At 71.5% G+C, this 55,000-nt stretch carries 56 protein-coding genes, 1 tRNA gene and 1 pseudogene (1 of these 58 cut by a window edge); 31 read left to right on the top strand and 27 right to left on the bottom strand.

Features of this window, described 5'->3' with window-relative positions:
* Both TR46_RS27440 and TR46_RS27435 read left to right on the top strand, forming a co-directional pair.
* Positions 1-753, top strand: the 3' portion of a protein-coding gene (locus TR46_RS27440) for a hypothetical protein (RefSeq protein ID WP_052433136.1). Its footprint begins 279 nt before the window's first position; only the last 753 of its 1,032 coding nucleotides appear in the window; the start codon falls outside the window, past its left edge; the stop codon is at positions 751-753.
* A 216-nt stretch (positions 754-969) separates the two neighbouring features.
* Positions 970-2,940: a potassium transporter Kup gene (locus tag TR46_RS27435; RefSeq protein WP_042406132.1), complete on the top strand. Its 1,971-nt coding sequence runs from the start codon at positions 970-972 to the stop codon at positions 2,938-2,940.
* Between the two features lie 53 nt (positions 2,941-2,993).
* Here TR46_RS27435 and TR46_RS27430 read toward each other — a convergent pair whose 3' ends face one another.
* Positions 2,994-3,452, bottom strand: coding sequence for a class A beta-lactamase (locus TR46_RS27430; protein WP_052433135.1), 459 nt, complete (start codon positions 3,450-3,452; stop codon positions 2,994-2,996).
* A gap of 420 nt (positions 3,453-3,872) precedes the next feature.
* Between TR46_RS27430 and TR46_RS27425 the strand changes: the two genes are divergently transcribed.
* Positions 3,873-4,499 (top strand): DUF1707 SHOCT-like domain-containing protein, encoded by a 627-nt coding sequence (locus TR46_RS27425; RefSeq protein WP_042406129.1) that lies wholly within the window; start codon positions 3,873-3,875, stop codon positions 4,497-4,499.
* A 39-nt stretch (positions 4,500-4,538) separates the two neighbouring features.
* Here TR46_RS27425 and TR46_RS27420 read toward each other — a convergent pair whose 3' ends face one another.
* The gene (locus TR46_RS27420; protein ID WP_042406127.1) at positions 4,539-5,201 is read right to left on the bottom strand and encodes a DUF4097 family beta strand repeat-containing protein; all 663 of its coding nucleotides are present in this window, start codon (positions 5,199-5,201) and stop codon (positions 4,539-4,541) included.
* A gap of 581 nt (positions 5,202-5,782) precedes the next feature.
* Between TR46_RS27420 and TR46_RS27415 the strand changes: the two genes are divergently transcribed.
* Both TR46_RS27415 and TR46_RS41420 read left to right on the top strand, forming a co-directional pair.
* On the top strand, positions 5,783-7,312 hold the full coding sequence (locus TR46_RS27415) for a UDP-N-acetylglucosamine 1-carboxyvinyltransferase (protein WP_042406125.1): 1,530 nt from the start codon (positions 5,783-5,785) through the stop codon (positions 7,310-7,312).
* 86 nt (positions 7,313-7,398) lie between these two features.
* Positions 7,399-8,109: a hypothetical protein gene (locus TR46_RS41420; RefSeq protein ID WP_042406124.1), complete on the top strand. Its 711-nt coding sequence runs from the start codon at positions 7,399-7,401 to the stop codon at positions 8,107-8,109.
* Positions 8,110-8,304: 195 nt separating this feature from the next.
* Here the strand turns inward: TR46_RS41420 and TR46_RS27405 are convergent, their stop codons facing one another.
* Complete coding sequence (locus TR46_RS27405) at positions 8,305-9,867, bottom strand: alpha/beta hydrolase (RefSeq protein WP_042406123.1); 1,563 nt, start codon at positions 9,865-9,867, stop codon at positions 8,305-8,307.
* Between the two features lie 75 nt (positions 9,868-9,942).
* On the opposite strand from TR46_RS27405, the gene TR46_RS27400 reads away from it, so the two are divergent.
* The gene (locus TR46_RS27400; RefSeq protein WP_042406121.1) at positions 9,943-10,890 is read left to right on the top strand and encodes a MerR family transcriptional regulator; all 948 of its coding nucleotides are present in this window, start codon (positions 9,943-9,945) and stop codon (positions 10,888-10,890) included.
* 148 nt (positions 10,891-11,038) lie between these two features.
* Here TR46_RS27400 and TR46_RS41415 read toward each other — a convergent pair whose 3' ends face one another.
* From TR46_RS41415 to TR46_RS27380, 4 genes are read right to left on the bottom strand one after another with little or no spacing between them, the layout of a single operon-like run.
* Entirely contained in the window at positions 11,039-11,557 is a 519-nt protein-coding gene (locus TR46_RS41415; RefSeq protein ID WP_152626699.1) for a hypothetical protein, read from the bottom strand.
* A complete protein-coding gene (locus tag TR46_RS27390) occupies positions 11,541-12,041 on the bottom strand; it encodes an RNA polymerase sigma factor (RefSeq protein ID WP_042406116.1) in 501 nt (166 codons plus the stop codon). The genes TR46_RS41415 and TR46_RS27390 overlap by 17 nt, the downstream gene beginning before the upstream one ends.
* 34 nt (positions 12,042-12,075) lie before the next feature.
* Positions 12,076-12,744 carry a class F sortase gene (locus TR46_RS27385; RefSeq protein WP_236655534.1) on the bottom strand — a complete coding sequence of 223 codons (669 nt, stop codon included), beginning with the start codon at positions 12,742-12,744 and terminating at the stop codon, positions 12,076-12,078.
* 2 nt (positions 12,745-12,746) lie between these two features.
* Entirely contained in the window at positions 12,747-13,169 is a 423-nt protein-coding gene (locus TR46_RS27380) for a hypothetical protein (protein ID WP_042406111.1), read from the bottom strand.
* A gap of 257 nt (positions 13,170-13,426) precedes the next feature.
* Here TR46_RS27380 and TR46_RS27375 point away from each other — a divergent pair, with 257 nt between their 5' ends.
* The gene (locus TR46_RS27375) at positions 13,427-14,245 is read left to right on the top strand and encodes a maleylpyruvate isomerase family mycothiol-dependent enzyme (protein WP_042406109.1); all 819 of its coding nucleotides are present in this window, start codon (positions 13,427-13,429) and stop codon (positions 14,243-14,245) included.
* A gap of 75 nt (positions 14,246-14,320) precedes the next feature.
* Here TR46_RS27375 and TR46_RS27370 read toward each other — a convergent pair whose 3' ends face one another.
* Positions 14,321-15,901, bottom strand: coding sequence for an MFS transporter (locus TR46_RS27370; protein ID WP_042406107.1), 1,581 nt, complete (start codon positions 15,899-15,901; stop codon positions 14,321-14,323).
* Positions 15,902-16,032: 131 nt separating this feature from the next.
* Here TR46_RS27370 and TR46_RS27365 point away from each other — a divergent pair, with 131 nt between their 5' ends.
* Positions 16,033-16,779: a TetR/AcrR family transcriptional regulator gene (locus TR46_RS27365; protein WP_042406105.1), complete on the top strand. Its 747-nt coding sequence runs from the start codon at positions 16,033-16,035 to the stop codon at positions 16,777-16,779.
* A gap of 75 nt (positions 16,780-16,854) precedes the next feature.
* Here the strand turns inward: TR46_RS27365 and TR46_RS27360 are convergent, their stop codons facing one another.
* On the bottom strand, positions 16,855-18,927 hold the full coding sequence (locus TR46_RS27360; protein WP_042406104.1) for a glycosyl hydrolase family 28-related protein: 2,073 nt from the start codon (positions 18,925-18,927) through the stop codon (positions 16,855-16,857).
* A 327-nt stretch (positions 18,928-19,254) separates the two neighbouring features.
* On the opposite strand from TR46_RS27360, the gene TR46_RS27355 reads away from it, so the two are divergent.
* From TR46_RS27355 to TR46_RS27345, 3 genes are all read left to right on the top strand, one after another.
* Positions 19,255-19,506, top strand: coding sequence for an NfeD C-terminal domain-containing protein (locus TR46_RS27355; protein ID WP_042406103.1), 252 nt, complete (start codon positions 19,255-19,257; stop codon positions 19,504-19,506).
* A gap of 13 nt (positions 19,507-19,519) precedes the next feature.
* Positions 19,520-20,680, top strand: a complete 1,161-nt coding sequence (locus TR46_RS27350) for an SPFH domain-containing protein (protein ID WP_042406102.1) — start codon at positions 19,520-19,522, stop codon at positions 20,678-20,680.
* A gap of 62 nt (positions 20,681-20,742) precedes the next feature.
* The gene (locus tag TR46_RS27345; RefSeq protein WP_052433134.1) at positions 20,743-20,943 is read left to right on the top strand and encodes an STAS domain-containing protein; all 201 of its coding nucleotides are present in this window, start codon (positions 20,743-20,745) and stop codon (positions 20,941-20,943) included.
* 138 nt (positions 20,944-21,081) lie between these two features.
* On the opposite strand, the gene TR46_RS27340 is transcribed toward TR46_RS27345, so the two are convergent.
* The gene (locus TR46_RS27340) at positions 21,082-22,062 is read right to left on the bottom strand and encodes a sigma-70 family RNA polymerase sigma factor (protein WP_042406101.1); all 981 of its coding nucleotides are present in this window, start codon (positions 22,060-22,062) and stop codon (positions 21,082-21,084) included.
* A 172-nt stretch (positions 22,063-22,234) separates the two neighbouring features.
* On the opposite strand from TR46_RS27340, the gene TR46_RS27335 reads away from it, so the two are divergent.
* Positions 22,235-23,314 (top strand): TolB-like translocation protein, encoded by a 1,080-nt coding sequence (locus TR46_RS27335; protein WP_042406100.1) that lies wholly within the window; start codon positions 22,235-22,237, stop codon positions 23,312-23,314.
* A gap of 19 nt (positions 23,315-23,333) precedes the next feature.
* Here the strand turns inward: TR46_RS27335 and TR46_RS27330 are convergent, their stop codons facing one another.
* The 3 genes and pseudogenes from TR46_RS27330 to TR46_RS44585 all read right to left on the bottom strand — a co-directional run.
* The gene (locus TR46_RS27330) at positions 23,334-23,945 is read right to left on the bottom strand and encodes a hypothetical protein (protein WP_236655533.1); all 612 of its coding nucleotides are present in this window, start codon (positions 23,943-23,945) and stop codon (positions 23,334-23,336) included.
* A 101-nt stretch (positions 23,946-24,046) separates the two neighbouring features.
* Positions 24,047-24,472: an STAS domain-containing protein gene (locus tag TR46_RS41410; protein WP_042406099.1), complete on the bottom strand. Its 426-nt coding sequence runs from the start codon at positions 24,470-24,472 to the stop codon at positions 24,047-24,049.
* Positions 24,469-24,654, bottom strand: a pseudogene (locus TR46_RS44585) (DUF6126 family protein); the annotation flags it as partial. The pseudogene TR46_RS44585 and the gene TR46_RS41410, both read right to left, overlap by 4 nt.
* Positions 24,655-24,799: 145 nt before the next feature.
* Between TR46_RS44585 and TR46_RS27320 the strand changes: the two are divergent.
* On the top strand, positions 24,800-25,774 hold the full coding sequence (locus TR46_RS27320) for a magnesium transporter CorA family protein (protein ID WP_042406098.1): 975 nt from the start codon (positions 24,800-24,802) through the stop codon (positions 25,772-25,774).
* A 176-nt stretch (positions 25,775-25,950) separates the two neighbouring features.
* Here the strand turns inward: TR46_RS27320 and TR46_RS27315 are convergent, their stop codons facing one another.
* Complete coding sequence (locus TR46_RS27315; protein ID WP_084718970.1) at positions 25,951-26,595, bottom strand: GTP-binding protein; 645 nt, start codon at positions 26,593-26,595, stop codon at positions 25,951-25,953.
* A gap of 331 nt (positions 26,596-26,926) precedes the next feature.
* On the opposite strand from TR46_RS27315, the gene TR46_RS27310 reads away from it, so the two are divergent.
* Both TR46_RS27310 and TR46_RS27305 read left to right on the top strand, forming a co-directional pair.
* Positions 26,927-27,223 carry a type II toxin-antitoxin system VapB family antitoxin gene (locus TR46_RS27310; protein ID WP_030253738.1) on the top strand — a complete coding sequence of 99 codons (297 nt, stop codon included), beginning with the start codon at positions 26,927-26,929 and terminating at the stop codon, positions 27,221-27,223.
* 161 nt (positions 27,224-27,384) lie between these two features.
* Positions 27,385-28,110: a LytR C-terminal domain-containing protein gene (locus TR46_RS27305; RefSeq protein ID WP_052433133.1), complete on the top strand. Its 726-nt coding sequence runs from the start codon at positions 27,385-27,387 to the stop codon at positions 28,108-28,110.
* Between the two features lie 99 nt (positions 28,111-28,209).
* Here the strand turns inward: TR46_RS27305 and upp are convergent, their stop codons facing one another.
* Positions 28,210-28,848: a uracil phosphoribosyltransferase gene (gene upp / locus TR46_RS27300; RefSeq protein ID WP_042406095.1), complete on the bottom strand. Its 639-nt coding sequence runs from the start codon at positions 28,846-28,848 to the stop codon at positions 28,210-28,212.
* 148 nt (positions 28,849-28,996) lie between these two features.
* On the opposite strand from upp, the gene TR46_RS27295 reads away from it, so the two are divergent.
* The 5 genes from TR46_RS27295 to TR46_RS27275 all read left to right on the top strand — a co-directional run bounded on the left by TR46_RS27295 (position 28,997) and on the right by TR46_RS27275 (position 31,996).
* Positions 28,997-29,266: a hypothetical protein gene (locus tag TR46_RS27295; protein ID WP_042406092.1), complete on the top strand. Its 270-nt coding sequence runs from the start codon at positions 28,997-28,999 to the stop codon at positions 29,264-29,266.
* A gap of 256 nt (positions 29,267-29,522) precedes the next feature.
* Positions 29,523-30,029 (top strand): tRNA adenosine deaminase-associated protein, encoded by a 507-nt coding sequence (locus TR46_RS27290; RefSeq protein WP_236655531.1) that lies wholly within the window; start codon positions 29,523-29,525, stop codon positions 30,027-30,029.
* A gap of 43 nt (positions 30,030-30,072) precedes the next feature.
* Complete coding sequence (gene tadA, locus TR46_RS27285; protein WP_236655530.1) at positions 30,073-30,606, top strand: tRNA adenosine(34) deaminase TadA; 534 nt, start codon at positions 30,073-30,075, stop codon at positions 30,604-30,606.
* A 33-nt stretch (positions 30,607-30,639) separates the two neighbouring features.
* Positions 30,640-30,726: transfer RNA gene (locus tag TR46_RS27280), tRNA-Ser, on the top strand.
* Between the two features lie 364 nt (positions 30,727-31,090).
* A complete protein-coding gene (locus tag TR46_RS27275) occupies positions 31,091-31,996 on the top strand; it encodes a YwqG family protein (protein WP_152626698.1) in 906 nt (301 codons plus the stop codon).
* 122 nt (positions 31,997-32,118) lie between these two features.
* On the opposite strand, the gene TR46_RS27270 is transcribed toward TR46_RS27275, so the two are convergent.
* Positions 32,119-34,143: a cellulase family glycosylhydrolase gene (locus tag TR46_RS27270; RefSeq protein ID WP_084718969.1), complete on the bottom strand. Its 2,025-nt coding sequence runs from the start codon at positions 34,141-34,143 to the stop codon at positions 32,119-32,121.
* Positions 34,144-34,492: 349 nt separating this feature from the next.
* Between TR46_RS27270 and TR46_RS27265 the strand changes: the two genes are divergently transcribed.
* From TR46_RS27265 to TR46_RS27240, 7 genes are all read left to right on the top strand, one after another.
* The gene (locus TR46_RS27265; protein ID WP_236655538.1) at positions 34,493-34,966 is read left to right on the top strand and encodes a SigE family RNA polymerase sigma factor; all 474 of its coding nucleotides are present in this window, start codon (positions 34,493-34,495) and stop codon (positions 34,964-34,966) included.
* A complete protein-coding gene (locus tag TR46_RS27260) occupies positions 34,966-35,820 on the top strand; it encodes a hypothetical protein (RefSeq protein ID WP_042406085.1) in 855 nt (284 codons plus the stop codon). The genes TR46_RS27265 and TR46_RS27260 overlap by 1 nt, the downstream gene beginning before the upstream one ends.
* 82 nt (positions 35,821-35,902) lie before the next feature.
* Positions 35,903-36,976, top strand: coding sequence for a lactonase family protein (locus TR46_RS27255; protein ID WP_042406083.1), 1,074 nt, complete (start codon positions 35,903-35,905; stop codon positions 36,974-36,976).
* Between the two features lie 446 nt (positions 36,977-37,422).
* On the top strand, positions 37,423-37,587 hold the full coding sequence (locus TR46_RS43250) for a hypothetical protein (protein WP_169790673.1): 165 nt from the start codon (positions 37,423-37,425) through the stop codon (positions 37,585-37,587).
* A 39-nt stretch (positions 37,588-37,626) separates the two neighbouring features.
* The gene (locus TR46_RS27250; RefSeq protein ID WP_042406080.1) at positions 37,627-37,920 is read left to right on the top strand and encodes a Dabb family protein; all 294 of its coding nucleotides are present in this window, start codon (positions 37,627-37,629) and stop codon (positions 37,918-37,920) included.
* A gap of 156 nt (positions 37,921-38,076) precedes the next feature.
* Positions 38,077-38,910: an RNA polymerase sigma factor SigF gene (locus TR46_RS27245; protein ID WP_042406078.1), complete on the top strand. Its 834-nt coding sequence runs from the start codon at positions 38,077-38,079 to the stop codon at positions 38,908-38,910.
* Positions 38,911-39,118: 208 nt separating this feature from the next.
* Positions 39,119-40,003 carry an RNA polymerase sigma factor SigF gene (locus tag TR46_RS27240; RefSeq protein WP_042406077.1) on the top strand — a complete coding sequence of 295 codons (885 nt, stop codon included), beginning with the start codon at positions 39,119-39,121 and terminating at the stop codon, positions 40,001-40,003.
* A gap of 174 nt (positions 40,004-40,177) precedes the next feature.
* Here the strand turns inward: TR46_RS27240 and TR46_RS27235 are convergent, their stop codons facing one another.
* The 5 genes from TR46_RS27235 to TR46_RS27215 all read right to left on the bottom strand — a co-directional run bounded on the left by TR46_RS27235 (position 40,178) and on the right by TR46_RS27215 (position 44,538).
* A complete protein-coding gene (locus tag TR46_RS27235; protein WP_052433131.1) occupies positions 40,178-41,047 on the bottom strand; it encodes a tyrosine-protein phosphatase in 870 nt (289 codons plus the stop codon).
* Positions 41,048-41,214: 167 nt separating this feature from the next.
* Positions 41,215-41,406 carry a hypothetical protein gene (locus tag TR46_RS27230; protein WP_042406076.1) on the bottom strand — a complete coding sequence of 64 codons (192 nt, stop codon included), beginning with the start codon at positions 41,404-41,406 and terminating at the stop codon, positions 41,215-41,217.
* Positions 41,407-41,511: 105 nt separating this feature from the next.
* Positions 41,512-42,774 carry a glucarate dehydratase family protein gene (locus TR46_RS27225; RefSeq protein WP_042406073.1) on the bottom strand — a complete coding sequence of 421 codons (1,263 nt, stop codon included), beginning with the start codon at positions 42,772-42,774 and terminating at the stop codon, positions 41,512-41,514.
* Positions 42,771-43,751, bottom strand: a complete 981-nt coding sequence (locus TR46_RS27220) for a 5-dehydro-4-deoxyglucarate dehydratase (protein WP_152626697.1) — start codon at positions 43,749-43,751, stop codon at positions 42,771-42,773. The genes TR46_RS27225 and TR46_RS27220 overlap by 4 nt, the downstream gene beginning before the upstream one ends.
* Before the next feature lie 127 nt (positions 43,752-43,878).
* The gene (locus TR46_RS27215; RefSeq protein ID WP_042406071.1) at positions 43,879-44,538 is read right to left on the bottom strand and encodes a GntR family transcriptional regulator; all 660 of its coding nucleotides are present in this window, start codon (positions 44,536-44,538) and stop codon (positions 43,879-43,881) included.
* Between the two features lie 154 nt (positions 44,539-44,692).
* On the opposite strand from TR46_RS27215, the gene TR46_RS27210 reads away from it, so the two are divergent.
* From TR46_RS27210 to TR46_RS27200, 3 genes are all read left to right on the top strand, one after another.
* Positions 44,693-45,490, top strand: coding sequence for a bifunctional 4-hydroxy-2-oxoglutarate aldolase/2-dehydro-3-deoxy-phosphogluconate aldolase (locus TR46_RS27210; protein ID WP_084718966.1), 798 nt, complete (start codon positions 44,693-44,695; stop codon positions 45,488-45,490).
* Positions 45,490-46,458 carry a sugar kinase gene (locus TR46_RS27205; RefSeq protein WP_042406069.1) on the top strand — a complete coding sequence of 323 codons (969 nt, stop codon included), beginning with the start codon at positions 45,490-45,492 and terminating at the stop codon, positions 46,456-46,458. Before TR46_RS27210 ends, TR46_RS27205 begins: the two co-directional genes overlap by 1 nt.
* Before the next feature lie 135 nt (positions 46,459-46,593).
* Complete coding sequence (locus tag TR46_RS27200) at positions 46,594-47,226, top strand: nucleoside/nucleotide kinase family protein (protein ID WP_042406067.1); 633 nt, start codon at positions 46,594-46,596, stop codon at positions 47,224-47,226.
* 64 nt (positions 47,227-47,290) lie between these two features.
* Here TR46_RS27200 and mscL read toward each other — a convergent pair whose 3' ends face one another.
* The 3 genes from mscL to TR46_RS27185 all read right to left on the bottom strand — a co-directional run bounded on the left by mscL (position 47,291) and on the right by TR46_RS27185 (position 50,179).
* The gene (gene mscL, locus TR46_RS27195) at positions 47,291-47,731 is read right to left on the bottom strand and encodes a large conductance mechanosensitive channel protein MscL (RefSeq protein WP_042406152.1); all 441 of its coding nucleotides are present in this window, start codon (positions 47,729-47,731) and stop codon (positions 47,291-47,293) included.
* Positions 47,732-47,891: 160 nt separating this feature from the next.
* Positions 47,892-49,628 (bottom strand): MDR family MFS transporter, encoded by a 1,737-nt coding sequence (locus TR46_RS27190; RefSeq protein WP_500801220.1) that lies wholly within the window; start codon positions 49,626-49,628, stop codon positions 47,892-47,894.
* A complete protein-coding gene (locus TR46_RS27185; RefSeq protein WP_052433130.1) occupies positions 49,625-50,179 on the bottom strand; it encodes a MarR family winged helix-turn-helix transcriptional regulator in 555 nt (184 codons plus the stop codon). Before TR46_RS27185 ends, TR46_RS27190 begins: the two co-directional genes overlap by 4 nt.
* A 321-nt stretch (positions 50,180-50,500) precedes the next feature.
* Between TR46_RS27185 and TR46_RS27180 the strand changes: the two genes are divergently transcribed.
* Complete coding sequence (locus TR46_RS27180; RefSeq protein ID WP_152626696.1) at positions 50,501-51,532, top strand: PD40 domain-containing protein; 1,032 nt, start codon at positions 50,501-50,503, stop codon at positions 51,530-51,532.
* Here the strand turns inward: TR46_RS27180 and TR46_RS27175 are convergent.
* From TR46_RS27175 to TR46_RS27165, 3 genes are all read right to left on the bottom strand, one after another.
* A complete protein-coding gene (locus TR46_RS27175; protein WP_439654392.1) occupies positions 51,483-52,211 on the bottom strand; it encodes a histone deacetylase in 729 nt (242 codons plus the stop codon). The genes TR46_RS27180 and TR46_RS27175 overlap by 50 nt on opposite strands.
* A 159-nt stretch (positions 52,212-52,370) precedes the next feature.
* Positions 52,371-52,706 (bottom strand): DUF3040 domain-containing protein, encoded by a 336-nt coding sequence (locus TR46_RS27170; RefSeq protein WP_042406065.1) that lies wholly within the window; start codon positions 52,704-52,706, stop codon positions 52,371-52,373.
* Between the two features lie 1,475 nt (positions 52,707-54,181).
* On the bottom strand, positions 54,182-54,691 hold the full coding sequence (locus TR46_RS27165) for a hypothetical protein (RefSeq protein WP_152626694.1): 510 nt from the start codon (positions 54,689-54,691) through the stop codon (positions 54,182-54,184).
* Positions 54,692-55,000 lie beyond the last annotated feature (309 nt).

Raw genomic sequence — 55,000 nt, 5'->3', positions numbered from 1 at the left:
AGGGCGAACACCTGCTACATCGACGCCTCCCTGGGCGTCGCCATGCGCGACTGGCAGACGCTGAACGACTTCTTCACCCCCTACCTGCCGAGCCGGCCCGCGGACGCGGTCTCCTATCCGCTGCGCATCGTCGGCGACGCACGCAGCGCCGCAGTCGAGTTCGTCGACACCCCCTCGTTCTTCGGCAACGAGTTGCGGGCGCTCTCCACCGTCACCTTCGACCGCCACCGCAAGGTCGTCCGCTGGGTCGACTACTGGGACGGCCGCAGTTCCCTCTCCCCGAACACCGTCGCCGCCGACTACCCCACCGACTTCGACGACCCCCGGCAGAACGCGGACCCCGCCGTCGTCCGGGCCGCCCAGGCGCTGCAGGCCGCGTTCGCGGCGGGCGACGCCGCTGCGGCCGTCGCCCTGATGTCCTACGACGTGGTCCATGAGGACATGGCCGCGCACACCCGCATCCGCGGCGCGGCCCAGGCCCAGCGCTACTACACCCGGGCGCTCGGGCAGCTCCCCTACGGCCCGGGGGCCGCCCTGGTCCACGCCGAGGGCAGCCCCCAGGGCGGCGGCTACGAGTGGTCGGCCGCTCCGGGCGCCACCCCGATGCGGCGCGGCCACACCTGCCTCGAACTCGACGCCGCCGGCCGGATCAGCCGGCTGACCGCCGTCTACGACGCGAGCCTCCTCGGCAACGCCGCCTACCAGTCCCTGGTCGGCCTCGCCGCGGAAGCGCCCCAGCCTGCGAACACGTGATCGCAGGCCGTGATCCCATGCCGTGATCGCAGGCCGGGCGCCGCGAGCTCCCGACCGGGGCCTGAACCACCGGGCCGGTGACGGCGGGACACGGAAGGGGCGCGGGACGCCCTGGGCGACGCCCGGGGGCGCGCGGTGGGTATCGTCCGCCACAGTGCATCCGACCTGACGAACGCCTGACCTGGTGTTCGTCAGCCGCCGCTGAGGAGGACCACCATGGCCGAGGACCGGCAGGGAACCGTGCCGGACACCGGCCCCGGGGGCGAGCCGCCGCAGGCCGGGCACTCGACCCCGCGTGGCGTCCTGCGCCTCGGGCTGACCGTCGCCGCGCTGGGCGTCGTCTTCGGCGACCTGGGGACCAGTCCGATCTACACACTGCAGACCGTGTTCGACCCGAAGGACCCGCACCCCGTCCCGGTCACCACGCAGAACGTGTACGGGGTGGTGTCGCTGGTGTTCTGGTCGGTGGTGTTCATCGTCTGGATCACCTACGTCCTGCTGGCGATGCGCGCCGACAACGACGGCGAGGGCGGCATCATGGCGCTGATCACCCTGGTGCGGCGCTGGGGCTCGCAACGGGGCCGACGGGCCGCCGCCGTGCTGGCCGGGCTGGGCATCTTCGGCGCCTCGCTGTTCTTCGGCGACAGCATGATCACCCCGGCGATCTCGGTGCTGTCCGCGGTCGAGGGGATGAAGGTCGTCCAGCCCTCGCTGGGGAGCGCCGTGGTGCCGGTCACCGCGCTGATCATCGTGGTGCTGTTCCTGGTTCAGCGCAGGGGGACCGCGGCGGTCGGGCGGGTGTTCGGGCCGGTCATGATCCTCTGGTTCACGGCCATCGGCGCCTGCGGGATCGCCGGGATCGCCGACCACCCGTCCATCCTCCGGGCGCTGTCCCCGACTTATGCCCTGACCTTCCTGGTGGGCCACTTCGGCACCGCCTTCTTCGCCCTGGCCGCGGTCGTGCTCGCGGTCACCGGCGCCGAGGCGCTCTACGCCGACATGGGCCACTTCGGCCGCCGGCCGATCACCCGGGCCTGGATGTTCGTGGTCTTCCCCGCCTGCGTCCTGAGCTACCTCGGCCAGGGGGCGCTGATCCTCGCCGACCGGTCCAACGTCAGCAGCCCGTTCTTCCTGCTGGTGCCCGGCTGGGGACGGGTGGCGATGGTGGTGCTCGCCACGGCCGCCACCGTCATCGCCTCCCAGGCCGTGATCACGGGCGCGTACTCGGTCGCCTACCAGGCCGCCCAGCTCGGCTACCTCCCCCGGCTGCGGATCGCGCACACCTCCGAGTCCACCATCGGCCAGATCTACGTCCCGTGGATCAACTGGCTGCTGATGGTCTCCGTGCTGACCCTGGTCTTCGCCTTCCGCAGCTCGGCCGCGCTGGCTTTCGCCTTCGGCATGGCCGTCACCGGGACCATCACCATCACCACCCTGCTGTTCTTCTACGTCGCCCGCGCGAAATGGGGCACGCCGAAGTGGGTGGTGGGCGTCGGGGCCGCAGTGCTGCTGACGGTGGATCTGCTGTTCTTCGCCGCCAACCTGACCAAGCTCGTCCACGGTGCGTGGCTGCCGCTGCTGATCGGCCTGTCGGCGTTCACGGTCATGACGACCTGGCAGCGCGGACGTCAACTGGTCACCCAGGAGCGGGAGCGGCGCGAGGGCCCGCTGCGCGAGTTCGTCGACCGCCTCCGCAGCGGGGAGGTCGCGACCTCGCGGGTCCCGGGCACGGCCGTCTTCCTCAACCGGGGCCTGCAGACCACGCCGCTGGCCCTGCGGGCCAACGTCGAGCACAACCATGTACGGCACGACCAGATCGTCATCCTCTCCATCGAGACCGAGACGGTGCCGCGCGTCCCCGCCGACGAGCGGATCGTCGTGGACCACCTCGGCTACGCCGACGACGGGATCGTGCACGTCGCCGCCCGGTTCGGCTACATGGAGACCCTGGACGTGCCCGGCGCACTGGCGATGCTCGATCCGGCCCAGACCGAAGGACCGCTGCAGCCCGACCGGGCGTCCTACTTCCTGTCGACGATCGAGCTGCGGCGCGGGAAGGCCCCGACGATGGCGCCCTGGCGCAAGCGGCTGTTCATCGCCACCTCCTACATCACCGCCGACGCCGCCGAGTACTTCGGCCTCCCCCGCGACCGCACGGTCATCATGGGTTCGCACATCGAGGTGTAGCCGTGGTGCGCCGACTGCGGACTCCCGTTGCGGACACTCGTTGCGGACACCCGTCAGCGGCCGAGTGCGGCCAGGGCGGCCCTGGTGGCGTCCGCGATCAGGGCGTCGTAGGAGGACGCGCCCGCGGTGAGCAGCAGGTTCGCGGCGGTGTTGTCGCTGTAGTCCAGCGCCGCCGCGATGAGGTCGCGCACGCTCATCCCGGTGCCCACGTGCTTCGACGTGATCGGCGAGTACGGGGCCAGGTCCGAGGCGCGGTAGCTGACGACGTGGTCGAGCTGCGCGTCCGTGTCCCGCTTGAGCAGGATCCCGGCGGCGAGGGCCTTGTAGGTCGAAGCGAAGGCGAATCGCTCGTCCGCCCGGTAGGTGACGGTGCGTCCGTTCGCGGTGTCCAGCACATGGACGCCGAGCCGGGCGTGGTAACGGCGCTCGATCGCGGCGAAGGCCTTCGTCTGCGCCGCCAGGGTCTGCGAGGGCTCCGGGGCGGTTGCCGCCGCCGCGGTGGTGGATGCCACGCCGGTCGCTACGGCCCCGTGACTCGCCGCGCATCCGCCCAGGAGAGCCGATACCAGCACGAGAGGCGCTGTGAGCTTGGCCGTTCGAGAGGTCGAGGAAGGCATGACTGGCAGCCTGCCGCGCCCCACTCATCCGGTCAAAGACGGAATCAATGATGTACATGCTGTTTCGGTATCTGATCGCCCGCCATGGATTTCGTAGGTGTGCGCCGCGTGTTCATGCACGTGGGAGAGCGCGGCAGCGTCACGCTGGGTGCCGCGGCGGCCCGGGTGCCGCAGTCCGTGGCGAGCCGCCGGTCGTCGTGCTGCTGGTCGGGGCCTGGTCCGGGGCCCAAATCGCGCTATAGCGTTGGTGCCTGGACGCACTGCCGGCTGCGGTCACGCGAAGGCCCTCGACGGAGCAGGACGGAAGACGGAAGCATGGGACCAGAGATCTCGCCCACCGGGAAGGGCTCCCGCCCCGTCCCGTCGCCCGAGTTGCGGGCCTCTCATGCGGACCGGGACCGGGTGGTGGAGGTGCTGCGGGTCGGGGCCGGCGACGGGCGGCTGACGGCGGCCGAGCTGGACGAGCGTCTGGAGGCGGCTCTGGAGGCGCGGACCCTCAGCGAACTCGCAGCGCTCACGGCCGACCTGCCGCCCGTGGCGGCCTCGACCGGCGCGGCCGTGGCGGATGTCAAGGACGTGCTCCGGATCGACCAGAAGTTCAGTCCGGTCGAACGGGTCGGGGGCTGGGTGGTTCCGCGGAGACTGGTGCTCGCCACGCAGTTCTGCAAGGTGACGCTCGACTTCACCCAGGCGGTGATCACTCAGGACACCCTGCGGATCGACATGGAGATGAACGGCGGGAATCTGACGCTGATCACCAGGCCGGGTGTCGTGGTCAATGCCGACGCCCTGAACCTGGAGTTCAGCAAGGTCAAGTTCCGTGGGGCACCGGACCCCGATGCGCCGGTCGCGCTGCGGGTGGAGCTGGTCGGCAAGAAGTCCTTCGGGCGCATCACCGTGCGGAACACCAGGCGGACCATCGGCCGGCGGCTGCCGCGCTGACCACGCGTCAGGCCGCCGGCGGATGCCGGGACCGCCACGTCAGAGGGTGTGGGCGGTGATGTCGCCGTTGCTGGTGGTGGCGTGGATGGCGAGTCCGGTGGTGCCGTCGTTCTTGAGGCTGTTGCTGATGCGGCCGTGGGGGGTGGCGGCGTCCAGGGAGGCGGAGACGCCGGGGGCGACGCCCACGGTGACGCTGCCGGACTGGGTCTCCAGGGTCAGGGTGCCGCTGCCGGCTTCGGTGATGCGGATGTCGCCGCGGGCGGTGCGGATCTGGGCGGAGCCGGTGAGGCGACCGACCTCGACGTCGCCGTCCACAGCGGTCAGCTGCAGGCCGGCGGCCTGGCCGATGGAGATCTCGCGGTAGGCGCCCTCGAAGGCGACGTCGCCCAGCGGGCCGGTGGTGCGCAGCTCGGCGGCAGCCGTTGTGGCCTGCAGGTGCGAGCCGGCGGGCAGGTTGACGGTGACCTGGAGGGCTCCGGTGGAGCCCAGGTTGTGGTTCGTGTCCGGGCCGGTGATCCGCAGGACCCCGTCGGTGTAGTCGACGGTCGTGCGCTGGGCCGCCTTGAGATCGCGGGTCCTGTCGGGGTTGGCGGGGAGGACCTCCACGGTGGTGGTGGCCTGGTCGGTGGCGAGGAGCTCGATGCGGCCGGCGGGGATGTCCAGGACGGCGGTGATGGGGGCGGTGGTGGCGAACGTCTGCATGGTGTTCTCCGTCGACTCGTGCGGCTTGCCGCCGCTCTGTGTTTCTTACAACGGAAAAGCTACGTTGCCTTCGTGCATATGGCAACAGCCTTGTTGCGTCAAATCACTATCATCGCAGGCCAAGTCGGCAATTTCGTTGCAACAGTGTTGGCGCGCAAGCAACGCCAGCCCATCCGAGTGTTGCAATGGAACGGATGTGAACGCTATGCCTGCACCGCCGGAGCCGGAGGCCCGATCGGGCTTGCCGGGTCCGGGGGTCAGGCGCGGGGGCCTCCTCCCAGCGCTGAGGTCCGGTCCCGGACCACGGTCGACCCGATCGCGGACGCGTCGGGGCGTCGGGGCGTCGGGGCGTCGCCGAGACAGCATCGCGGCCGTGCTGTATCTTCCCCACGCCCACGCGATCACCCCGCGTCCCCGCCGGGTCTCCCGACCCTCCGCCGCAGCACCAGGTCCGACGGTGTGTGGCAGGTCAGGCCGGGTCGGTGCGGTCGGGGGCCGGAGTCCGGCCGGATTCACCCGGTCGGCCCCCGGCACGACCAGCAGAGATGCACTGCATCGCATCAGTGAGATACGTTCGGGCAGTGACCGACGACTACCTCTCCCGTATCGGCAAGCTCGTCCGTGCCGCCCGTACCCACAAGGGCTGGACGCAGACCCAGCTCGCCGTCGCCCTCGGCACCACCCAGAGCGCCGTGGCCCGTATCGAGTCCGGCGGCCAGAACATCGGCCTGGACCTGGTCGCACGGATCGGCGAGGCGCTGGACAGCGAGATCGTCTCGCTGGGCGTCGCCGGACCGATGAACCTGCGGGTCGTCGGCGGCCGCCAGCTCTCCGGCGCCATCGACGTGCGCACCAGCAAGAACGCCTGCGTGGCCCTGCTCTGCGCCTCCCTGCTCACCACCGGGAAGACCACGCTGCGCCGCGCGGCCCGGATCGAGGAGGTCTACCGGCTGCTGGAGGTCCTCACCAGCATCGGCGTGAAGCACCGCTGGATCAACGACGGCACCGACCTGGAGATCACCCCGCCGGCCACCCTCGACCTCTCCGCCATGGACGAGGACGCGGCCCGGCGCACCCGCAGCATCCTGATGTTCCTCGGCCCGCTGCTGCACCGCGCCGACCGCTTCGAGATCCCCTACGCCGGCGGCTGCGACCTGGGCACCCGCACCGTCCAGCCGCACCTCTCGGCGCTGCGCCATTTCGGGTTGCACGTCAGCGCCACCACCGGCAGCTACCGGGCCACCGTCGAACGCGACGTGGAGCCGCAGCGCGCGATCGTACTGACCGAGCGCGGCGACACGGTGACCGAGAACGTCCTGCTCGCCGCCGCACGCCACCCCGGCACCACGGTGATCCGCAACGCCAGCGCCAACTACATGGTCCAGGACGTCTGCTTCTTCCTGGAGCGGCTGGGCGTCCACGTCGAGGGCATCGGCACCACCACCCTGATCGTGCACGGCCGGGCCGTCATCGACGCCGACGTCGACTACGCCCCCTCCGAGGACCCGGTGGAGGCGATGAGCCTGCTCACCGCCGCCGTGGTGACCAACTCCGAGCTGACCATCCGCCGGGTCCCGATCGAGTTCGTCGAGATCGAGCTCGCCGTGCTGGACGAGATGGGCCTGGACTGCGACCGCAGCCCGGAGTACCCGGCCGACAACGGCCGCACCCGGCTGACCGACCTCACCGTGCACCCCTCCAAGCTGTCCGCGCCGGTCGACAAGATCCACCCGATGCCGTTCCCCGGCATCAACATCGACAACCTGCCCTTCTTCGCCGCGATCGCCGCCTGCGCCCACGGCTCGACCCTGGTCCACGACTGGGTGTACGAGAACCGCTCGGTCTACCTGACCGAGCTCAACCGGGTCGGCGCCCACGTCCAGCTGATGGACCCGCACCGGGTCCTGGTCGAGGGACCGACCCGCTGGCGCGCCGCCGAGATGATGTGCCCGCCGGCGCTGCGCCCGGCCATGGTGCTGCTGCTGGCGATGCTGGCCGCCGAGGGCACCTCGGTGCTGCGCAACGTCTACGTCATCAACCGCGGCTACGAGGACCTGGCCGCACGCCTCAACTCGGTGGGCGCCCAGATCGAGGTCTTCCGCGACATCTGATCCACCGTCACCCGGCTCTGGCCGTACGCCGCTTGCGGCGGGACGCTGGAACCCACGGCGGGGACGGTCGGGGAGGTCGGCAGGTGATGGCGAAGCAGACTCCGAGTGGCGGAATCGAACGGTCCTGGACCCCGGACGGGGCGGCGGCAACGGGGGCCCGGGGAGCGCCGGTCGGGCCGGCGCCCCCGACGGCCCCGACGGCCCGGTCCCGACTGCGGGACGGCGCCATCGTCATCATCGCGACCGTGTTCACGGTGATGACGATCGGGGTCGCCATGCTGATCACCAGGGGTCAGCGGGTGGGGATCGTCGGCGGCGCACCGGGCCCGACCCCGGCGGTGGTCCCGTCCGCACCGGCCCGGCTGGTCCCGCCCGGACCGCCGGCGCCAGCGCCGACCACCGCCGGACCGGCCGGCACCGGCGGCGCTGCCGACGCGGTCCCGGCCGGCTTCCTCGGCACCTGGTCGGGCACCCTGGCCGCCTCCGACGGGTCCCGCTCCGGCGAGGACGCTGTCACCGTGCGCCCCGGCCGGATCGGCGCCGACTCCACCACCGAGCTGCGGTCGGACACCGGCACGTCCGGAGCTCACCCGCTCTGCCCGACCGCCTGGACGCTGCTGAGCGCCACCGCCCACCAGCTCAGCTTCAGCAGCCGCCCGCTGCCCGGCGCCCCGGCCGGCTGCCCGACCGGCACCGCTGAGCAGACTCTGACCCGCAACCCCGACGGCACTGTCACCCACACCTGGTCGGACCCGGCCACCGGCACCCTCACCGGCGTGCTGGACCAGGGGGCATGAGCCCGGACGCGGGCGTGGGCCCGTGGCAGAGCGCGTGGCAAGCCGACCGGGGTTCCTGAGTGCGGACCGCATCCGGTTGACCGCCCGGTCCCCGCGCCTCTGGAGGCTGCAACGGAACCACGGTGGGCCAGTCGCAGCCACCCAGGGGCGCGGGGAACTGCGCGCCGAGCCGGCTGCGGCCGCAGCAGGGAACGGTCAGAGACTCCCCGCCCGCAGGTGCCGCAGCACTCCCCGCAGCGCCGTGCGGACGGCCCCGCGGGTCGCCTCCGTGTGGTCGATGGTCTCGAAGCCGTGGTGGGCTCCGGCCACGTCGATCAGTTCGACGTCCGCGCCGCAGGCCTCCGCCGCGGCGAGGAATTCGGTGACCGTCGCCGCGATCTCCGGCTGCTCCAACTCCACCCGGGTCAGCACCATGGGCAGTCCGCCTGCCCCCCGCACCGCGTCCGCGGGGCGGAACCTGGATTCGGCCATTCCCCAGTTCGGCAGCGGCGCCAGGATCGGATACGTCGCCGCCACGCAGCGCAGCCACCGCGGTGGCGCCGCCAGCCAGTCGGCGCAGAGCAGCCCGCCGCCGGAGAAGAACCACAGCGCGATCCGGTCGGCGTCGACCCGGGGGTCGGCCCGCACCAGTTCGACCGCCGCGGCGACGTCCTCCGCGGCGCGCCCGTAGTCGCCGAGACCGTGCAGCCGGTGGTCCAGCGTGACGCCGACCAGGCCCAGCGCCGCCGCCTGACTCGCGTAGCCCACGAAGGTCCGGCTGTCCCGCGGTGTCGGCCGCTTCTCCGGTGGCACCGGGCCGCCGTGGACGAACACCACCGCGGGCCGGGGACCGTCCAGGTCGGAGAGGTCGGAGAGGTCGGAGAGCCCAGAGCGGTCGGACAGGTCGGAGAGGTCCGGCAGGTAGAGGTCGACCGGCCCGATCCGCTCACTGGGCCGCTCGGGCCCGTCCAGCAGGAAGCGGGCCGGGACCTCCGCGCCCGCCGCGGTCACCCGGTGGCCCTCCCCCGCCGCGGCCCGGAGCAGCACCTCGGCCAGCTCGTCCGGGCAGGACAGCATCGGCCAGTGGCCGGTGTCGAGCTCGAAGAAGCCCACCCGGGGGTCGGCGAGCACCTGGAACCGCGGCTCGCCGTACCCCAACAGCATTTCCACCAGCGCGATGCTGGTCCCGTTGGCGGTGCAGAGGATGCCGCTGGTCGGCAGTTTCGCCGCGGCGCCGGTCAGCCGCAGCGGCTGGGTGAGCGTGGCCAGCGGCTGCGGCGCTGCCAGCCGGGTGAGCCGGGCCAGCGCCTCCTCGGGGACCCCGGCCGTGCTGCCCCAAAGCGGCCACTCCTCCAGGGTCGGCGCCGGAACCCGCCAACCGTCCCCGCTCTCCCCGACCCGGCGCAGCAGCCGTTCGCGGACCTCCGGGTCCGGCACCAGGTCCAGCACCGACTCGCCGTCCTGGGGCAGGCCCGCGTCCAGATGGACGATCCTGGCGATCCGCTCAGGACGCCGGTCGGCGGCGCCCAGCACCGGGTGGATGCCGGTGTCATGGCCGACGATCACCAGTTCCGGCTCGTCCACCTGGTCGATCAGCTGCACCAGGTCCTCGATGTGGGTGTCCAGGTCGGTTCCGGGGCCGGCCAGGTGCCGGCGGTCCCCCAGCCCGGTGAGCGTGGCCGGGTACACCCGGGCTCCCGACCCCTGCAGCCGGTCGACCACCTCCCGCCACACCCAGCCGCCGATGTGACCGCCTGCGACCAGCACGAACGCCGTCATGAGTTCCTCCTCAACCTGCCCGGGGCGCCGGGCTCCCCGGTACCGTAGGAACTCCCCCTGAGGGAGGTTCAAGCTGTGCAGTCCGACGACCTGTGGAGCATCGGGGAGCTCGCCGAGCACGCGGGCGTCACCGTCAAGACCGTCCGCTTCTACTCCGACCGCGGGCTGCTGCCCGAGGCCGGACGCAGCTCCGGGGGCCACCGCCGGTACGGGCCCGAGGCGCTCGACCGGCTCCGGCTGATCCGCTCGCTCCGGGGTCTCGACCTGCCGGTGCCCGAGGTGGGCCGGATCCTGGCCCAGGAGGACGGGCAGGAGGGGCTGGACGGCGCGCTGGAGGACGCCATCGCCGGGCGGCTGCGCGAGCTCGGCTCGCAACTGACCGCGCTGCGCTGGCGCGAGGCCGCGCTGCAGCTGCTGCGGGACTGCACCGCCGAGGAGCGCGCGGACCGGCTGCGGCTGATCGGCGCGGTGGCCACGCCGCCGAGCACGGCGCCGCTGGCCCGCTTCTGGCGCTTTCTGCTGCCGCCCCGGCTCCCGGCCCGGCTGCGCGGTGCGATCATCGAGGCGGCGGTACCGCAGCCGCCGGCCGATCCGACGCCCGATCAGGTGCTGACCTTCGCCCGACTGCACGCGCTGACCTCGGGCGCCCGGTTCGACAGCGACTTCTGCCGACCCGAGTTCCGCTGCGCCGAGGAGAAGCTCGACCCGGCCGTGCTCTACCAGGGCCTCGGCGACGCCTATGCGCTGGCCGGGCAGGAGCTGCGGGCCGGGCGGACCCCGGGGCGGGGCGAGGCGCTCGACTGCTTCGTGGCCGCCCACGCCGAGGCGTCCCGGCTACCGGACAGCCCCGCCTTCCGCCTGCGGCTCGCCGGCACCCTGACCGTCACCGCCGACCCGCTGGTCGACCGCTACTGGCAACTCGCCGGCGAGCTCGTCGTCCCGCCGACCGGTCCGGCCGAACCGAACATGGGCGCCTCCCACGAGTGGCTGCGCGTCGCACTCGACGCCGAGCTCAGCGTCTGACTGCGGGCCGCACCGGGCTGGTCGCGCAGTTCCCCGCGCCTCCGCTGGGGCTGCAACTGACGCACCGTGGGCCGGTCGCAGGGTCCAGGGGCGCGGGGAACAGCGCGACCGGCCCACTACGCCCGCACCGAAGGCCCGTCAGAAACCCCTATCTCGCTGCCGACGGCGACGCCGACGCCGCCGTGGCCCGCGGGGACGCCGATCCACTGCTCGGGCGCCGGGTTGCGGCGGCGGCGGTGCCCGCCCTGGTCCCCCCGGTGGCCGCGGAGGCGCCGGCCTCGCCACGGGTCGGCGTCGTCCGCGGCGACACCGAAGGCGTCGGCGAGGCGGAGACGGAGGCCGAGCCGGACGGCTCGGGCCGGGCCGGGGTCGCCGTCGGCGACGGATGCGCCACCGTGGACGACCGGACGGTCGCCGGCGCTGCCGGGACCACCCGCACCGGCTCGTCCGGGGTCCCGGACATCAGCAGCGGGGCGATCACCGCGGCGGCCACGGCCAGCACCAGTCCCCCGCCGCCCGCCGTCCGCCGCCACCTGCGCCGCGAGGCGCTGCGGCGGATCTGCTCGAAGGACCCGGGCGGCGGCAGCAGCACCACCGGGCCGGGGCCGAGCAGCGACGCCAGCCGGTCGTCCCGCTCCTCGTCCGGCTCCTCAATGGGTGTGATCAAGGTGTCCCCCCAGCTTGCTGCGCAGTAGTTCCCGGGCCGCGTGGAGATCGGCCTTGACTGTCCCTTCCTTGCGCCCCGTCAGCACAGCCACCTCCCGGACCGGCAGATCAGCGTAGTAGTACAGCAGCACCGGGGTTCGCAGCCGCAGCGGCAGCGACTGGACCAGCAGCCGGACCGAGGGATCGCCCGACTCGTCCGCGCCGCGCGCCGCGGCCACCGCGGCCTCCGCGGCCACCCGGCGCAGCGCCCTGCGTTCCCGCTCCAGCCTGCGCCAGTGGTCGCGGACCAGGTTGGCCGCGGTGACATAGAGGAAGCCGCGCGGCTCCTCCACCTTGGTCCAGCGCGCCCACAACCGGGTGAACGCCTCCGCGGCGATCTCGTGGGCGGTGCCGTCGTCGTCGGTCAGACGACGGCACCACCCGGCGAGGGCCGGGTAGAGGGCAGCGAACAGCTCGGACGCTGCGGTGTCCTGTGACCGGCTCAACGCTCTCCATGGGTCGGGATGTGCTGGGTGTCGGCTACTGCCCGGAGGTCAGTGCGGCGTAGACGACCACGTTGTCGAGGTAGCCGTGGCCGGTGCTGTCCCGTGGACCGCCGCAGGTGATCAGACGCAGTTCCGGGCGGTCGACGTTCCCGTAGACGGCGGCGGTCGGGAATTCGGCCTTGGCGACCGTCTGCACCTTGTAGACCGTGAAGTCCGCGTCCACGCCGTCCTTCAGCCGGGCGACCACGCGATCGCCCGGCTTCAGCTTGGACAGGTGCAGAAAGACACCGTCGCCGTACTGACCGACCGTCACATGAGCCAGGACCACCGAGGGACCGACCTGGCCCGGAGTCGGCGAACCCTGGTACCAGCCGGCCGGGGAGTGCGCCTCGATCGGCGGTGTCTGCACGCTCCCGTCCGCGGCCAGCCCCAGCTTCATCACCGGGGTATCCACCCCGATGGCTGGGATCTGCAGTTCCACCGGTACCGACTCGGACAGCGCCTTCGGGGCCTTCGAGGCGGACGCCGGAGCGGACGGCGCCGGCGGGTCCGCTGCTGTCGACGCGGATCCGGCCACGGCCGTGCTGCCGGCGCCGGCAGACCCGACCGCCGCTGCTCCGCTGCCGCAGCCGGAGAGCAGCAGCGCCGCAGCCAGCACTGCCGCTGCCGCTGCCGACTGTGTTCTGGTGTGCTCGGTCGGCAAGATCAGCCCTGGGCCCGGGTCCGGCGACGCAGCAGCACCACGCCCGCACCGCCGACCAGCACCGCTCCGGCCGCCGCGGCGCCGGTCATCAGGCCGGTGTCACCGCCGCCCTGGGAGGCGGCCGGCGCCACACCGGTGTCCGGGGCGCCGCTGGGCACGACCCGGACCTGGCCGTCCCGGGTCGGGCGGGCGACCGGGGCGGCGGTCGCGGACGCGCCGGTGCCACCGGTCGCGGCGCGGGGTGAGCCGGACGCGCTCACGGTCGGGACGGCGGAGGCGCTCCGGGCGGCCGTGGCCGGGGTCGGCGAGGCGCTGGCCGAAGCCGATCCGGCGGCGTTCGCGGAACCGGCGCCGACCAGCACCGCGGCACAGGCGAAGAGCGCGGCGGCGAGGACGCCGGTACGACCGGTACGAGCTGTACGCATGAAGGGTCTCTCTCTCGTCGGCCCGGGCCGCCGTGGCGACGGCACCGGGCTGCGTTGCTGAACGGGAGGAGAGACGACACAGCCCGGCGACAGGTTGTAAAGAGATGGCAAAGTCCTCGGGACCGTCGCGGAGGGCCGTCACGCCAAGGCCGTCACGCAAGGCCGACACGTAGGGCCGTCGCGTAGGCCCGCAGCGGAGGACCGCGTCCGCGTCGCACCCTGGACAGTGCGCCGCCCCTGGTCCAGGCTCTTCCGTCATGACCACCCCCGCGCCCGCCGCCCCGTCCGCGCCCGAGCAGTTGTACCGGGCGATCACCGGGACCGCCGCGGACATAGCGGCCCTGCTGAGCGCCGGCGCCGACCCGGAGGCCAGGGTGCCGCGCTCCACCTGGAACCTCGGTGAGGCCGCGGCGCACCTCGCGCTGGCCAACCAGCTGATGGCGGAGCTGGCCGCAGGTGCCGAGCGTCCTTACGGGGACGGCACCCCGGACGGTCTGGCCGCCGCCAATGCCGACTCGCTGGCCGCGTTCACCGAACGCGACCCCGCGGTGCTGGCCGCGGCCGTGGTCGAGCAGGCGGAGTCCTTCGTCGCCGCGGCCGCGGGGCAGAGCGCCGCCCTGCGGGTACTGGCGCCGATGGGGCCGATGGACCTGGACACCCTGGGGTCCTATCTGCTCACCCATATGCTCGGGCACGGCTGGGACCTGGCCCGGGCGCTGCGCCGACCGCACATGATCGACCGTCAGCGGGTGGAGCTGTGCCTGCCGTTCCTGACCACCGCGATGCCTCGGGTGCTCGACCGCAAGGCGGTCGGCCGGTTGAGCGCCGTCTACGAGCTGCGGCTGCGGGGCGGCGGCCCCCGCTACACCGCGGCCTTCGCCGACGGCGGCCTCACCGTCAGCGGGGGCGCCGCGCAGCGCGCCGACTGCACCATCGTCACCGAGCCGGTGACCTTCCTGCTGATCGCGCTGGGGCGGTGCTCGCCCTGGGGCGCGATGGCCCGGGGCGGGATCCTCGCCTGGGGGCGCAGGCCGCTCCTCGCCCCGGCGTTCCCCAGCTACTTCCGAGCCCCCTGAACCGTCCGGGAACGACGCGAAGCCCCCCGGTCGGGGGGCTTCGTCGTCGGACGGTGTGTGCGGGCTGGGGTCGGTTCAGGCGGCGGCGCGCTCCGGCGTCGCCGCGGGCTCCTGTGCCTCAGCGGTCTCCCCAGCGGTGTCCTCGGCGGTGGCCCCGGCGGCGGCGTCCTCCGTGGCCGCGTCGTTGCCGTTGCGCATCAGCACCAGGGCCAGAGCCGCCGCGATCAGGACGCCGACGGCGCCGACCAGGAAGCTGGCGGACATCGCCTGGGTGAAGGCCGAGCGGGCGGTGGCGGCCAGGGCGGTGTCCCCGGTGCTCGCGGCCAACTGGAGCGCCGCGGAGACCGAGTGGCGGGCCGCAGCGGGGAGCGCCGCCGGCATGTGGCTGGTGAAGGTGGAGGAGAGGACGGTGCCCAGGACCGCCACCCCCAGCGCCGCACCGCTCTGCTGGACCGTGTCGTTGAGGGCCGAGCCGACCCCGGCGTGCTCAGCGGGTATGACGCCCATCAGCGCGGCGGTGGCGGCCGGCATCGCCAGCCCCGCCCCGGTGCCGATCAGCGCCAGGGCCAGGGCCACCATCCCGAAGCCGGCGTGCACCGACAGCGTGGTCAGCACTCCGAAGCCGCCGGCCAGGACCAGCAGCCCGGCCACGGTGATGGTGCGGTTGCCGAGCTTGCTGCCCAGGGTGGCGCCGAGGCCGTTGAAGACCAGGGCGGCGACGGCCAGCGGTGCGAAGGCGATCCCGGTGCGCGTCGCCGAGTAGCCCAGGGCGAACTGCAGGTACTGGGTGAGCACCAGCATCAGGCCGCCGTTGGCGAAGGTCACCAGCACCAGCGAGAAGCTGGAGGCGCTGAACACCCGGTTGCGGAACAGCACCAGCGGGGCCATCGGCTCGTCGACCCGGTTCTCCCAGACCACGAAGCCGGCCAGACCGAGCACCGAGAGCGCCGTCCCGGCGATGATCGTCGGATGGGTCAGACCGCTGCGGGCCGCCTCGATGATCGTCCACACCAGTGCGGTCATGCCGACCATGGACAGCACCATCCCGATCGGGTCGGCCTTGCGCCAGGGTCCCTTGGACTCCGGCATCAGCACCACGGCCGCGAAGATCGCCAGCGCCGCCACCGGCACGTTCAGCAGGAAGATGACGCCCCACCAGAAGTGCGCCACCAGCACGCCGCCCAGCACCGGGCCGCCGATCAGACCGATCATCGAGGCGCCGCCCCAGATCGCGAAGGCCTTGCGCAGCTCGTCCTCGTCGAAGACGGTCATCAGGATGGAGAGCGTGCTGGGCATCACCAGCGAGCCGCCGAAGCCCATCAGCACCCGGCCCGCGATCAGTTCGGCCGGACTGGCCGCGAAGGCCGCGAGCAGCGAGGCTCCCCCGAACAGGGCCAGGCCGATGATCAGCACCCTTCGTCGGCCGAAGCGGTCGGCGAGGCTTCCCGCGGTGAGCAGCATCCCGGCGAAGACCAGGATGTAGGAGTCGATCACCCACTGGATGTCCTGGGCGCCGGCGTGCAGCGTGTTGGAGATGGTCGGCACCGACACCGTCAGCACCATGTTGTCGATCACCAGGACCAGCGCGCTGAGGCAGAGCACGATCAGGATGATCCAGCGGCGCGGATTGCGCCCTTCCTTGCCAGTCAGTTCCATGACTTTCCCCTCCGGGTTTCGGGCCGCACACCGTTCGGCACACCGCACACTGTACGGCGCTCCGCACAGTGTGCGCAAGGGCGTACGCTGTTCGCATGGCAACGGGGCTACGCGACGAAAGAGGAGACCTCATGGCAGCCGAACAGCAGCAGGCCGGCGGCTCGGTGTGGACCCGGCCGCAGCGGCCGCGCCGGGAGCAGCCGGCCCTGAGCCGGGAGCAGATCGTCGCGGCCGCGATGGAGCTGCTGGACGCGGAGGGCATCGACGCCCTGAGCATGCGCAAGCTCGGCACCCGGCTGAACGCCGGCGCCACCTCGATGTACTCGCACGTGGCCAACAAGGACGAGCTGATCGAGCTGGTCGTCGACGAGGTCTACGGCGAGATCGCCACGCAGGACCCGGCCGAGGCGTCGGACTGGCGCACGGAGGTGACCACCGTCGCCCAGAGCCTGCGCCAGGCGTTCCTGCGCCATCCCTGGATCGCCTCGGTGCTGGGCCAGGTGGGCATGTCATCGCTGGGACCCAACCTGCTGCGGCTGTCCGAGCAGATGATCGGCGCCCTGGAGACTGCGGGCTTCTCGCTCGCGGAGGCGGAGCGGGGGATGAACACCGTCAGCTCCTATGTCGTCGGCCTGGCCAGTACCGAGGCCGCCTGGCTCACCGTGCTGGCCCGCAGCGGCCAGAGCCAGCAGGAGTGGGTGGACGCGTTCTGGCCCGCGGCGCTGCAGGCGGTCCAGGCGTTCCCGCGGCTCAGCCGGCTCTACGCCGCCCAGAGCGAGGGCTTCGACGTCGACAGCAACCGGGTCGACAGCTTCTCCGACGGCCTGGAGTGCATTCTGGACGGCCTGGAGGCACGGCTGCGCCGCGCCGCCGAGTAGGACCGGCGACGCGGGCGCGGCTGTCGGAACGTCAGGTACTGCCGGAAGGTCAGGTACTGCCGGGCCTCCCCCGGTTCACCAGGGCGACGGCGCCGGCGGCGCCACCACTGCCGGGCGGTCGTCGCAGGTGATGGTGTTCGGCAGCTCCCAGGGCGCGAGCCAGGGCCCCGTGGTGCCGCCTCCGGTGTTGCCGCCGAGGTCGGTCAGCGAGAACTCCGACCCTGCGGCGGTGAAGTGGAACGACCCGCAGTTGTTGACGCCGACCGCGCCGACGTTGCGGGCGACCACGTTCTGGAAGGTCGCGGATCCGGCCGTGCGGGCGCTGACCACATCGGTTCCGGTGCCGTCGACCTTGATGTCCTTGAAGTGGACGTTGGTGATCGAGTACTGGTCCTTCACCGGGAAGTCGGTCACCAGCATGATCGCGTCATAGGTGTTGTCCAGGAAGTTGTCCCCGGTCACCTCGATGTCCGCGCTGATGTTCCGCTCCAGCGCGTAGAACCAGATCGCCCCCAGGCCGATGTTCCAGTTCAGCTCGTAGGTACCGGCCCTGACCGTGGTGTTCCCGGTGATCCACAGGTGCCCGGTGAACGCCTGGGAGCCGAAGCGGGAGCCGACCTGGATGCCGCTGCCCTCCCGGATCGGGTCGGCGATCAGGTTGTCGGAGACGGTGTTGTCGGTGCCGCCGTAGACCGCGATGCCGTTGGCGAGCACCGGGGTCTGCACGGTGTTGTGGTCGAAGGTGTCGTTGGCGTCCTCGCCCTTCTCGGACCACATGGCCAAGGCGTCGTCACCGGTGTTGCGGACGAAGTTGTCCGACACCACCGAGTCGGTGACCCCGGTGTGGAAGTTGATGCCGTCGGCGATCTGGTCGACGATCACATTGTCTGTGATCCTCAGGTTGCTCATCGGACCGTCGAACCACATCCCCACCTTGGTGTGCTGGATGTAGAGGCCGTCGATGGTCGAGTCGCTCATCGCGCCGCCGATGCCGTTCACCTGGTCGGTGTCGATCCGCTCGCGGACGTCGCCCTCGATGGCGAAACCGGACAGGTGGACGTTGGTGGAGCCGCCGACCGAGGCGTCCTTCCCGTAGAAGCCGACGCCGGTGTGGACCGAGCCGTCCGGAGCCGGGCTGCCCAGCGTCACCTGGTGGCCCTTGATGACGGTGTACCAGCTGCCGGCGCCCTCGATGGTGACGTCGTCGACGATGATGTGCCGGTTCACCTGGTACGTGCCCGGCGGGATGTACACCTTGAGGTGGGTCCGCTCGGCGAAGGCGATGGCCCTGTCGATCGCGTCGGCGGAGTCCCGCCGCCCGGTCGGGTCGGCGCCGAAGGCCAGCACATCGGCGGCGACCAGGTCGATCCTGGGCGGCGCGACCAGCTGGGAGTCCATCAGGTCGATGACGGTGGCCGAGGCGTCGCTGCCGGCCGGCACGGCGAGCCGGACCTTGTCACCGGCCTCGTAGGTGCGGCCCAGCAGCAGCCGCTGCTCGTCGTAGAAGTGGTTGGGCCGGAACGGGGTGGTGATCACCGGGGCCGGCGTGGTCTGGTCGGGCACGCAGGAGCACTCGGTGATCCACCAGTCCGGATGCAGCAGGCCCGCGTTGGGGTCGTTGGAGAACGGGTACTGGTTGTAGAGCCAGGCGTACTGCGAGGTGAGCGTCATGGTGCCGCGGCCCTTGCCGTTCACCGTGACGTCCAGCGGAGCCGTGATCCCGCCGCCGTTCGGCGCGTCCGGGATGCTGTAGCGCACATTGATCGCATCGGCCGCCGCGGGCAGGGTGAACTCGACGTACTGGCCCGGCTTCAGGCTCACCGCCGAGCGGCCCGACGCCTCCGCGGCCAGGGTGTAGGCGGCCGTACCCGGGCCGATCACCGTGCCGTCGGTGACGGCCTTCTCGGCCTCCTGCTCGGCGAAGCCCACCGTGGCGCCGGTCCCGGCCACCAGCGACGGGTCCAGCGCCGCCCGGGTGACGGGCGTGGGCGCCGGAGGTGCTGAACTCGCAAAGGCGGTGCCGCCGGGGGCGACACCGAGTCCCACCACGACAGCGGTCACCGCTGCCACCGCCGAAGCGGCCCTGAACGGTGGTCTGACGGCTCGCCCGGATCCAGCCCTGGCAGCCCTGGTTGTGCTCCGTGACATCGGATGCTCATTTCTCGCGCGCGAGTGAACGGTGCGGCGGACGCGGTGAGGGTGAGCCGACAGTAGGGCCGCCGCGCAGCCAGCCACAAGGCTCATGCGGCATATTTTCGCTGCAATGCTCATAAACTCCGTGGCTTGCTTGATTTTTTGCATTCGCTTCGTCAAAGCGCGACTCCGCATCGCGGCCGGTGTGCGCGCCTTCCACAACGGGGAGAACGGGGCTGGGAATGTGGGTCGCACAACGGCCGTACGGAGGATGGGCCGCTGATCGGATGTAGCGCTAGGGTCAGGAATCAGACACAGGATCGACATAGGGGGCAGCTTCGGATGGCACCGGACGAGGCCGTGGTCGGCTGCATCGGGGTGCTGCTCGTCGGCACCCGCGGCGCGGCCGGGCCGGGTGAGGTCCTGGTGCGGGTCAGAGGAGGCACGGAAGCCCTTCTGGCCTGGTCGGAGGAGCCCCTGCCGAAGGGGGCTCCGGTCCTGGTGATCGAGTCCCGCGGCTCCCGCCAGGTAGATGTCATCGCATGGACAGATCCGTTGGACGCGTTGGCCGGCGACGCCGGCGACGCCGGTTGAGGAGACGCGAAGGATGTTCGGTTACAGGGTTCCCGCCCCCGACGAGGCGATGCTGATCTCCGGTGGCAGGCGCGGCATGGGGGACGCGCCGTTCCGCGTGGTCACAGGGCACGGGGCGTTCGTGCTCCCGGTGTTCCGGAAGACCCGCTTCCTGACCCTGGCGATGTGCGAGGCGGAGGTCGCCGAGACCTGCGTGACCCGCCAGGGCATCGCGCTGACGGTGCGGGCGGTGATCGCTTTCAAGGTCGGCAACGACAAGGAGAGCATCGTCAACGCCGGCCAGCGCTTCCTCTCCGACCAGGACCAGATGTCGATCCTGACCGGGCGGATCTTCGCCGGCCACCTGCGCTCCATCATCGGCTCGATGACGGTCGAGGAGATCGTGACGGAGCGTCAGAAGCTGGCCTCCGAGGTGCTGGAGACCTCCAAGACCGAGATGGGCACGATCGGGCTGACCGTCGACTCGCTGCAGATCCAGTCGATCGACGACGGCCAGACCGGCTACATCGCCGCCATGGCCGCCCCGCACAAGGCCGCCATCCAGCGGCAGGCCCAGATCGCCCAGGCCCAGGCGACCCAGCAGTCGGTCGAGGCGCAGCAGGCGGCCGAGCGGAACCAGGCCGAGTACGCCCGGCAGACCGCGGTGGTCCGGGCCCAGTACTCGGCCGAGGTGGACCGGGCCCAGGCCCAGGCCGCGCAGGCGGGTCCGCTGGCCCAGGCGCACGCCCAGCAGGAGGTGCTCGCCGCACAGACCGAGCTGGCCCAGCGGGCGGCCGAACTGCGCCAGCAGCAGCTGGTCGCCGAGATCGTGAAGCCGGCCGAGGCCGAGGCCGAACGGATCCGGGTGCTCGCCCTGGCCGAGGCCAACCGGATGAAGATCCAGGCCGAGGCCGCCGCCTCGCACGACCGGGTGGCGCTGGACCGGATGCTGATCGACCAGCTGCCGCAGATCGTCAAGGAGGCCGCAGGCGGCCTCCAGGGCGCCAATGTCAACGTCCTCAACGGCGCCGACGGCCTGGGCGAGATCGCCGCCGGACTGGTCGGCCAGGGGCTGACCATCCTGGACTCGGTCCGGCAGAACCTCGGCTCCTCCAACCGCGCCGAGAAGGAGGAGCGGGAGAACCGGGACGGCAACGGCCCGCGCCCGCTGACCGGCCGCGTCGAGCTGGACTGACCCGCCGCGCCCCGGGCTCGCCGCACCGATGAGGCAGGGGCGGTCCGAGGGTCTGTCCAGGTATGGACACTCCGCGATGGCTGCTGTGCGATGTCAGTGACCTCACCGACCCCGACCTCGGCGACCTCGGCGCGCTGGCGCGGCTGCAGCTCACGGCGCGCCGCGGGGGCGGCGAGCTGCGCCTGGTCGGGGCGGGCGCGAGGCTGCGCGAGCTCATCGACCTGGCCGGCCTCACCGAGGAGCTCCCTCTGGCCGACTGCTGACCCACCTGCGTGGTTAGTCGCGCACCCCGCGCCCCTGGGTAGCTGCAACTTGCCCACCATGGGTCAGTTGCAGCCCCCGGGGGGCGCGGGGAACTGCGCGGCCAACCCGCTACGGTCCGCAGTCGACGATCCACAGCGTTACGGCTCCAACCGCGGGGGCAGCCCGAACAGCGGGAACAGCGCGTCGGTGTCCAGGAAGCTGTTCAGCCCGACGATCCGCCCCTGCGAGATCTCCAGTACCTGCAGCGCCCACGGCGCGAACCCGCCGTCCGGGCTCGGCCGGTACTGGCCGAACGCCGGGGCGCCGTTGGCCGGCACCGGTATGAGCCGCGACCCGCGGCACCCGTGGCCGGGGCCCAGCATCCACCCGCGGATCTCCTCCGCGCCCCGCAGCCACATCGCGAACGGGGGCATCGACAGCACGGCCTCCTCGTGCAGCAGCAGCACCAGCGCTTCCATGTCGTAGCTCTCGAAGGCCCGGACGTAGCGGGCCAGCAGCGCCTGCTGCTCGTCGTCCATCGGCAGCACCGGGTCGGTGGCGGCGGGCTCGCAGGCCGCCAGCGTCGACCTGGCCCGCTGCAGTGCGCTGTTCACCGACGCCGTGCTGGAGCCCAGCAGCTCGGCGACCTCGTTCGCATGCCAGCCGAGCACCTCACGCAGGATCAGCACCGCCCGCTGCTTGGGCGCGAGCCGCTGCAGCGCCGCGATGAACGCCAGCCGGACGGACTCCCGCTGGGCGGCCACCTCCGCCGGGTCCGCCGCCTCGGCCACCACCCGTCCGTCCGGTACCGGGCCGATCCAGGTCACCTCGGGCAGGACCGCCTCCGAGGCGGTCGCCACCGTGACCGGTCCGCCCAGATCCATCGGCCTGGCCCGGTTGTTGCGCCCCTTCAGCGAGTCCAGGCAGACGTTGGTGGCGATCCGGTACAGCCAGGAGCGCAGCGAGGAGCGGCCCTCGAAGCGCTCATGCGCGCGCCAGGCCCGGACCATCGTCTCCTGCACCGCGTCCTCGGCCTCGAAGAGCGAGCCGAGCATGCGGTAGCAGTAGCCGGTCAACTCCCGGCGGAAGCGTTCGAGCTGGAGCTCGAGCGGCTCCTCCGTCGTCGTTGGCTCCGCCATGGGACCACTCCTCTGCCTCGCTGCGACGCCTCGGTCCGACGAACGTATACCCGTGCACTGACAAGGGCCGGTAAGCATTGTTGCGGGTCTGTGACGCGTGCCACACGAATGCCGGACGTTCAAAGGCCACTCTTTGCCTGTGCCCACGACACGGACATCCTTGGGGGATCGGATGAACACCTTTCGCACGGCTGCTGTCGGACTCACGGCCGCGATCACCGGCGGTGCCCTGCTCCTGACCGGATGCGCCTCCACCACCCGGGCCTCGGTCGCCGCCGGCGCCGGCTCCTCCTCGGCCCCGGCGTCGGGCGCACCGTCATCCCCTCCGTCCGCCTCCTCGCCGTCGTCCGCGCCCTCACCATCGGCCCCCTCGCCGTCCGCGTCGACCGGGTCCTCCTCGGGCGCGGCCCCGGGCGGCGCCCCCGCCGTCCCTGTCCGCAACGGCACCGCCGGCAACCGGCTGACCATCAGCAACGGCACCACCAAGGTGGTGATGAACGGCACCGTGGTCGACTTCGGCACCGTGGTCCGCGACCTCGCCTGGTCCCCGGACGGCAGCAGGGCCGCGTTCATCGACGGAGCCGGCAACCTGGACACCGCCAACGCCGACGGCAGCGGGCGGGTCATGGTCGCCCGCGCACCCTCCGGCGAGAACTGGTCGCACCCGGTCTGGCGGGTCGCTGCGCCGGACAGCAGCGTCGGCAGCCCCGGGGTCGACGAGATCCTCTTCGCGGCGTCCCAGGGCGGGAAGACCGTGCTGAAGCAGGTGGCCCCCGCCGGTGGAGCACCGGAGCTGCTCACCATCCCGTTGACCGACGACTTCGGTCCCGGCGGCAACCCGCTCCCGCAGACCGGCAACACCTGGCCGACCACCGGCGGAAGGGCCGGCACGGTGCTGTACGCCAACGGAGGCACCGGGGACGTCTACATCCGCGACGACAACATCCGCACCGCGGCCGCGAAGCTCACCATCGGGTCTGAGCCCGCGATCTCCGCCGACGGCGGCACCGCCGTCTTCGTCCGCTCGGTCAACGGCCACGACCACCTGTTCGAGGAGTCGGTGCAAGGCAACCGGGTCGCCAGGGACATCACCCCGAACGCCACCACCGACTACACCGAGCCGACCTGGTCCCCGGACGGCCGAACCATCGCCGCCCGCACCCCGGCCGGCATCGCCACCCTCCCGGCCGACGGCTCCGCCGCCCCGACCCTGGTCTCCTCGGCCGCGGGCCTGCCCGCCTACCGCGGCTGACCGGATCCGTGAATACCCGTCACCCGGCATCACCCGATCGCCTGGCGTCGAGTTCCGCCTGCAGCTCCGGCAGGTGGGACTCGGCGTTCTCGTGCGGCAGGAACTCCACCAGGTCCAGGAAGCGGAACAGCACCTGGGCGCCGGTGACGGCGTACTCGTAGTCGGCGAAGCCGACCACCGCGCCGGTGCCGCCCCGGGCCGCCCCGCGCACCACGTGCGCCGTCAGCTCGTCCGGCCGGCCTCCGGCCGACTGCTGGGACGAGATCCCGCGCCGGGCGTTGGGCCGGGCCAGATAGGGGCAGACCATCGAGGCGTAGAGCATGCAGGCCCGGTGCCCGGGTCCCTCCATGGTCGGCGCGAGATTGCGGTACGGGCGTCCGGCCGCCAGCGCCTCGGCGATCGCCGCACTCTCTCCGGCGCCGACCACCCGCCACACCGGGCCTCTGGGCATCAGCGTGTTGCAGACCGAGCACAGCCGACCGTTGGCGCAGTCGCCGGACCGCTGGTAGTCGGTGAGCGCGAACTGCGGCTGCCCGTCCTCCCAGGGGGTGATCGCGGGAACCGGGTAGCCGCGCGGATCGCGGGGCCTGGCCTGGACGGACGGCGGCATGGGGACGGCTTCGAAGCGCACAGGCCATGCCTATCAGTCCGGCGCCCCCGGGGAACAGGACACGGTTCGACCGGTCCGGGCAGGTCGATCCGGGCAGGACGATCCGATCCGGTCGGGTCAGGTCAGGCCGGCTGCTCCAGCCAGCCCGCGCTGCGCCAGTTCTGGTGGCCGCCCTGGTGCTCGGCCTCCGAGCGCGCCCGCTCGGACGCGGTGGCGGGGTGCGCGGCCAGTGCCGCCTCCAGGTCCGGGTGCACCGGCAGACCCTGCAGCTCGGGTATCAGCGCGCTGCCGTCCCCCTGCGGCAGCGCCGCCAGCTCCACGGTCCGCTGCTGCACGGCGAGCCGCTGCACCGCGTCCCGCAGCGCCGCCTGGCCCTGCGGGGACCACCCGAGCAATGCCTTCAGGTCGACGATCAGGGGTCCGGTGCCGCGCGCCAGGGCCCAGCCGACCGCCCCGGCGAAGCGTGGCACCGACTCGGCGCCGAGGTAGCCGGAGACCGCCAGCACGCCGACCGAGGGGCCGTCCTGGAAATGCCACTGGATCGTCATGGAGGGCCTCCGGCGCAGGTGGGGGACAAGGTGGGGGCGTGGTGGGGGGCGCGTGTCCGGCGCTGCCCGGATGCTTCCCAGTGGCTCCGGTTACCGAGGCAGAACAGCAGCATCGCGAAGCCGGCGAACACATGGAAGCCAATCACATAGTTCCCGGCGCGAACCCAGACCCCCGTGCCGGCCCGCCGTCCACCCCCTCGGAGCCTTCGTCCTCAACGCTCATGGCGATCGTCCCCGCTGGTCTCCTGGAGGTGTTCCGGACTGTCGAGCCTATCCCAGCGGGGCGGGTCCGACAGGAGCCACAACCCCGCCCCCTATCCTGTCGGGATGGCTCGAACCCGGCTGTACCGCAATGGCACCCTGGCCCTGGAGAACTTCCCGGCACAGGACATATCCGACTATGTCTGCGAGCCGGACTGCACCGTGTGGCTGGATCTGTGCGATCCCGAGCCGGCCGACTTCGACCTCATCGCCGAGGAGTTCGGGCTGCACGAGCTGGCCGTCGAGGACGCCCGGCACGACCATCAGCGGCCCAAGCTGGACCGCTACCGCAGCCACCTCTTCATGAGCGCCTACGCGGTCCGCACCGACCCCGACGACGGGACGCTGCAGACCAGCGAGATCGCCGTCTTCGTCACACCCAACGCGCTGATCACCGTGCGGAAGACCGGGCACTTCGACATGGACCGGGTGGTGGCCCGCTGGGACGACTCCCCCGACCTGGCCAAGGAGGGCGTCGGCTACCTGCTGCACGGGCTGCTCGACTACCTGGTCGACGGCCACTTCAACGCGGTGCAGGAGCTCGACGAGCGGATCGAGGAGCTGGAGGAGCTGCTCTTCGAGGACGGCCGGGCCGAGGTGCAGGCCGTCCAGCGGCGTTCCTACGAACTCCGTAAGAACCTGGTGCGACTGCGCCGGGTGGTGCTGCCGATGCGCGAGGTGGTCAACACGCTGCTCCGCCGCGACCTGCACACCGTCAGCGACGCGATGCTGCCGTACTACCACGACGTGTACGACCATGTGCTGCGGGCCACCGAGTGGACCGAGTCGCTGCGCGACCTGGTCAGCTCGGTGATGGAGACCAATCTCACGGTCCAGGGCAACCGGATGAACATGATCATGAAGAAGGTCACCAGCTGGGCCTCGATCATCGCCGTCCCGACCGCGGTGACCGGCTTCTACGGCCAGAACGTCCCCTACCCGGGCTTCGGCACCGAGGCAGGCTTCTGGGCCTCCACCGCCGTGATGATCGTCCTCTCGGTCGCCCTGTACCTGGGCTTCAAGAAGCGCGACTGGATCTGACGGAACTCGGCCGCGGCACCTGCCGGGCCAGTCGCGCACGCAGTCTGAACAAGCACGGCCCCCGCGCCCCTGGGGGCTGCTACGGAACCGCGCTGGGTGCGTAGCACCTGCGCACGGGCGTGGCGAACTGCGCGACAAGCCGCCTACGGTCAGCAGCCGAAAGCCGAGCCCCCGCCCTACCGCGCCAACGCCCCTTCTTTCCGCTGCGCGGCGATGCGCCGGCTGATCACCCGGTCCATCAGCGCCACCAGCACGTCCCGAACGGAAGCGCGGTCCCTGGCATCGCAGTGCACCACCGGCACATCCGGCCCCAGCCCCAGCGCCTCCCGAACCTCCTCCAGCTCGAAGGCCTCCGCGCCGTCAAAGCGGTTCACGGCCAGCACGAACGGCGCCGCCCGCTCCTCGAAGTAGTCCACCGCGGGGAAGGACTCCTCGATCCTGCGGGTGTCGACCAGCACCACGGTGCCCAGCGCACCGCCGACCAGGTCGTCCCAGAGGAAGGAGAACCGGTCCTGCCCCGGGGTGCCGAAGAGGTAGAGCACCAGTGAGGCGTCCAGGGTGATCCGGCCGAAGTCCAGGGCGACCGTGGTCGTGGTCTTCCCCTCGACCCCGTCCAGCGAGTCGACCCCCACCGAGACCTCGGTGATCGCCGCCTCGGTGTCCAGCGGCTCGATCTCGGAGATCGCACCGACAAAGGTCGTCTTGCCGACCCCAAGGCCGCCGCTGACCACGATCTTCGCGGCCAGCGGCACCTGGGACGAGGCGTCGGGCGACCCCTTCGGGCCCCGGTCCCTGCTGCGGTTCTCAAAGAGCCCGGACATGGTCCCTGATCCTCTCCGTCACACCGAGCGGCACCCCGACCCCCGCGGCCGCCTCGGCCACCGACTGCGGGGCTGACAGATTGTCACAACCCGTCGGTGTTCGAACTCCAGGGGCGCGAAAAGAGATCCAGGCGTTGCCGTCACCAGCTCCTCCGGCCGCGGGCCGAGTGGGGCGCGGCGGCGTGCGCCGGGGCGCAGAACACTCGCAGGGGTGACTCCAGTCAAGGAACCTTCCCAAATCCGCAGCAAAGCCCCAGGTGGGGGCTGGGCCCCGGATAACGGCCCAGCATCCCTGCTGCATCGCACCCCGGTGGCCAGGTAGGCTCTCCGTGTGATCTTCAAGCGCATCGGCAACGGGCGGCCCTACCCGGATCACGGCCGGGTCAGCACCCGTCAGTGGGCGGACGTGGCCCCGCGTCCGGTACGCCTGGACCAACTCGTCACCACCAAGGGGCAGCTCGACCTGGAGACCCTGCTCGCCGAGGACTCCACCTTCTACGGCGATCTCTTCGCCCATGTCGTGAAGTGGCAGGGCGACCTCTACCTGGAGGACGGCCTGCACCGCGCCGTGCGCGCCGCCCTGCAACAGCGTCAGGTCCTGCACGCACGCGTGCTGGAGATGGACTGATCGGGTGCCGTTGCACCCTTTCGGGTGCCCTGCTACGCCAGATGATGATCCTTTAGTACGCAGAGTCGAGCGACCGCACTAGTCTGGGAACAGCAGCCCCACAAGCTGCCCGACCACCAGTCCAGACGAGCCCGGAGCACAAGGGGGCACCCGCGGTGAGCATGCTGACTCCCCCTGGCCTCAAGGGAAAGCAGTACCGGGTCACCGGTACGACCTATCCCCGGCTGGCCCGGCCCAACACCCGGCGCCGACGCATCATGCAGAGCGTCACCGGGGTGGTGGTGCTGGCCGTGCTGGGCTTCGGCGCCTTCCAACTGGTGGACGTCTTCGGCGGCGGCCACAAGAAGGCGGGCGCGGCGGGCTGCACCCGGACCTCCACGGTGGCCGGATCGGCCGACAAGGCCTCCGGCGCGGCCTCGCCCGCACCTTCCGGCTCCGGCCACCAGACCGCCGCGCCCGGCTCACCGTCCGCTGCGGCCCCGGTGGCCGCCTTCGCCGCGCTGGTCCCGGGCGCCGTCCCCAAGCCCGCCGCGGTCACGGTCAACGTCTACAACGCGACCGACCGGGTCGGGCTCGCCGGGCAGACCGCGGCGGCGCTGAAGAAGCGCGGCTTCACCATCGGGAAGATCGGCAACGCCCCGGCCCCGCTGCAGAACAAGGTCGCCGGCAGCGCCCAGATCACCGGCGGCAAGGCCGGCGCCGCGATGATGACCGTGCTGGGGACCGAGGTCAGCGGCGCGCACCCGGTCACCGACACGCGCAACGACACCACCGTGGACCTGGTCCTCGGCAACGGCTTCTCCGCGCTGGCCACCCCGGCTCAGGCGGCCCAGGCGGTCGCCCTGGCCAGCAGACCCAGCCCGTCCGCCACCGCCGCGCACTGCTGACACCGCGCCGCGCGCACGCCTCCAGGGCGTGCGCGCAGCCGGTTCTCAGCCGGTCCCCGAGCCCCCGGGCCCCTAGCTCCAGCCCCTGGTCCTTGGTTCCTAGTCCCCCACGGTCCCGTAGAGCCGGTCGCCCGCGTCGCCCAGGCCGGGGACGATGTAGCCCTGCTCGTTGAGGTGGTCGTCCACCGCCGCCGTCACGATGGTGACCGGCAGGCCGACCAGTTCCTTCTCCAGCACGGCCACCCCCTCCGGGGCCGCCAGCAGGCAGATCGCGGTGATGTCGTCGGCGCCGCGCTCGATCATCAGCCGGATCGCCGCGACCAGGGTCCCGCCGGTGGCCAGCATCGGGTCCAGCAGGTACACCTGGCGACCGGAGAGGTCGTCCGGCATCCGGGTCGCGTAGGTGGAGGCCTCCAGCGTCTGCTCGTTGCGCACCATGCCCAGGAAGCCGACCTCGGCGGTGGGCAGCAGCCGGGTCATCCCGTCCAGCATGCCCAGGCCGGCCCGCAGGATCGGCACCACCAGCGGCCGGGGGTAGCTCAGCCGGGTACCGGTGGTGACCGCGACCGGCGTGGTGACCTCCACCGGCTCGGTGCGCACGTCCCGGGTCGCCTCGTAGGCGAGCAGGGTCACCAGCTCGTCCGCGAGGCGGCGGAAGGTGGGCGAGTCGGTGCGCTCGTCGCGCAGCGTGGTGAGCTTGTGCGCCACCAGGGGGTGGTCCAGGACATGAATCCGCATGAGGTGACATTAACCGAGCCAGGACCCCCGGACGAGCTCCCGTGCCCGGCCCGAGCAGCATTTCTGTCATGCCCCCGCTGAACATGTGTCCCTCCGGCTCCAGTGGGAAGGTGAGGGGGACGAAACCACCCGGATCGGAGGGGCAGGCATGGCCGACCAGCCCGCAGACAGCGTCGGACCCGAGCAGCGCTCCAGCCCCGCGACACGGTCGAGCCCCGCGACACGGTCCAGTCCGGAGGCACGATCCAGCCCGGAGGAGCAGCTCGACCCGGAGACGCCCGCGGAACGCCGCCGCCGCCGGGCGGCCTTCCTGCGCGAGCTCACCGAGGCCCGCGAACTCCAGGCCCGGGTGCACCCGCGACGCACCAAGACCGAGCGGATGCGACAGGCCGTAAGAATGCGCACCTTCAGGATCTGACACCCCATCCGCTCCGTGCTGTTACCGCAACTCACCGAAGTGCCACCCCCCGTGCGCGACACGACCAGCGAAGACGCACAGCAGAACACTCCCCGGAGCGGCCCGCTTTCTGTCACGATGCCGATGGGGCGTTCGCACGGACCCCTGGAGTCCGGACACGCGGAGCAGCGGGTCCGGTCCCTGTGGCCAAGACCTGGGAGAGTCGCTGGTGGCGTACTTCGCTGCATTGCTCGCTCGCACCGAGGACGGGTGGGACGTGAGCGAGACCGAGCTTGACGACGTCGAAACCCTCGCTGACCTGGCTGACCTGGCGCGCGAGGCCGCGGAGGACGAGGAGACCGTGCTGGTCTTCATCGAACAGGAGGACGCCTGGTTCGCTGTCGTCCGGGTGGACGGTGAAGAGGACCCGCGCATCTTCGTCTCCGACGCGGCAGCCGCCTCGCGCAGCGCCTACGGCGAGATCGTTCTCACCGACGAACTGTTGGGGCGTGACTCCGACGCCGATCTGGACGCCCTCGTGGTCGACCTGGACGAGGAAGCCTCCGCGGCAGAGGACGAGGACGAGGACGACGACGAGGACGCGGCTGTCGATCCCGACGGCGTACCGACGGGCCCGCTGGGCGACGCCGGGCTGCTGATCGAGTTCGGCGTCGGCGCCAAGGAACTGATGGACATGAGCGTCGAGGGCTCCGTGCCCGGCGACGCCCTCACCGAGATCGCCGACGCCCTGGGCGTGGGGGACGTCCTGGAGGCGGTGCGGTAGCGCAGCGGGACGGGGCCGGTCGCCGGGCCACCGGTACGGGAGAATGAGCACCATGCAGCACGCCTTCGCCCGCACCGGCCCCCGGCCCGACCCGCTCCGCGACCCCTGGGCGCCCGCCATGCGGCTTGCCCTGGCCGAGGCGGATCTCGCCCTGCCCAGCGGCGACGTCCCGGTCGGCGCGATCGTGCTGGACCGCGACGGCACCGTCGTCGGCCGCGGCCACAACGAACGCGAGGCCGTCGGCGATCCGACTGCCCACGCCGAGATCCTCGCCGTCCGCGAGGCCGCCCGCTCGGTCGGGGAGTGGCGGCTGACGGGCTGCACGCTGGTGGTCACCCTGGAACCCTGCACCATGTGCGCGGGCGCGCTGGTCCTCTCCCGGCTGGACCGCGTGGTCTACGGCGCCTGGGACGACAAGGCCGGCGCGGCCGGCTCGCTCTGGGACGTGATCCGCGACCGCCGCCTCAACCACCGCCCCGAGGTGGTCCCCGGCGTCCTCGCCACGGACTGCGCCACCGCCCTGACCGCCTTCTTCGACACCCACCGCGCCTCGGCGCCCCCGGCTGAATCCGTTTAGGAGCACTGCCCCACGTCCGGTAGGCTGTCCCACGGTAGCGTGTCCGAGCGGCCAAAGGAGCACGCCTCGAAAGCGTGTGTGGGGGCAACTTCACCGTGGGTTCGAATCCCACCGCTACCGCTCTGAGCAGGACAGACGTGAGGCCCCGACCGGCGACGGTCGGGGCCTCACGCGTTCCAGTCTCAATCGAGTTCCCAAGGAATCCTCGGTGCATCGCCGGCGGCAGCGCCGCCGAACGATTCGAAGGTGGCTTCACGACTCATACGGACTCGACGGCGTCAGTACGGAGACCCTGAAGCACGTCACCCGCCGCGCCCCGAGCTTCCACACCTGGCAGGACCCGCACTGGCTCCCCCTGCGCCTGCCTGCCTGTGCCAGGGGGACCGTGTGCTGGTGCGGCAGCAGAACACACGGCAGACGGCCTGTCAGCGGCGGGCGTTAGCATCCGGTCATCGGTCGAGCACCATTGTCAGGAGCCCCGCCCATGTCCCGCACTACCGCGCCGCGTCCCGTCGACGTCGAGCAGGAGTACCCGGCGCTCGCTCCACTCGCACTGCCCGCGATCCGGCTGCATCCGCGGAGAGGTGAGCCGACGGCCTCTCAGAGCTCGCTCGGCGGGATGTTGCTGTGGCCCGCTGACGAGCCTTGGCCCATGTGCCCGTATCCGGTGCACGAGCGCTCCTGGGAGTCGGACTTCACCGATCCGGTGCCGCTGGTCCCCGTCGTGCAGTTGTTGACCAGTGATGTCCCCCAGCTCCCGCACCCTGCCGGTGCCGACGTGCTTCAACTGCTCTGGTGCCCGTACGACGAGGCACACTCGCTGCACGAACCGGTACTGCTGTGGCGCGACTCGGCCGCGATCGGCGAGACCCTTTCCGCCGCGCCCGCACCGCAGCCGCTGGCGTACGGCCTGCACGTACCGATCCCGTGCACCGTCTCCCCCGAGCAGGTCGTCGACTACCCCTACAAGGACGCGCCCGAGGAACTGCTCGCCCTCTTCGAGGAGCACGACGCTCCCTACTTCGAGGAGGAGGTGGACGACGGCCGCAGCATGTGGGAGGTGCTCCAGGTGTTCGGCTGCAAGGTCGGCGGCTACCCCTTCTGGACCCAGGACCCGCAGTGGCCCGACTGCTCCGGCTGTGGCAGCCGCATGCAGCACCTGCTGTGCCTCATGGGAGACGAGGGCGACCGCCACTGGATACCCCGGGAGGAGTGGGCCACCGCCGGCTACACCGGCGGCCCGGAGGCCCCCTCTGCGACCGGAACACCTGCAGCCCAGGCCAACCGGCACCCGCTTGACCTGACCTTTGGCGACAACGGCAGCTTCTTCATCTTCGCCTGCACCGACTGCCCTGACATGCCGACAGCCATCGACTCCGACTGCCACTGACACGGACAGCGCGTGGCCGCCAGACCCATGTTCGACACCAGGTCGGGCACCGGCGTCGGCAAGGGGGCCGTCGGCGCCAACGCCTAGGTCGGCGACCTGGACGGATACTTCGGCCGCTGAGCTCAGCCGGTGCCCGCCCAGGAGGCCAACTCCTGGGCGGCGGCTGTGCGCTGGGGCACGGAGTCGGGGGCCGCCGCGGCTATCAGGGCGTAGTGGAGGGTGCCGGGCTGGGTCGGGGTGGAGAGGAGGAGGCGGTAGGTGCCGTCGCCGGACTCGTCAGGGGCGACCGCGACCGGGTGGTCGGCGACCTGGCCGGTCGCGGTGTAGGCCGGGAGGCCGCGGAGGGTGGCCAGGTCGGAGACGACCGTGGTGGTGGCGGGGTCGAAGGCGGCCGGCAGATGGAGTTCGGTGGGGGCACCGGTGCTGCCGGAGCGCCAGGTCAGCACCGCATAGGGGCCGCCGGTGGCGAGCAGCGCGGCGACGTTCGGCATGGTGCCGGGGACGGTGTTCCAGCGCATGGTGGTGCCGCTGTCGCGGGAGAGGTCCTCATAGGTGAAGGCGAGGGCGTCGCCGGAGACGGCGCGCGGGTAGACCCGGTCGACCAGCCGCTGGTCCACCCGGAGGGCGACCCCGCCGCTAATGCTCTGCTGCACGATCGAGTAGTCCTCGCCGTTCCAGCCGTCGCCGGTGGTCTCCACCTTGCTCGGGTTGTCGTTCATCAGCTCGTGGTGCCGTCCGCTGTAGACGTCCCACTGCCACTGGGTGCCGGAGAGCACGGTGCCGGTGGTCGCCCCGTTCGCGGCCGCGCCCCACCAGGCGGCGCCGGTCGCGGTGGAGTCCAGCGCCTGGTAGGTCGCCTTCTCCACGCTCGGCCCCTTGTCCGAGGTGTAGCCGGTGAGCGGGTAGCCGAACTCGGTGACCGCCAGAGGGCTGCCGAGCGCCGCGGCCCGCTGCCGGAATCCGGCGAAGGTGGAACTGTACTGGCCGTCGGCGGCCTTGCCGAGCATCAGGATGCCGCTGAGCGCCTTGGCGTCGTAGTAGTGCGTGTTGAAGACATAGCCGCTGCCCAGCGAGGACACCAGCGGGAAGCCGCCGGGCTGCGAGGTGCCGCCGACGTTGACGTTGACGTTCCAGAAGGCCAGGGGTTCGGCCCAGGCGGTCTTGGACTGCCAGCCCGCCGTGTCCATCGCGGCGCGGAAGCGCTGGTAGAAGGGCCAGAGCAGGTCGCGTTCCCAGGTGGTGCTGGTCTGGCCGGAGTCGTAGCTGCCGGCCGAGGGCTCGTTGAACGGGTCGACCCCGACGATCCGGGCGAAGTCGCTCGCGGCGAGGTGCGTGCGCAGGTAGGTCATGGACGCCTGGGCCTGGTCGAGGAAGGCGGTCTGCACGCCCACCGATCCGGCCGAAGTGGTCAGCGTCCGGTTGTGCCAGAAGTCGTGGAGCGCGTCGGTGACCGCGGCGTTGGTGAGGTAGTTCTGGCCCCAGGAGACGCAGACCCCGCAGGACTCGGTCGGGTAGCCGCCGGCCGCGACCACCCAGGCCGGGGCGCCGTCGCCGGTGTACCAGCTGCCCTGGTTGAACAGCGCCCGGGAGTAGAGGTCCTGGTGATAGTCGATCAGGACCCGGATGCCGCGCGAGGTGAAGGCCCGGATCTGGTCGGCGAGGGACGCCAGGTAGGCGGTGTCCACCCCGGCCGGGGTGGGTTCGGCACCGGCCCAGGACACCGCCAGCCGGATCAGGTCGGCGCCGGTGAGCCGGCGCATCGCGGTCGCCGCGATGTCGGCGTCGGCGCGGGAGGCGAAGGGGAGGTAGCCGTTCTCGGCGAGCTTGGTCTCACCGGAGACGTTGAATCCGCGCAGCACCACCTCGCGCCCGTAGCCGTCGCGCAGTACCGGGGCGCCACTGGCGTCGGTGGCGACGACGACCTGGTCGGCGGTGGCGGTGTCGAACCAGAGCGGGGTGGCGGCACCGGCGGCGGAGCTGCGGGTGGCCCCACCGACCTGCGCACCGGCCAGCAAAGCGGCGGCGAGGGCCAGCGCGGTCGCCGCAGCCGCGGCGCGGCGACGGCTGCGGCTGCGGCTGCGGCTGCGCCGTAACGGGGTGGGCGGGGATGCGGCGGACGGGGGCGAGGAGGGTGAATTGGATGCCATGGACGCGACAGTCGCACCGAACCCGCGAAGGCGGAAGAGAACGGGACTCACAGCTTCCGACTCCGCCCGCGAGCACGTTACTGCTGGTCAGAAGGGTGCTCCCGGGGCAGGGGTGAACCCTGGTACGACAAGGCGTACCGCCCGCTGAGGCGGGGGCGTGCAACCTGTTCGGCGGGTGCGGAGTACTGGTGGGTGGAGGTTCGGTGCGGATCTCCGTTCGCCTCACTCACCTTCGCCCGCTGGGAGCAACGTGCAACAGACAGCCGTCAGAGCCGCCCGAGACCGTACGGAGGACCGTTCCGGAGCCCGGGCGGACCGGGGGGAGGACGACGCCCGGTTCAGCGCGTTCGTGGCGGCCCGGTGGAGTGCGCTGGTACGGACGGCGTATCTGCTCACCGGCGACTTCCACGAGGCCGAGGACCTGGTGCAGACCACGCTGGCGAAGGCCTACCCGCAGTGGCGCCGGATCAGGGACGACACCGTGGCCGGCTATATGCGCCAGGCGCTGGTCAACAACAACCGCAGCCGGGTCCGCCGACGGCGGGTCGTCCAGCTGCTCACCCCGTTCCTGCCGGACACCTCCGCACCTGCGGACGCCGACCAGGAGCCCGACGTGCTGGTCGCGGCGCTCGCGGCGCTGCCCGAGCGGCAGCGGGCCGTAGTGGTGCTGCGCTACTGGGAGGACCTCAGCGTCGAGCAGGTCGCCCATGAACTCGGTTGCAGCACCGGGACCGTGAAGAGCCAGGCGTCCCGCGCGCTGGCCCGGCTGCGTACCGACCCCAACCTCGCCGGACAGGCCGACGACCTCCTTGGAGCCCTGTGATGACCGATCCTCTCCGCTCGGCGCTCGCTGACTCCGCCAACCGTCGGACGCCCCGCCCCGCGCCCGTCGTCGACATCCTGCGGGCCGGACGGGCCCGACGGACCCGCCGACGCGCCGGACTGGCCGCGACCGCCGCCTGCGCGGTGGCCGCCGCCGTCGCGGTACCGCTGACCCTCCCGGGACCGCAGGTCGTGCAGGCCGCCGCCGGCACCGGCCGGGCCACCGCCTCGTCGGTCCCGGCGCCGCAGACCGTCGTCCTGGGCAAGGGCGCCGCCGGCGGCCGGACCTGGTGGGTGCTCGCGGTCTACTACCCGGTCGCGCCGAGCGGCTGCAGCGACCTGCCGGGCTTCCCTGCCGAACCCGCGCTCTCGGACGGTCCGAGCAGCAGCGGTGCGGCCCGGAACAAGTCCGGGGACGCGACCGGCGCCATCAGCACCAGCGGTGCCAGCGGTGCGGTCGGTACCAGCGGTGCCGGCGCCCCCACGGCGGGGAAGGCGCAGGCGAAGGGCTACTCCGCCTTCACCGTCGGGGCTTCCACGGACGGCCGGACTATCGCCCAGCTGTTTGAATGCGAGGCCAACCCGTCCGGATGGCACCCGGGTTCAACCGGCATGTACGGCGACAGGGGGCTGGACAACGCCGGCAGCGCCCGGGTCTTCACCGGGCAACCCGCGAAGTCCGTCGTCAGCGCGACCATGACGCTGAGCGACGGCTCCACCCTGACCACCCGGGTCGCCCTGCTGCCGGGATCCAAAGCCCCCGCCTACGCGTTCGTCGTCCCGGGCAACCTCCAGGAGAAGTCCCTGGACGAGTACAACGCCCAGCACCACCTCGTCAGCCACCAGAACCTCTGACGGGAGAGGGTGGCCGAATCGCGGCGGCGGTTCGGCCACCCCCTACGGGCGCCGATCGCGCCGGTTCGAGGACACTGATGCCATGACTGCGCTCCCCGCCCCCACCGGCGTTCTCGTCCACACCGGCTCCTACACCCCGGACACCGGCGGTGAGGGTGTCGGCCTCGCCGCGCTGCGGCTCGATCCGGAGACGGGCGGGGTGGCGGTCGACGCCGCGCTGCCGGCGATCCCCGTCAGCGGCGCCTCCTTTCTGGCCGCCCACCCCTCGGGTGAGGTCGTCTACAGCACCAACGAGTCCGAGACCGGCACCGTCAGCGCCTTCGCCCAGCGGGCCGACGGCACGCTGACCCCGGTGGGCTCCCCGCTGTCCAGCGGCGGGGCCAACCCCTGCCACCTGAGCGTCCACCCCGGCGGCCGCTGGCTGCTGACCGCCAACTACGGCAGCGACGGCGTCCCCGGCACCGTGGGCGTGCACCGGCTGGACGCGGACGGCTTCCCGGTGGAGCTCACCGACGTGGCGGTGCACAAGGGCAGTGGCCCGGTCGCCGGTCGGCAGGAGGGCAGCCATGCGCACCAGGTGATCACCGACCCCGCCGGCCGCTTCGTGCTCGCGGTGGACCTGGGGGCCGACACGGTCTTCGGCTACCGGCTCGACACCGCGTCAGGAACACTGGAGCAGGTCGCCGCCAACCGCCTCCGGGCCGGGTCGGGGCCGCGCCACCTCGCCTTCGCCCCCGGCGGCGAGCTGGCCTGGATGGCGGACGAGCTCTCCTCCTCCGTCACCGGCCTGCGCTACGACCCCGCCGCCTGCACCTTCACCGAGGTCTCCACCGTCCCCGCCACCACGGCCGCGGACGTGCCCAACCAGCCGGCCGGCATCGTCGCCTCCCCCTGCGGCCGCTACGTCTGGGTGGCCAACCGGGGCGCGGAGACGGTCGCCGCCTTCCGGGTCTCCGGCGACGCCCTCCAGCCGATCGCGGAGACCCCCAGCGGCGGTGCCTGGCCCCGCGGGCTCGACCTGGTCGCCGGACACCTGCTGGTGGCCAACCAGCACAGCGGCACGGTCGCGGCCCTGCGGATCCTGGACGACGGCGCCCTCGACCAGGCCGCCCCGTCAGCCGCCATCCCCTCGGTGGTCTGCACCCTGGCGCTCTGACGCCCCAGGCATGCCGCAGCCCCCTGCGCCCGGGTGGTGACCATCGGTACCCGGGGAGGGGGCTCGTGCTCGGATGGAGGGGGGAGCGGCCATGGGGGGACAGGCCGCTCCCCCGGCGGAGTCCCACAACCGGCCGTCGCGGTCGGGGGGAGTGCCGCGTCGGCCGGTCCCACAGCGGGGACTCCGGTCCGTGTACCGGGAGGTTCCTGCCAGACCCGCTCGGTACACCTTCTACTCTCCTGCACGGAGGGCCCCGGCGCACGTGGCGAGCGGCCCCTTCCGGACGGACCTTGGTCCCTTCGGGTTCACCGCGCCCTTACAACGAGCAGTCCTGACAGAGGTGCCGAAGGGGCGGGTGGGACCGGCCCGGGAATGGCGAACACGGGCGAAGGCGGTAGCACTAAGCTTCGGCCATAGGAGTGGGGCGCTGGGAGGCGGGCGGGGTCATGGGGCAGGCGAAGAAGATCGCGATGTATCTGCTGGTCATCTTTGTGCTCTATACGATCATCACGTCACCGGTGCGGGCGGCTGACCTGGTCCAGGTCGGCTTCACCGGCATCTCCAGTGCGGCCAAGTCGGTGGGGACGTTCATGTCCAGCCTGGTCAAGTAACCTCGGGCGGTCGAACACCACCTCCCGAGGAGTCATCACATGATCCGCCACCTGGTCCTTTTCAAGCTCGATGACGGCGTCGCCAAGGACGAGCCGCGGGTGCTCGCGGGCGTCGAGGCGTTCGAGGGGCTCGGCGAGCAGATCGACGAGCTGCGCGAATGGCAGTGCGGTTGGAACCTGACGGTTCGAGACATTGCGTACGACTATGCGATCAACAGCCTGGTGGACGACGCCGAGGCACTGCAGGCCTATCTCACCCACCCCGCGCACCAGGCCGGCGTCGCCCTCTGGCGCGAGTTCGCGACCTGGGTGATCGCCGACATCGAGGTCTGAGGCCGCCTGGACGGCGACCCCGGATGCCGCCCCGAGATCAACACACCCATATGTGGTGCTTGCCCGAATAGCATCCCTCTTGTGATGCTATGACCGGTTTGCCAGATGGTGGACTGGGGCACGCGTTGCGCCTCCATGGAGCTCGCGAGGGGTGGCGTGTCGGTGCAGACACAGGGGAGCGCAAAGGACGAGGGTGATGCGCCGGCGGCGCCCGCGCCGGTCGACTCCAGCCGCGTGGACGTCCGCACCCTCACCCGCGTGCTCTTCGAACGGATGGCCGAGCTCACCCCCGGAACTGCGGAGTACGACCATGTCAGGGCCGCGCTGATCGAGGTCAACCTGCCGCTGGTGCGATACGCCGCGGCCCGCTTCCGGGGACGCAGCGAGCCCATGGAGGACGTGGTGCAGGTCGGCACCATCGGGCTGATCAACGCCATCGACCGGTTCGACCCGACCCGGGGCGTTCAGTTCCCCACGTACGCACTGCCGACGATCCTCGGCGAGATCAAGCGGTACTTCCGCGACAACGTCCGCACCATGCACGTCCCGCGGCGGCTCCAGGAGCTGTGGGTCCAGGTCAGCGCCGCCATGGAGGACCTGACGGTCGCCCATGGCCGGATGCCGAAGATCCCGGAGATCGCCGCCAGCCTGCGGATCCCCGAGGAGGACGTCCGGGCCTGCCTGGACGCCGGCCGCGCCTACAACGCCACCTCGCTGGAGGCCACCCAGGAGCATGACGGCGGCCTGGCGCTGCTCGACCGGCTGGGCTACGAGGACTCCGCCCTCACCCATGTGGAGCACAGGGACATGGTCCGGCATCTGCTGGTCCAGCTGCCGGACCGGGAGCGACAGATTGTGATGTTGCGTTTTTTCGGCAATCTGACGCAGTCGCAGATCAGTACCGAGCTCGGGATGTCGCAGATGCACGTATCCCGGTTGCTGGCACGGATCTTCGCCCGGCTACGCAGCAGCAACGCCTGGGAGACCTGATTCCGGAGCCCGCCGCGGGCCGTCCGCAACCTGGTGACATTCCGTCACATTCTGTTCCATAGCCCGCATTGCAGCGCGTTACCGTCGCGTGACGTCTGGTCGTGTTGGGGTTTGCGATGGATGCTGAGCCGGTATCCCAGTGGAGGTACATCGAGTCGTCGCCTTGTCGACTCGGGCAGCGGCGGTTTTGTCACCATGAGGGGGTAGCGTGTCCGTTGAACTGGGCAGCCCTGAGGTTCACTCCCACGCAGCAGTCCTCCCCGCCCCCCGGGCGGCAGAGGTCGAGAGCACGGACGTCGAAGTCACCGAGGCCGTGATCGAGGCGGAGGCCGGGCTCGACACCCGCTCCCTCTCCCGCAGCCTGTTCCAGCGCTTCGCCACGCTGACCCCCGAGCACTCGGACCACCCCTACGTCCGGGACACCCTGATCGAGCTGAACCTCCCGCTCGTCCGCTACGCCGCGGCCCGCTTCCGCAGCCGCAACGAGCCGATGGAGGACATCATCCAGGTCGGCACGATCGGCCTGATCAAGGCCATCGACCGGTTCGACAACGAGCGCGGTGTCGAGTTCCCGACCTTCGCGATGCCGACCATCATCGGCGAGATCAAGCGGTTCTTCCGCGACACCAGCTGGTCGGTGCGGGTTCCGCGCCGGCTCCAGGAGCTGCGGCTCTCGCTCACCCGGGCCGGCGACGAGCTGGCCCAGAAGCTGGACCGCTCGCCCACCGTCGCCGAACTGGCCGCCTGCCTGGGCGTCAGCGAGGAGGACGTGGTCGAGGGCCTCGCCGTGGGCAACGCGTACACCGCGAGCTCCCTGGACACCACCCCGACCGACGAGGACGGCGACGGCCCGCTGGCGGAACGCCTCGGCTACGAGGACACCGCGATGGAGGGCGTCGAGTACCGCGAGTCGCTCAAGCCGCTGTTGGCACGGCTGCCGGCCCGCGAGCGTCGCATCATCATGCTGCGGTTCTTCGGGAACATGACGCAGTCGCAGATCGGCGAGGAGATCGGCATCTCGCAGATGCATGTGTCGCGGTTGCTGACCCGGACGCTGGCGCAGTTGCGCGAGGGCTTGATCTCCGAGGGCTGAAGGTACTGCGAAACGTGCGGCGTGTGCATGGCTTGTCGCGCAGTTCCCCGCGCCCCTATGGGACTGCAACTGAACCACAGTGGGTCAGTTGCACCCCCCAGGGGCGCGGGGAACTGCGCGACAAGCCCGCTACGGTCCGCACCCTGCAACGCTGCAGAACCGCTTCAGCCCGCTTCAGCCGTCCAGCAGGTTCTTCCGCAGGGCGGCCAGCGTCGCGGCGTCCAGACCGAGCCCCTCGGCGAGGAACGCGTCGAAGTCGGGCCACCCCGCCGCGACAGCGGCGAACGCGGCGTCGAGGTAGCCGGCCTCCGCGCGGATGACCGGGAGCATCAGGGTCGGGTCCGACATCACGCCCCTGGCGTCGAACACCTCCATGATCCGCTCGATCAGTGCGGCCGAGCGCACATTGGTCAGCAGGTAGTCCTCGTAGACGGTCTCGCGGTCCACCCCCAGCGCGGTCAGCACGATCGCCGCGACCCACCCGGTGCGGTCCTTGCCCGCCGTGCAGTGAAAGAGCAGCGGGACGCCGTCGGGGTCCGCCAGCAGCCGGACCGTGCGGGCGAACATCCCGCGGATCGCGGGGTCGGTGACGAACCAGCCGTACATCTCGGTCATGATCCGCTCGGCGCCGCCGTCGCCGAGCAGCGCGTGCTGGGCGGCGGCGTCCTGGCCCGCGAGCACGTCCCGCAGCGCGATGTAGATGTCGTGCTCGGCCGAGTACACCGGCAGGTGCACCAGCCGCACCGGAGCGTCCGCGCCGGCCGGGACGGCCTCCGGCAGCCGGTCGCTGCCGTTCTCCTGGACCTCGTTGAGCCCGCGCAGGTCCACCACCTGGCGCACCCCGAGCGCGGTCAGCACGTCCAGGTCCCCGTCGGCGAGCCGGTGCAGCGCGTCGCTGCGCAGCGCGACCCCGGTGCGGACGGTGCGGCCGTCCGCGGTGCGGTAGCCGCCGAGGTCTCGGGCGTTGGCGGCGGCCCTGAGGCCGAGGCTTCGGGCCCGGATGTCGTCGCGGTGGTCTGATGAACTCGATGACGACTCGGTCACGTCGGTTGTCTCCCCTGCACCCTGTACACCCTGTTCGCGTGCTGCACGGTCAGCGCACGTGCAGGGCCCAGCACAGCACACCGCCGACCGGCGTGCCCCTGCGGGGTGGGCGGCGCCGGTCGGCGGGCGGTGCGGAGCAGGCTGTGGAGCGACTGGCGGCGGTGCGGTTACTTGGCTGCGAGGAAGACCACGCCGGCGATGATCGCCAGCACGACGATCACGCCGACCGCGATGACACCCGTGCGGCTGCTCTCGCTGGCAGCGGTGGCGGGCTTGGGCTGGGGGTCGTCGACGAAGGCCCGGAACATCTGCGTGCTCGCGGACGGGTCCTCGACGGGGGGGTTCTGGTAGTCGGCCATGGCAGGTGACTCTAGCCAATCAGGGTGGGCAGTGGTCCCGCGTGTCTGTCGCAGTCCTGTACCGATCACGCCAAAACCCCTTCACAATCACGGGTGGCTCCCGCCTCACCAACCCGGCGTGTGCGGTTGGTAACCCGGGTGCAACCGCTGCATGTACGCGGTGTCGTCGCGGCGTCGCTGCCCGCAGTCGAGGTACAGCCGGTGCTGCCGGGCCAGGGCGTCCTGGTCCAGCTCGACCCCGAGGCCGGGTCCGGTGGGCAGCGCCACCGCTCCCCCGCTGAACGCCAGCGCGCCCGGCACGATCACGTCCTCGTCCTCGCGCTTCCACGGCCAGTGGGTGTCGCAGGCGTAGCTGAGGTGCTGGGTCGCCGCCGCGAGCTGGACCATGGCGGCCAGGCTGATGCCCAGATGGCTGTTGGAGTGCATGGACAGGCCCACGCCGAAGGTGGCGCACAGCGCCGAGACCTGCTGGGAGTGGCGCAGCCCGCCCCAGTAGTGGTGGTCGGACAGCAGCACCCCGATGGCCTGCTGCTTCAGCCCGGGGGCGAGGTGCTCGGGGGCGACCACGCACATGTTGGTGGCGAGCGGCATCGGCGCCTGCCGGGCGACCTCGGCCATGCCCTCGATGCCGGCGGTCGGATCCTCCAGGTACTCCAGCACACCTTCCAGCTCGGCGGCGACCTTGAGCGAGGTGGGGACGGTCCAGGCGGCGTTGGGGTCCAGCCGGAGCGGGAGGTCGGGGAAGGCGGCGCGCAGCGCGCGGATCGCTTCGATTTCCTCCTCAGGGGGGAACACCCCGCCCTTGAGCTTGACGGCGCCGAAGCCGTAGCGGTCGATCATGCGGCGCGCCTGGCGGACGATCCCGTCCGGGTCGAGCGCCGCGCCCCACTCGTCCTCCTCGCCGCCCGGGTGGGCCGCCCACTTGTAGAACAGGTAGGCGGAGAAGGGCACCCGGTCCCGGACCGCGCCGCCGAGCAGGTCGGCGACCGGCCGGCCGACCGATTTGCCCTGAGCGTCGAGGCAGGCGACCTCGAAGGCGGAGAAGACCGAGAGCACGGTCTTGGAGCTGGAGGAGCCGCCGGTGAGGCCGTGGCTGTCGGCGAAGGCGCCGCTGCCCACGGCGCGGCTGACGGCCTGCTCGATCAGCCCGAGGTGGAACACGTCCAGCCCGGTGACCGCCTCGGCTGCGGCCTCCAGCAGCGCGAGGAAGGCGTCGTCGCCGTAGGACTCGCCGAGGCCGACCACGCCGTCCTCGCAGTGCAGTTGGATGATGCTGCGCAGGGCGTAGGGCTCGTGCACGCCGACGGCGTTGAGCAGGGCCGGGTCGTGGAACGCGACCGGGGTGACGGTGACCTGACGGATCTTCACTTGGACTCCTCGGCAGCGCTGGACGAGGTGGTGACCGCGGCGGTGGTGGCTGCGGCGGCCAGGACGGCCCGTCCGGCGGCGATCAGCCGGACCAGTTCGTCCACATGCTCCTCCGCCGCCTCGACCAGTGGTGGACGGACCCGTCCGACAGCCAGACCCTCTCGCACCGCGGCGGCCTTGACCAGGGAGACGGCGTAGCCGGGGACCTGGTCGCGCAGATCGGCCAGCGGCAGCAGGAAGGCCGCCAGCAGGGCGTCGACCAGCGCGTCGTCACCGGACTCCAGCGCCCGGGCGAAGCCGTGGGCCAGGTCGGGGGCGAAGGAGTGGACGGCCGAGGAGTAGCTGCCGATCCCGATGGCCCGGTAGGCGCGGGCGGAGAGCTCGGCGGTCGGCAGCCCGTTGAGGAAGTAGAAGGAGCGGGCGCGCCTGTGCCCGCTGGTGCGCACGGTGGCGACGATCCGCTGCATCTGCTCGACGTCGCCGAGGCCGTCCTTCAGGCCGACCACCTGCTCCAGGTCCAGCAGCGCGAGCGCGGTGGCCGGGCTCAGCCGGGCGTTGGCGCGCTGGTAGACGATCACCGGCAGCGGGCTGTCGCCGACGACGTAGCGGATGTGGCCGAGGACGCCCTCCGGGCTGGAGCTGACCAGGTACGGCGGCAGCAGCAGCACCCCGTCGGCGCCGCAGTCGGCGGCGTCGGCCAGGTACTCGCGGGCGACGGCCGGTCCGCCGCCGGCCCCGGCGAACACAGGCACCCGGCCCGCCACGGTCTTCACGGCGAGGGCGACCACCTCGCGGTACTCCTCGCGACTGAGGGCGGTGAACTCCCCGGTGCCGCAGGCGATGAACACCGCGGTGGTACCGGCGGCCACCTGCTGCTCGACATGGACGGCGAGCACGTCGAGGGCGAGGGCGTCGTCCTCGGTGAAGGGCGTCAGCGGGAAGGACAGCGGCGGGGTGAGTACGGCGTGGAGGTCCATGGGGCTCCTCAGCAGGGCATCAGTCTGTTCATGTTCATGAACTGGATTCAGTTTACTGAACGATAGGAGGGCATGGAAACACCGCCCCCGCCGGAGATGGGCTTCCAGGGGGCGATCCAATCGATAATCAGTCGCCGATCGGAGTGCCGATCCGCTGCCAGATCTCCAGCACATGCTCCCGGAAGAGGATGCCTGCCACGTCGGGGACGCCGCCCTGCAACGCCGCGACCAGCGGGGTGTGGTTCTCGGCGATCTCCTCCAGGCGGCCGAAGTAGACCTTGTTGGACACCGCGGTGAAACTGCGCAGGCCGGCCTCGGTCACCGTCCACATCCGCGCGAGCAGGCCGTTCCCGGCCGCCTCCCAGACATGCCGGTGGAACGACACATCACTGTCGACCACACCGGCGACGTCGTCGCGGCCGGCCGCCGCACGCATCCCGGCCACATCGGCGAGCAGCAGCTCGGCCAGCCCGGCCGGGGCCAGCCGGCACACCTCGGTGGCGGCGAACTGCTCCAGCACCGCCCGCACCCGGTAGGCCTGGCGGGCGTCCTCCTCGGAGATGTCGGCGACATAGCTGCCCCGACGCGGGAACTGCAGCACCAGCCCGTCCGCCGCCAGCCGCCGCAGCGCGTCGCGCACCGGCGCCTGGCTGACGCCGTACCGGCGCGCCAGCTCCAGTTCGACCAGCCGGGAGCCGGGCTCCAGCTCGCCGGCGGCGATGGCGGTGCGGACGAGGTCGTACACCTGGTCGGACAACCGTCCGCCGAGGGCGGGCTCGGCAACCATGGCGGTGCTCCTCGCTGGGGGTCGGTGCGGGTGCTGTCGGCAGTCAGCACTGGGCACTGGGCACTGGACTCGGTACTGGGCAGTGGACTGTCGGATCCGACTCTATCGGGACAGGGGCTATCCGGCCCCGATCCGATCGATTATCGTTCGCGCCATGACGTCCACCGCCGCTGAGCCGCCCGTGCCTCCTGCCGCTCCCACCCTCCCGGCCGCCCCCGAGCCCCTCGGCCTCCCCGCCGCCCCTGTCCTCGACCTGCTGCACCGGCACCGACTCGTCGCCGTCCTGCGCGGCGGCAACGCCGACGCCCTCACGGCCGCCACCGCCGTGCTCGCCGCCAACGGCGTCAAGCTGATCGAGCTGACCCTCTCCAGCGCCGCCGGGCTGCCCGCGTTGCGCCGCGCCGCCGCCGACCGCACCCTCCCGCCCGGCACCCTCCTCGGCGCCGGAACGGTGCTGACCCGGGACCAGGCCAAGGCCGCCATCGACGCGGGAGCCCGCTACCTGGTCACCCCCGGCGTCGCCGAAGAGGTCCTCGGCGAGGGCGTCGACCAGGGCGTTCCGGTCATCTGCGGCGCGCTCACCCCCAGCGAGGCGATGGCAGCGGTACAGCTCGGCGCCACCGCCGTGAAGCTCTTCCCCGCCTACGCGGTCGGCGGCCCCCGCTATCTGCGCGACCTGCGCGCGCCGCTCCCCGACGTCCCCTTCATCGCCATCGGCGGCATAGCCCTGGACGACGTCCCCGACTACTTCGCCGCGGGCGCCGTCGCCGTCGGCGTCGGCTCCCCGCTGCTCCGCGAGGCCGCGGACGAGCCGACCCCGGCCGCTCTCGTCGCCCTGGCCGACCGCGCCCGCGCCTATGTCGCCGCGACCTCGGGGGCGCCGGCGACCTCGGCGACTCCGGCGGTGTCAGCGACTCCCGCGTCTCCGGCGTCTCCGGCGGCGGGTGCCTGATGCCCGGTCTGGTCACTCTGGGCGAGAGCATGGCCATGCTCTGCTCCCCCCGCCCCGGCCCGCTGCGGCACGCCCCCCACCTGGACCTCTCCATCGCGGGCGCCGAGTCCAATGTCGCCATCGGCGTCCGCCGGCTGGGCCACCCGGCGGCCTGGATCGGCCGCGTCGGCGCGGACGAGTTCGGCGCCCTGGTGCTGGAGCGGCTGCGCGCCGAACAGGTCGACGTCAGCGGCGCGCTGGTCGATCCACACGCCCCCACCGGGCTGCTGATCAAGGAGCAGCGCACCCCCGACGTCACCCGGGTCCAGTACTACCGCACCGCCTCGGCCGGCTCCCGGCTCGGCCCGGCCGACATCGACGCGGCCGCGGCCGCCGGGGCGATCACCGACGCCGATGTCCTGCACATCACCGGCATCACCCCGCTGCTCTCCCCGAGCGCGGCCGAGGCCGTCGCCCACGCGGTGAAGCTCGCAGCCGCGGCAGGCATCCCGGTCTCCCTGGACGTCAACCACCGGACCGCGCTGGGCGGGGCGGCGGAGCTCCGGGAGCGGCTGACGCCGCTGCTGCCGCACGTCTCCCACCTCTTCGGCAGCGAGGAGGAGCTCCTGCTGCTCGCCGACGCGACCGACGAACCGTCAGCGGTGGCCCGCCTCGGCGGTCCCGGGCGGGGTCCCGACCTCATCGTCAAGCGCGGCGCCCGCGGCGCCTCGGTCCACCCGGCCGACGGCCGCCCCGCCCTGCACCGCTCCGCCGTCCCGGTTCGCGCACTCGACCCGGTCGGCGCGGGCGACGCCTTCGTCGCCGGCTATCTCTCCGCGCTGCTCGACGGCGCGCCCCTCGACGACCGGCTCCGTCTCGGCTGCCTCACCGGCGCTTTCGCCGTCACCGTCCCCAGCGACTGGTCCGGCCAGCCGACCCGCGACGAGCTCTGCCTGCTGGACGCCGAGGCGGGGACGACGCTTCGGTAGGCGGAGGGCGGCAGCGCCCGCCGCCGCCCGGGAATTACCGCGCCCCGCACCCACGTTGCACCTGATCACGGCTTCGACCTCCCCCGCCTCCCCCACCTCCGACAACTGACCGCCGACCGACAGAAGAGGCCCGACGTGCAGGTCCGTCCGCTGACACCGGAAGCCCTCGCGGACGCTCTCGCGGAGCGGGTGCACGCCCTGCCGCTCCCCGAGGGCGGCCGGCTGCGGGTGGCGGTGGACGGCGCTCCGGCCGCCGGGCCAGGGGGGCTCGCGGAGTCCGTCGCCGAACTGCTGCGCCTTCTCGGCCGGCCGGTGGTGCGGGTCAGCGCGGCGGACTACCTGCGCCCGGCGTCGCTCCGCCTCGAGTACGGCCACCAGGACGCCGACGCCTACTTCGACGGCTGGCTGGACGCCAACGCGCTGTTCCGCGAGGTCTTCGACCCGCTGGAGCCGGGCGGCAGCGGACTGGTCCTGCCCGCGCTGTGGGACGCGCGGGCGGACCGGGCCGTCCGCGCGCAGCCCGTACCGCTGCCGCCCGGCGGCGTCCTGCTGCTGGACGGTCCGCTGCTGCTCGGCCGCTGGCTTCCGCTGGACCTTGCGGTCCATCTGCGGCTCAGCCCCGCCGCGCTGCAGCGGCGGACGCCGCCGGACGAGCAGTGGACCCTGCCCGCGTTCGCCCGCTACGAGGCGGAGACCCGTCCGACCGACGCGGCCGACCTGGTGGTGCGGGCCGACGACCCGCGCCGTCCGGCGCTGGTCGTCGGCTGAGCGGGCGTCAGCACCGAGTCGCCGCTGCTCCGGGTGCCACTGCTCGGTTCCTACTGCTCGGCTGTTACTGCTGCGGGTACGCCTGCTTCGGCAGCTGGGCCTGCACCGTCAGCGGGATGGTGCAGAAGGAGCAGCGGGTGGCCGCGGCCGGGACCGTGCTCAGGCACTCCGGGCACTCCTTGGTCTTGACGTCGGGCTCCTTCGCCGGGAAGAAGCGCTGGTGCATCCGGTTCACCGGCATGACCACGAAGTAGTAGACGACGAAGGCTATGAGCAGGAAGCTGATCGCGGCGCTGATCAGTGCGCCGTAGGGGAACTGGACACCGTTGACCTTGAAGTAGGCGCCGGTGAAGTTGCCCGACTTCTTGGTGATGACCCCGATGATCGGGTTGAGGAACGCGTTCACGAACCCGTTCACCACGGCCGTGAAGGCCGCGCCGATCACGATGCCGACCGCGAGGTCGACGACGTTCCCGCGCAGCAGGAAACTGCGGAAACCCTTCATGGTGTTCTTCTCCGTACTGTCCGGCGCCAGCGACTGGGACGGGGGTTGAGACAGGGGGTGTGACGGGGGACTGGCGCGGCCATACCCTCCCAGGTTTGACCCCGAACATGCGAACGGCCCCACCTCCCGGTGGGGCCGCCGCAGGTCGCACGTCGCAGTACTAGGAAGCGTCGGCTTCCTTCGCAGCGGCCTTCTCCATCGCCGCGGCCGCGGCCTGGGCCTGCGCCTGGATGCCGGAGACGCTGCGCAGCGGCACCTCCTTGATGAACAGCACCAGCACGAAGGCCAGCGCCGTCACACCTGCGCCGAGCAGGAACACCAGGTGCATCGAGTCGGCGAAGCCCTGCTTGAACGGGGCCGCGAAGACGTCGTCCAGCTTCTGGATGAACGAGGAGTCGCTCAGCACCGAGGAGCCGCCGCCCGAACCCGGGTGCTGGATCAGCTGCACCACCGGCTGGTTCCCGGGCTTGCCCGCGACCGCCGGGTTGTTCAGCGCCTGCTGGAACTGCGGGGTCCTCGCCGCCGCCGTGAAGGCGTGGTTGATCTTGTCGCCGACGGTGCTGAACAGCACCGACAGGAAGATCGCGGTACCGGCGGTGGCGCCGAGCTGGCGGAAGAAGGTGGACGAGGCGGTGGCCACACCCATGTCCTTCGCCGGGACGGCGTTCTGCACGGAGAGAGTCAGCGTCTGCATGGTGAGGCCCAGGCCGATGCCGAAGAGGAGCATGAAGCCCATGGTCTCCAGCAGCGGGCTGTTCCACTGCACCTCGAAGTGGAACAGCAGCATCGCGACGGTCAGCAGCGCGGTGCCGAACACCGGGAAGATCTTGTAGCGGCCGGTACGCGCGGTGAGCTGACCGGTGGCGATCGAGGCGGCCATCATGCCCAGCATCAGCGGCAGCATCAGCAGACCGGACTTGGTCGGCGAGGCACCCTTCACGATCTGCAGGTACTGCGGGATCATCAGCATCCCGCCGAACATCCCCATGCCGACCAGCACCGACAGCAGGCTGGTCAGGCTGAACACCTTGTTGCTGAACAGCCGCATCGGGATCAGCGCCGCGTCGCCCATCCGGCGCTCGACCAGGATCCAGGCCACGACTCCGCCCACGCCGACCAGGTAGCAGGCCAGCGAGCGGCCGGAGAGCCAGCCCCAGCTCTGTCCCTGCTCGGCGACGAGCAGCAGCGGGACCACGCCCAGGGCGATGGTGACCGCACCCCACCAGTCGATCCGGTGGTTGCGACGGGTGTGCGGGACGTTGAGCACCTTGGCGACGACGAACAGCGCGACCATGCCGATCGGCACGTTCACCAGGAACACCCAGCGCCAGCCGGCGATGCCGAGGATGGTGCTCTGACCGGCCAGGAAGCCGCCGACCAGCGGGCCGAGCACGCTGGAGGTGGCGAACACCGCGAGGATGTAGCCCTGGTACTTGGCCCGCTCACGCGGCGGCACGATGTCGCCGATGATGGCCAGCGCCAGCGACATCAGACCGCCGGCGCCCAGGCCCTGGAAGGCGCGGAACGCGGCCAGCTCGATCATCGAGGTGGCGAAGGTACAGGCGATCGAGCCGGTCACGAAGATGCTGATCGCGGCCAGGAAGTACGGCTTGCGGCCGTGCATGTCGGAGAGCTTGCCGTAGAGCGGCGTGGCGATGGTCGAGGTGATCAGGTAGGCCGTGGTCGTCCAGGCCTGCTGGCTGAGACCGTGCAGGTCGTCGGCGATGGTCCTGATCGCGGTGCTGACGATGGTCTGGTCGAGGGCGGCCAGGAACATACCGATCATCAGACCGCTGAGGATGGTCATGATCTGGCGGTGACTCAGCCCGCCGGGCGCGGGTATGGGCGCCGGCGACGCGACGGCCGCCGTCCCCCCGCTGGTGTTGCTGCTGCTCACTGGTGCTCTCCTTGCCCTGCTGCGGCGGCCGCCGTCGGGGCGGTGGCCCCGAGCGTTCCGCCGAAGATTTCGTGGTGGTGCTCTGCGAAGTCGTCGTTGAGGCGTCCGAACAGCCGGACCAGCTCGTAGCGGTCCTCGGCCGTCCAGGCCTCGAGAAGCCGGGCCAGCCGCTGGTTGCGCTGGTCCCGGAAGTGCTGGAAGGCGAGTACGCCGGCCTCGGAGGCCGACAGCAGCGTGCCTCGGCGGTCCTCGGGGTCGGGAGTGCGTTCGACCAGGCCCCGATCGACCAGGGAGCGGACCTGCCGGCTGACCGTGGACAGGTCCAGCAGCGTCTCGGCCGCCAGGTCGGTGGCCCGGCGCGGGCCGTAGGTCACCAGGCGGGCGAGCAGCAGGCGGTCCCCGCCGCCGTTCTCCTCCCGGGCCCGGAGCTTCCAGGCATGGATCAGCCGGCTGAACCGGCTGACCTCGTCCCCCAGCCTCAACGCGGCCTCCTCCGCGGTGGCCGCGCCACGCGGTGGCGCCGCCACCGGCACGGCTGCTTCGGGCTCCATGGCGGACCCTCCCTGATCATGCTCGTCGCCACATTATTGCTTGTCTCCAGCAAGTAACTGTACACGCCACCGTTTAATTCCCTCCTACCTGCCGGAGCCGGGGCTCCGCCCGCAGACCCGGCCCCACCTGTCAATCCGCCGTGAGGCGTCGCCGAAGCGCGCACCGGACAACGCTGTCAGCACGCGTGCACAGCCGTGCCGACGTGCCAGAACTACGCTTGCGGGCCCGTTGATGCGGCGGAGGCCGCCGGGCTACGTTTGCGCGCAGTTCATTCGTGCACGGCCGCAGGGGGCGGCCGCACGACAGGGGGGTCAACCGTCATGCGCCTACGTCATCCGCTTGCCCTGATTGCCACGTCCGCGGCCCTGCTGGGGCTCTGGGGCGTGCCCCAGAGCTCCGCCGCCACGGCTGCCACCGCCGCCACCGCCGCCAGGCCCGCGCCCGCTCCGGCCAACGGCCCGCTGCTCAGCTGCACCGGCTCGACCTACGGCCACCTCACTGAGGCCGTCACCCTCACCGACCCGACCACCGGCAAGCAGACCGCACTCACCCCGCCCGGCCAGGGCTGCTATCCCTCGGCCTCGCCGGACGGCGGCCTGATCGCCTACTTCACCCCGGGCACCCTTGTCTCCGATGGGAACCGCACCGGCGTGACCCTGCGGATCATGGACCGCCACGGCACCCACAACCGGCTCGTCCATGCGCTGCCCGGCGCCGTCCAGTTCCTCGGCGCGGCAGGGTTCACCCCGGACGGCCGACACCTGGTCTTCGGGACCTACAGCGTCAACGACCAGGGCGTCGCCTCCAGCACCAAACTCTGGATCATCGGCACCGACGGCAGGGGGCTCGCGCCGTTCAAGCTCGGAATCCCGGGGACAGCGCTCGGCCTGCCCACCTACTCGCCCGACGGCAGCACCATCGCCGCCATCGTCGACGGCACCGTCCGGCTGCGGAAGGGCCGGACCGTCACTGAGTTGAAGGTGCACTACGACCAGCCGGTGACACCCGACCCGAGCTCCTCGCTCCGCTGGTCGCCGGACGGCAAGGACCTGCTCTACGTCGCCGGCGGCGCCCCCTACCTGGCCTCGCTCGACGGACAGCACAGCCAGCAGCTGGCCGCCCCGGTCAAGGGCACCGACGGCCTCACCCGGTTCGGCGGCCCGGTCTACTCGCCGGACGGCAAGCAGATCGCCATGATCGAGACCGACGACCCGGCCGGCGCCAACGGCGGCTACTACAGCTTCCTCGGCGCGATGGACCCCAACGTCCCCGGCATGGTCCGCGAGCTCCCTCCGGGTCTGCTCATCGACGGCGACTGGACCAACCTGGTCTGGCTCCCCGCCGCGAAGTAGCGTCCGCAGCCCCGTCGCCGCCCAGCAGGAGGGCGGCGACGTCGGCGGCGGCCCAAGCGCCGGCGGCGCCGGGGCGACCGGCCAGGTAGCCGGCGATCTCCCCGGGCGACCAGCCGTGCGCCTCCCGCAGCCCCAGCGCCAGACACCGCAGGTAGGCCGCGGACGGGCTGTTCCACACCGTCTCCGAGCTGCGCCAGGGAGCAGTGAACGTAAGCACCGGCCAGCCGTCCAGGACACCGGGGCAGACGAGCGTCTGATACCGCCCGTCCCCCAGGCTCGCCCGCCCATCGCTGAGCACGCCGCTCAGATCGAGGTCCTCCCCCGGCTCCCGGTACATCTCCTGAGCAGCGACATCAGCGAACTGCGAGGCCGTCAGCAGGTGGGCCGCCGCCGGCGTCTCCCCATCGTCCAAGGGGTCGTAGAAGCCCATGCCCCCGCCCCAGGCCATCGACTCCAGCGCGAAGTACAGCCGCCCCGGCAGCACCACCGCGGTTTTCCGCGCCGGCGGACTCCCGTCCCGGCACCCCGGATACGTCCGCCTCCCGCCCGGCGGCCGCCCGCCGCCGAGGTAGTGGTCCAGCCGCTCCCCGAGCATGTTGGACCCGTAGGCGGCGTACCAGACCCGCTCCACCGCCACACCGCCCGCACGGAGCCGCTCCGGCCGTCTCACTGCGATCACCCTATGGATCATGCCCAGCCGGTCCTCCCGTCACTCGGGAAGCCAGGCATCGGAAAGTGGGTGACTCTCGCGAAGCGCACCGACGACCGCTCGAAGCCGCCCCGCCTGGAGAACGGCGCGCCCGGCTCGGTCCAATCGCCGTCAGCGTCCCAGTCGCCGTCAGCGTCGCGTGGGATGGGCCGACCGGGCCGCGGGCCTTCGGACGTGTCGCCGCACCTGTGCGAGCACCCACAGGACCGCCGCGTCGAACACGGACACCGCCAGCAGCAGGATCCCGAGCACCAGCACGGCGGCGCTGTGCAGTGCGAACGCGAGCGCCAAGGCGATCGCGCCGACGACCGCCATCCACACCAGGAACCGGTGCCGGGCCAGGCCTCGTCGGCGCGGTGGTGCCCATTGGTCGAATCGCGCCAGCATCCGCGCCAGATCCGGCTGCTCCGCAGCAAGATCCGCCTCGATGCGCGCCAGTGCCTGCCGGTCATGCACGGACAGCATCACGCGCCTCCCGTCTGTGGCCCCTATGAATTCCTTTGCCCGTCACAGCCGCGGCTCACACCCGTCGCCACCTGCCGTTCTGACGTGGATCGGACGCCCGGCCCGTGCATCGTCTGCCGGGTCCGGCCGCGGTCGGCGGATTGCGGGTGCCTTGTTGATATGTACACGCAGGAGGGCCGACAGGGCGTACACAGTTCGCGGCCGAGGTCGCCCGTGCGGGGCTGTGGTCGGTGCACTCGCCCGGAGCCCGCCGGGGGCGCCCGGGTCGACCATGGTCAGGTTCATCACCAACGCCTGGACGTCGGCAGTCCGGCCGACGAAATGCGGCAGGTCCAGGTACACCACGCCGCCGCGGCGTACGGGCCCCTTGGGCACCGGGTTGATGCGCGCGGGGAGACCGGTCCGGGTGTCCAGAACGCGGGTGCGCCTCCCCGGAGCGTGATTGAGGTTCGACACCGGCGGACGCGCGGTGCCGTCCGGGTGGGCCGTGGCACAGCCCTGCGCCCTGGCGTTCGTCTCTGTGAGATTGAGAACCGCAGCGGCCGCGTTCTGGGCCGGAACCCCGTGGGCGCCCGCGATCTGAAAGGTCGTCGTACCGAGGCCGGGCACCTTCGCCACCGGGCGTCCGCCCGTGGTCGACCTGGTGTCCATGAGCCGGATCGGCGCCAGGGGGTGGTAGCCGCTTCCCTTCGCCCTTGCGTAGTAGCCCTGGACGTCGGCAACCAGGCGTCGAACAGCAGACGGGCAACAGAAAACCCCTGGCTCGGAGTCAAGCTCCGGGGCCAGGGGCCTATTTGATGTGCGCTCAGCAGGATTCGAACCTGCAACCTCTTGATCCGTAGACCGTAGGACTTAGTAATCTGCCAGGTCAGGGCACACGCAGCACACTATGACTCGTTCATTCCCGTTGGTGTTGTGCACCCGCGCGCACAGCGTTTGGTCCCCGGCTGGTCCCCAACAATGCACCTGGTTCGCAGAGCCTTCTGGCCTCTTCGTCCCGCATCAATTCCGACCCCATCCCAATCATGGGAATCACTGCTTCTGACCTGCGACGCTGGTCCGTGAACGTCCGTGCCCGTCCGTCGTTGTGCGCGGCCGTTGTCACTCAGTTAGACACTCGCTAATGTGGCGCGCCTCGAGCATGCGGCCGGGGTCCGGCGGGGACTACTCGGGGCGAGGGACATGGGCAGAGGTTGCAGGTTCCTCTGGTGGAACATCCTGACTTTTGTCGGGTGGCCCGTCTTGGTTGCCGCTGGCGTCACGGTGGCGGTCCTGTGGAGCCACCCCATGGTGCCGACCCTCGTAGCTAGCCTGCTGGCTGATGGAGTTGCCCTGGGGATCCTTCTGCGAGTTCGGCACGCCCTCAATCAATCGTCACCGTAGCTAGTTTGGAAGAGTCCGCTACCGGATCACGGCTGACCTGACGATCCGCTGACCTGCGCCGCAGCACTGCTGGCCCTGTCGTTCCCCTCGGGCTACGCGGGGCCGCCTACGGGCCGCTGGAGCTGGTTCGGGTCAGGCTGGCGAGGCGTCAGCACGAGGTCGAACGCTTTCTCTGCATCCACTTCGGCTTGGCAAATCATCTTCCCAAGTTCGGCTCGCTTCACTCGCAAGTCCGATATCAGTTGATAGGCGACGGTTGTCCAGATGGCCGTGATCGTACTTGCGTCAAACCCGCGATACTTCACGGTCCGCTCGCCGAGCGCAGCACGAATCACCGCCGTCACCTGAATCTGCTCCAAACCATGATCACCCGGCAAGCGGAGGAGACGCGTGACGAACGCATGCACGTCGGATGGTGGAGCATCGTTGAAGGCACGCATCACCAACGACTCGAAGACCAGGCGCACTACCGCAAGATCCGCTAACGGCGAATCGCGAAGACGCATCTGGTGATCAGCAGCCTCTTGCAGGTCAAGCGATAGCATCGCCAGCAGCCATGCTCCCGCAGCAGATTGCGGAACGGACCGCTTTGACCATCGCATCGCGCGTGCGCTCCTCCTCCGACCCTGCCTGATGAGAGACACACCCCGGACTGCAGCGGTTCCCGCGACGCCCCGACTCAGAAGTCGAGGAAGTGATGCATCGGTTCTCTGACCTGCGGCCGGTTTGCCGATCATTCCCCTGACCTGCGGGGGAGCGGTCGGTGGTTGTCGTCGTTGTGCATCCTTGGCCATCCTCGCACGGCCCCGGGACAGAGCTAGGGCGGGGCTTTCGACGGCATGGCTACCACCACCACCTGACCAGGGCGAACCAGGTTCCCGCAGCTCCAACGATCAATATCAGGAACGGGT

It is taken from the genome of Streptacidiphilus carbonis, assembly GCF_000787775.1.
Lineage (GTDB): Bacteria > Actinomycetota > Actinomycetes > Streptomycetales > Streptomycetaceae > Streptacidiphilus > Streptacidiphilus carbonis.
The sequence above is the reverse complement of the archived record's forward strand: the minus strand, read 5'-3'. Positions and strand labels throughout refer to the sequence as shown.

Bases quoted from the DNA above. Each gene is read 5' to 3' on its own strand.
- TR46_RS27405 (WP_042406123.1), bottom strand. From the start codon at position 9,867: ATGACGGCGTTCGTGCTGGTCGCAGGCGGTCACATCGGCGGCTGGGTG.
- TR46_RS27345 (WP_052433134.1), top strand. From the start codon at position 20,743: ATGGACACTCCGCGATGGCTGCTGTGCGATGTCAGTGACCTCACCGAC.
- TR46_RS41420 (WP_042406124.1), top strand. From the start codon at position 7,399: ATGGCGAAGCAGACTCCGAGTGGCGGAATCGAACGGTCCTGGACCCCG.
- TR46_RS27425 (WP_042406129.1), top strand. From the start codon at position 3,873: ATGGGACCAGAGATCTCGCCCACCGGGAAGGGCTCCCGCCCCGTCCCG.
- TR46_RS41410 (WP_042406099.1), bottom strand. From the start codon at position 24,472: ATGACGATCCAGTGGCATTTCCAGGACGGCCCCTCGGTCGGCGTGCTG.
- TR46_RS27210 (WP_084718966.1), top strand. From the start codon at position 44,693: ATGACGTCCACCGCCGCTGAGCCGCCCGTGCCTCCTGCCGCTCCCACC.
- tadA (WP_236655530.1), top strand. From the start codon at position 30,073: ATGAGCACCATGCAGCACGCCTTCGCCCGCACCGGCCCCCGGCCCGAC.
- TR46_RS27185 (WP_052433130.1), bottom strand. From the start codon at position 50,179: ATGGAGCCCGAAGCAGCCGTGCCGGTGGCGGCGCCACCGCGTGGCGCG.
- TR46_RS27435 (WP_042406132.1), top strand. From the start codon at position 970: ATGGCCGAGGACCGGCAGGGAACCGTGCCGGACACCGGCCCCGGGGGC.
- upp (WP_042406095.1), bottom strand. From the start codon at position 28,848: ATGCGGATTCATGTCCTGGACCACCCCCTGGTGGCGCACAAGCTCACC.
- TR46_RS27170 (WP_042406065.1), bottom strand. From the start codon at position 52,706: ATGCTGTCCGTGCATGACCGGCAGGCACTGGCGCGCATCGAGGCGGAT.
- TR46_RS43250 (WP_169790673.1), top strand. From the start codon at position 37,423: ATGGGGCAGGCGAAGAAGATCGCGATGTATCTGCTGGTCATCTTTGTG.
- TR46_RS27230 (WP_042406076.1), bottom strand. From the start codon at position 41,406: ATGGCCGACTACCAGAACCCCCCCGTCGAGGACCCGTCCGCGAGCACG.
- TR46_RS27350 (WP_042406102.1), top strand. From the start codon at position 19,520: ATGTTCGGTTACAGGGTTCCCGCCCCCGACGAGGCGATGCTGATCTCC.
- TR46_RS27315 (WP_084718970.1), bottom strand. From the start codon at position 26,595: ATGTCCGGGCTCTTTGAGAACCGCAGCAGGGACCGGGGCCCGAAGGGG.
- mscL (WP_042406152.1), bottom strand. From the start codon at position 47,731: ATGAAGGGTTTCCGCAGTTTCCTGCTGCGCGGGAACGTCGTCGACCTC.
- TR46_RS27260 (WP_042406085.1), top strand. From the start codon at position 34,966: ATGACCGATCCTCTCCGCTCGGCGCTCGCTGACTCCGCCAACCGTCGG.
- TR46_RS27375 (WP_042406109.1), top strand. From the start codon at position 13,427: ATGACCACCCCCGCGCCCGCCGCCCCGTCCGCGCCCGAGCAGTTGTAC.
- TR46_RS27370 (WP_042406107.1), bottom strand. From the start codon at position 15,901: ATGGAACTGACTGGCAAGGAAGGGCGCAATCCGCGCCGCTGGATCATC.
- TR46_RS27420 (WP_042406127.1), bottom strand. From the start codon at position 5,201: ATGCAGACGTTCGCCACCACCGCCCCCATCACCGCCGTCCTGGACATC.
- TR46_RS27205 (WP_042406069.1), top strand. From the start codon at position 45,490: ATGCCCGGTCTGGTCACTCTGGGCGAGAGCATGGCCATGCTCTGCTCC.
- TR46_RS27180 (WP_152626696.1), top strand. From the start codon at position 50,501: ATGCGCCTACGTCATCCGCTTGCCCTGATTGCCACGTCCGCGGCCCTG.
- TR46_RS27295 (WP_042406092.1), top strand. From the start codon at position 28,997: ATGGCCGACCAGCCCGCAGACAGCGTCGGACCCGAGCAGCGCTCCAGC.
- TR46_RS27250 (WP_042406080.1), top strand. From the start codon at position 37,627: ATGATCCGCCACCTGGTCCTTTTCAAGCTCGATGACGGCGTCGCCAAG.
- TR46_RS27365 (WP_042406105.1), top strand. From the start codon at position 16,033: ATGGCAGCCGAACAGCAGCAGGCCGGCGGCTCGGTGTGGACCCGGCCG.
- TR46_RS27165 (WP_152626694.1), bottom strand. From the start codon at position 54,691: ATGCGATGGTCAAAGCGGTCCGTTCCGCAATCTGCTGCGGGAGCATGG.
- TR46_RS27360 (WP_042406104.1), bottom strand. From the start codon at position 18,927: ATGTCACGGAGCACAACCAGGGCTGCCAGGGCTGGATCCGGGCGAGCC.
- TR46_RS27270 (WP_084718969.1), bottom strand. From the start codon at position 34,143: ATGGCATCCAATTCACCCTCCTCGCCCCCGTCCGCCGCATCCCCGCCC.
- TR46_RS27335 (WP_042406100.1), top strand. From the start codon at position 22,235: ATGAACACCTTTCGCACGGCTGCTGTCGGACTCACGGCCGCGATCACC.
- TR46_RS27305 (WP_052433133.1), top strand. From the start codon at position 27,385: ATGCTGACTCCCCCTGGCCTCAAGGGAAAGCAGTACCGGGTCACCGGT.
- TR46_RS27215 (WP_042406071.1), bottom strand. From the start codon at position 44,538: ATGGTTGCCGAGCCCGCCCTCGGCGGACGGTTGTCCGACCAGGTGTAC.
- TR46_RS27340 (WP_042406101.1), bottom strand. From the start codon at position 22,062: ATGGCGGAGCCAACGACGACGGAGGAGCCGCTCGAGCTCCAGCTCGAA.
- TR46_RS27275 (WP_152626698.1), top strand. From the start codon at position 31,091: ATGTCCCGCACTACCGCGCCGCGTCCCGTCGACGTCGAGCAGGAGTAC.
- TR46_RS27255 (WP_042406083.1), top strand. From the start codon at position 35,903: ATGACTGCGCTCCCCGCCCCCACCGGCGTTCTCGTCCACACCGGCTCC.
- TR46_RS27355 (WP_042406103.1), top strand. From the start codon at position 19,255: ATGGCACCGGACGAGGCCGTGGTCGGCTGCATCGGGGTGCTGCTCGTC.
- TR46_RS27380 (WP_042406111.1), bottom strand. From the start codon at position 13,169: ATGCGTACAGCTCGTACCGGTCGTACCGGCGTCCTCGCCGCCGCGCTC.
- TR46_RS27220 (WP_152626697.1), bottom strand. From the start codon at position 43,751: ATGGACCTCCACGCCGTACTCACCCCGCCGCTGTCCTTCCCGCTGACG.
- TR46_RS27320 (WP_042406098.1), top strand. From the start codon at position 24,800: ATGGCTCGAACCCGGCTGTACCGCAATGGCACCCTGGCCCTGGAGAAC.